Annotated in this window: 48 protein-coding genes and 3 pseudogenes (1 of these 51 running past the window's edge); 33 read left to right on the top strand and 18 right to left on the bottom strand. The window is 68.6% G+C overall.

From position 1 onward, the window contains the following. From E1193_RS00975 to E1193_RS01020, 10 genes and pseudogenes are all read left to right on the top strand, one after another. On the top strand, window positions 1-2,694 hold a 2,694-nt coding region (locus tag E1193_RS00975), incomplete at its 5' end, for an AAA family ATPase (protein WP_132179261.1). 109 nt (window positions 2,695-2,803) lie between these two features. Beyond that, the gene (locus E1193_RS33910) at window positions 2,804-3,100 is read left to right on the top strand and encodes a helix-turn-helix domain-containing protein (RefSeq protein ID WP_347877000.1); all 297 of its coding nucleotides are present in this window, start codon (window positions 2,804-2,806) and stop codon (window positions 3,098-3,100) included. A 141-nt stretch (window positions 3,101-3,241) separates the two neighbouring features. Further along, window positions 3,242-4,828 carry a DUF2397 domain-containing protein gene (locus tag E1193_RS00985; protein ID WP_207922485.1) on the top strand — a complete coding sequence of 529 codons (1,587 nt, stop codon included), beginning with the start codon at window positions 3,242-3,244 and terminating at the stop codon, window positions 4,826-4,828. A 13-nt stretch (window positions 4,829-4,841) separates the two neighbouring features. After that, entirely contained in the window at window positions 4,842-6,038 is a 1,197-nt protein-coding gene (locus E1193_RS00990; RefSeq protein ID WP_243707208.1) for a TIGR02678 family protein, read from the top strand. Further along, on the top strand, window positions 6,035-10,168 hold the full coding sequence (locus tag E1193_RS00995) for a TIGR02680 family protein (RefSeq protein ID WP_165945565.1): 4,134 nt from the start codon (window positions 6,035-6,037) through the stop codon (window positions 10,166-10,168). Before E1193_RS00990 ends, E1193_RS00995 begins: the two co-directional genes overlap by 4 nt. 53 nt (window positions 10,169-10,221) lie before the next feature. After that, window positions 10,222-11,427, top strand: coding sequence for a Wadjet anti-phage system protein JetD domain-containing protein (locus E1193_RS01000; RefSeq protein ID WP_279433279.1), 1,206 nt, complete (start codon window positions 10,222-10,224; stop codon window positions 11,425-11,427). A gap of 154 nt (window positions 11,428-11,581) precedes the next feature. Beyond that, window positions 11,582-12,320 (top strand): annotated as a pseudogene (locus E1193_RS01005) (transposase family protein). Between the two features lie 357 nt (window positions 12,321-12,677). Further along, window positions 12,678-14,087 carry a DUF4041 domain-containing protein gene (locus E1193_RS01010; RefSeq protein ID WP_243707200.1) on the top strand — a complete coding sequence of 470 codons (1,410 nt, stop codon included), beginning with the start codon at window positions 12,678-12,680 and terminating at the stop codon, window positions 14,085-14,087. 110 nt (window positions 14,088-14,197) lie between these two features. Further along, window positions 14,198-16,024 carry an exonuclease domain-containing protein gene (locus E1193_RS01015; RefSeq protein WP_132179271.1) on the top strand — a complete coding sequence of 609 codons (1,827 nt, stop codon included), beginning with the start codon at window positions 14,198-14,200 and terminating at the stop codon, window positions 16,022-16,024. Between the two features lie 242 nt (window positions 16,025-16,266). Then, window positions 16,267-17,214 carry a hypothetical protein gene (locus E1193_RS01020; RefSeq protein WP_132179273.1) on the top strand — a complete coding sequence of 316 codons (948 nt, stop codon included), beginning with the start codon at window positions 16,267-16,269 and terminating at the stop codon, window positions 17,212-17,214. A gap of 111 nt (window positions 17,215-17,325) precedes the next feature. On the opposite strand, the gene E1193_RS33615 is transcribed toward E1193_RS01020, so the two are convergent. Next, the gene (locus E1193_RS33615; protein ID WP_132179275.1) at window positions 17,326-18,339 is read right to left on the bottom strand and encodes a site-specific integrase; all 1,014 of its coding nucleotides are present in this window, start codon (window positions 18,337-18,339) and stop codon (window positions 17,326-17,328) included. A gap of 39 nt (window positions 18,340-18,378) precedes the next feature. After that, window positions 18,379-18,915, bottom strand: a complete 537-nt coding sequence (locus E1193_RS01030) for a hypothetical protein (protein WP_132179277.1) — start codon at window positions 18,913-18,915, stop codon at window positions 18,379-18,381. A 63-nt stretch (window positions 18,916-18,978) separates the two neighbouring features. On the opposite strand from E1193_RS01030, the gene E1193_RS01035 reads away from it, so the two are divergent. Further along, complete coding sequence (locus tag E1193_RS01035) at window positions 18,979-19,563, top strand: dihydrofolate reductase family protein (protein WP_132179279.1); 585 nt, start codon at window positions 18,979-18,981, stop codon at window positions 19,561-19,563. 207 nt (window positions 19,564-19,770) lie between these two features. Here the strand turns inward: E1193_RS01035 and E1193_RS01040 are convergent, their stop codons facing one another. Beyond that, window positions 19,771-20,778 carry an RNA polymerase subunit sigma-70 gene (locus tag E1193_RS01040; RefSeq protein WP_132179281.1) on the bottom strand — a complete coding sequence of 336 codons (1,008 nt, stop codon included), beginning with the start codon at window positions 20,776-20,778 and terminating at the stop codon, window positions 19,771-19,773. Between the two features lie 527 nt (window positions 20,779-21,305). Here E1193_RS01040 and E1193_RS32745 point away from each other — a divergent pair. From E1193_RS32745 to E1193_RS33620, 6 genes are all read left to right on the top strand, one after another. After that, the gene (locus E1193_RS32745) at window positions 21,306-21,704 is read left to right on the top strand and encodes a hypothetical protein (RefSeq protein ID WP_132179283.1); all 399 of its coding nucleotides are present in this window, start codon (window positions 21,306-21,308) and stop codon (window positions 21,702-21,704) included. 10 nt (window positions 21,705-21,714) lie between these two features. After that, a complete protein-coding gene (locus E1193_RS01050) occupies window positions 21,715-22,167 on the top strand; it encodes a SitI3 family protein (RefSeq protein ID WP_132179285.1) in 453 nt (150 codons plus the stop codon). Between the two features lie 357 nt (window positions 22,168-22,524). Further along, window positions 22,525-23,766 carry a histidine kinase gene (locus E1193_RS01060; RefSeq protein ID WP_132179287.1) on the top strand — a complete coding sequence of 414 codons (1,242 nt, stop codon included), beginning with the start codon at window positions 22,525-22,527 and terminating at the stop codon, window positions 23,764-23,766. 41 nt (window positions 23,767-23,807) lie between these two features. Continuing rightward, window positions 23,808-24,404 carry a response regulator transcription factor gene (locus E1193_RS01065; protein ID WP_243707209.1) on the top strand — a complete coding sequence of 199 codons (597 nt, stop codon included), beginning with the start codon at window positions 23,808-23,810 and terminating at the stop codon, window positions 24,402-24,404. 9 nt (window positions 24,405-24,413) lie between these two features. Then, window positions 24,414-25,112 carry a hypothetical protein gene (locus tag E1193_RS01070; RefSeq protein ID WP_132179289.1) on the top strand — a complete coding sequence of 233 codons (699 nt, stop codon included), beginning with the start codon at window positions 24,414-24,416 and terminating at the stop codon, window positions 25,110-25,112. 365 nt (window positions 25,113-25,477) lie between these two features. Next, window positions 25,478-25,609 (top strand): hypothetical protein, encoded by a 132-nt coding sequence (locus E1193_RS33620; protein WP_279433280.1) that lies wholly within the window; start codon window positions 25,478-25,480, stop codon window positions 25,607-25,609. Window positions 25,610-25,686: 77 nt separating this feature from the next. Here the strand turns inward: E1193_RS33620 and E1193_RS01075 are convergent. From E1193_RS01075 to E1193_RS01090, 3 genes and pseudogenes are all read right to left on the bottom strand, one after another. After that, window positions 25,687-26,178: pseudogene (locus E1193_RS01075) on the bottom strand (transposase); the annotation flags it as partial. A 412-nt stretch (window positions 26,179-26,590) separates the two neighbouring features. Then, window positions 26,591-26,998: a VOC family protein gene (locus E1193_RS01085; protein ID WP_132179291.1), complete on the bottom strand. Its 408-nt coding sequence runs from the start codon at window positions 26,996-26,998 to the stop codon at window positions 26,591-26,593. 448 nt (window positions 26,999-27,446) lie between these two features. Next, a complete protein-coding gene (locus tag E1193_RS01090; protein WP_132179293.1) occupies window positions 27,447-27,749 on the bottom strand; it encodes a DUF1905 domain-containing protein in 303 nt (100 codons plus the stop codon). A 177-nt stretch (window positions 27,750-27,926) separates the two neighbouring features. Between E1193_RS01090 and E1193_RS01095 the strand changes: the two genes are divergently transcribed. Next, window positions 27,927-28,388 carry an ArsR family transcriptional regulator gene (locus tag E1193_RS01095; protein WP_243707202.1) on the top strand — a complete coding sequence of 154 codons (462 nt, stop codon included), beginning with the start codon at window positions 27,927-27,929 and terminating at the stop codon, window positions 28,386-28,388. Here E1193_RS01095 and E1193_RS32355 read toward each other — a convergent pair. The 9 genes from E1193_RS32355 to E1193_RS01140 all read right to left on the bottom strand — a co-directional run bounded on the left by E1193_RS32355 (window position 28,338) and on the right by E1193_RS01140 (window position 40,263). Beyond that, window positions 28,338-29,198 carry a tetratricopeptide repeat protein gene (locus E1193_RS32355; protein ID WP_243707203.1) on the bottom strand — a complete coding sequence of 287 codons (861 nt, stop codon included), beginning with the start codon at window positions 29,196-29,198 and terminating at the stop codon, window positions 28,338-28,340. The two genes, E1193_RS01095 and E1193_RS32355, sit on opposite strands and share 51 nt — an antisense overlap. A 68-nt stretch (window positions 29,199-29,266) precedes the next feature. After that, entirely contained in the window at window positions 29,267-30,079 is an 813-nt protein-coding gene (locus tag E1193_RS32750) for a hypothetical protein (protein WP_243707204.1), read from the bottom strand. Between the two features lie 169 nt (window positions 30,080-30,248). After that, window positions 30,249-31,121 carry a hypothetical protein gene (locus E1193_RS01110; RefSeq protein ID WP_132179295.1) on the bottom strand — a complete coding sequence of 291 codons (873 nt, stop codon included), beginning with the start codon at window positions 31,119-31,121 and terminating at the stop codon, window positions 30,249-30,251. 24 nt (window positions 31,122-31,145) lie between these two features. Beyond that, window positions 31,146-31,802, bottom strand: a complete 657-nt coding sequence (locus E1193_RS01115) for a hypothetical protein (protein ID WP_132179297.1) — start codon at window positions 31,800-31,802, stop codon at window positions 31,146-31,148. A gap of 18 nt (window positions 31,803-31,820) precedes the next feature. Further along, the gene (locus tag E1193_RS01120) at window positions 31,821-32,888 is read right to left on the bottom strand and encodes an LPXTG cell wall anchor domain-containing protein (protein ID WP_132179299.1); all 1,068 of its coding nucleotides are present in this window, start codon (window positions 32,886-32,888) and stop codon (window positions 31,821-31,823) included. 136 nt (window positions 32,889-33,024) lie between these two features. Further along, on the bottom strand, window positions 33,025-35,688 hold the full coding sequence (locus tag E1193_RS33625) for a LuxR family transcriptional regulator (RefSeq protein ID WP_132179301.1): 2,664 nt from the start codon (window positions 35,686-35,688) through the stop codon (window positions 33,025-33,027). A gap of 290 nt (window positions 35,689-35,978) precedes the next feature. After that, window positions 35,979-38,693, bottom strand: coding sequence for a LuxR family transcriptional regulator (locus tag E1193_RS01130; protein ID WP_132179303.1), 2,715 nt, complete (start codon window positions 38,691-38,693; stop codon window positions 35,979-35,981). Window positions 38,694-38,718: 25 nt separating this feature from the next. Then, window positions 38,719-39,693: a zinc-binding dehydrogenase gene (locus E1193_RS01135; protein WP_132179305.1), complete on the bottom strand. Its 975-nt coding sequence runs from the start codon at window positions 39,691-39,693 to the stop codon at window positions 38,719-38,721. Between the two features lie 3 nt (window positions 39,694-39,696). After that, on the bottom strand, window positions 39,697-40,263 hold the full coding sequence (locus E1193_RS01140) for an NAD(P)H-dependent oxidoreductase (protein WP_207922487.1): 567 nt from the start codon (window positions 40,261-40,263) through the stop codon (window positions 39,697-39,699). A 178-nt stretch (window positions 40,264-40,441) separates the two neighbouring features. Between E1193_RS01140 and E1193_RS01145 the strand changes: the two genes are divergently transcribed. From E1193_RS01145 to E1193_RS01155, 3 genes and pseudogenes are all read left to right on the top strand, one after another. After that, entirely contained in the window at window positions 40,442-41,050 is a 609-nt protein-coding gene (locus tag E1193_RS01145; RefSeq protein WP_132179309.1) for a DsbA family protein, read from the top strand. 55 nt (window positions 41,051-41,105) lie between these two features. After that, window positions 41,106-41,516 (top strand): SgcJ/EcaC family oxidoreductase, encoded by a 411-nt coding sequence (locus E1193_RS01150; RefSeq protein ID WP_207922488.1) that lies wholly within the window; start codon window positions 41,106-41,108, stop codon window positions 41,514-41,516. 180 nt (window positions 41,517-41,696) lie between these two features. Further along, window positions 41,697-42,081: pseudogene (locus E1193_RS01155) on the top strand (transposase); the annotation flags it as partial. 54 nt (window positions 42,082-42,135) lie between these two features. Here E1193_RS01155 and E1193_RS01160 read toward each other — a convergent pair. Together E1193_RS01160 and E1193_RS31635 are read right to left on the bottom strand one after the other, a co-directional pair. Then, window positions 42,136-42,594 (bottom strand): S26 family signal peptidase, encoded by a 459-nt coding sequence (locus E1193_RS01160; RefSeq protein ID WP_132179313.1) that lies wholly within the window; start codon window positions 42,592-42,594, stop codon window positions 42,136-42,138. Window positions 42,595-42,638: 44 nt separating this feature from the next. After that, window positions 42,639-42,818, bottom strand: coding sequence for a hypothetical protein (locus E1193_RS31635; RefSeq protein ID WP_165945562.1), 180 nt, complete (start codon window positions 42,816-42,818; stop codon window positions 42,639-42,641). Here E1193_RS31635 and E1193_RS01165 point away from each other — a divergent pair. The 7 genes from E1193_RS01165 to E1193_RS01195 all read left to right on the top strand — a co-directional run bounded on the left by E1193_RS01165 (window position 42,817) and on the right by E1193_RS01195 (window position 50,422). Next, on the top strand, window positions 42,817-43,287 hold the full coding sequence (locus E1193_RS01165) for a MauE/DoxX family redox-associated membrane protein (RefSeq protein WP_347877001.1): 471 nt from the start codon (window positions 42,817-42,819) through the stop codon (window positions 43,285-43,287). The genes E1193_RS31635 and E1193_RS01165 overlap by 2 nt on opposite strands. A gap of 110 nt (window positions 43,288-43,397) precedes the next feature. After that, the gene (locus tag E1193_RS01170) at window positions 43,398-43,895 is read left to right on the top strand and encodes a TlpA disulfide reductase family protein (protein ID WP_132179317.1); all 498 of its coding nucleotides are present in this window, start codon (window positions 43,398-43,400) and stop codon (window positions 43,893-43,895) included. An 83-nt stretch (window positions 43,896-43,978) separates the two neighbouring features. Further along, window positions 43,979-45,706 (top strand): ABC transporter ATP-binding protein, encoded by a 1,728-nt coding sequence (locus tag E1193_RS01175; protein ID WP_243707212.1) that lies wholly within the window; start codon window positions 43,979-43,981, stop codon window positions 45,704-45,706. A gap of 2 nt (window positions 45,707-45,708) precedes the next feature. After that, entirely contained in the window at window positions 45,709-46,479 is a 771-nt protein-coding gene (locus E1193_RS01180) for a BTAD domain-containing putative transcriptional regulator (RefSeq protein ID WP_132179321.1), read from the top strand. 83 nt (window positions 46,480-46,562) lie between these two features. Further along, window positions 46,563-46,784: a hypothetical protein gene (locus tag E1193_RS01185; protein ID WP_132179323.1), complete on the top strand. Its 222-nt coding sequence runs from the start codon at window positions 46,563-46,565 to the stop codon at window positions 46,782-46,784. Between the two features lie 105 nt (window positions 46,785-46,889). Beyond that, window positions 46,890-49,733, top strand: a complete 2,844-nt coding sequence (locus tag E1193_RS01190; RefSeq protein ID WP_132179325.1) for an ABC transporter permease — start codon at window positions 46,890-46,892, stop codon at window positions 49,731-49,733. 8 nt (window positions 49,734-49,741) lie between these two features. Then, window positions 49,742-50,422, top strand: a complete 681-nt coding sequence (locus E1193_RS01195; protein WP_132179327.1) for an ABC transporter ATP-binding protein — start codon at window positions 49,742-49,744, stop codon at window positions 50,420-50,422. A 558-nt stretch (window positions 50,423-50,980) separates the two neighbouring features. Here E1193_RS01195 and E1193_RS01200 read toward each other — a convergent pair. Then, the gene (locus tag E1193_RS01200; RefSeq protein ID WP_132179329.1) at window positions 50,981-51,637 is read right to left on the bottom strand and encodes a hypothetical protein; all 657 of its coding nucleotides are present in this window, start codon (window positions 51,635-51,637) and stop codon (window positions 50,981-50,983) included. A 1,103-nt stretch (window positions 51,638-52,740) separates the two neighbouring features. On the opposite strand from E1193_RS01200, the gene E1193_RS01205 reads away from it, so the two are divergent. The 5 genes from E1193_RS01205 to E1193_RS01225 all read left to right on the top strand — a co-directional run. Then, window positions 52,741-54,654 carry a CRTAC1 family protein gene (locus E1193_RS01205; protein WP_165945569.1) on the top strand — a complete coding sequence of 638 codons (1,914 nt, stop codon included), beginning with the start codon at window positions 52,741-52,743 and terminating at the stop codon, window positions 54,652-54,654. Between the two features lie 86 nt (window positions 54,655-54,740). Continuing rightward, window positions 54,741-55,733: an enediyne biosynthesis protein UnbU gene (locus E1193_RS01210; protein WP_207922489.1), complete on the top strand. Its 993-nt coding sequence runs from the start codon at window positions 54,741-54,743 to the stop codon at window positions 55,731-55,733. A 60-nt stretch (window positions 55,734-55,793) separates the two neighbouring features. Continuing rightward, window positions 55,794-56,027 carry an acyl carrier protein gene (locus E1193_RS01215; RefSeq protein WP_165945570.1) on the top strand — a complete coding sequence of 78 codons (234 nt, stop codon included), beginning with the start codon at window positions 55,794-55,796 and terminating at the stop codon, window positions 56,025-56,027. Further along, complete coding sequence (locus tag E1193_RS01220) at window positions 56,024-57,235, top strand: beta-ketoacyl-[acyl-carrier-protein] synthase family protein (protein WP_132179335.1); 1,212 nt, start codon at window positions 56,024-56,026, stop codon at window positions 57,233-57,235. The genes E1193_RS01215 and E1193_RS01220 overlap by 4 nt, the downstream gene beginning before the upstream one ends. Continuing rightward, window positions 57,232-57,671: the 5' portion of a beta-ketoacyl synthase chain length factor gene (locus tag E1193_RS01225; RefSeq protein ID WP_165945571.1), read on the top strand. Its footprint extends 337 nt past the window's final position; the window shows 440 of its 777 coding nt (coding positions 1-440); its start codon is at window positions 57,232-57,234; its stop codon lies off the right edge, out of view. Before E1193_RS01220 ends, E1193_RS01225 begins: the two co-directional genes overlap by 4 nt.

Consider the following 57,671-nt stretch of genomic DNA (forward strand, 5'->3'; position numbering starts at 1 on the left):
CTACCCGCCCACCCCGATCACCTCTTCACCTGGTTGGACGTCAACCAGTACTTCGCCGATCTTGCGCGTGACGGCGGCTGGCCCCACTGGCTGCACGAGGTCGACGCGTACTGGGACAGTGCCCGCTTCGTCGTCGACTCGACGGTGTCGACGGACGAGGTCTGGATCTGGCTGCGAGACGCACTCGGGCCGTTGACCGTCGAGCCCGACCGTGGCGTGCTGCTGCTCGACGACACTGGCCCGGACGGCCCCCAGCGACCGCTCGCCATCGAGATCGAGGCCGCTGGTGAGGTGCCCCCGGCGGAGCGTCGACCGCGCTGGAACGACCGCCGGGTGGTCTCCGACCTGGCCGGTGCCCTACCCGCACCACGTCCAGCCCTGCCGCACGACGTGTCCATCGTCGCCTTTCACTCGTTCAAGGGCGGGGTCGGCCGCACCCTCCACTGCGTCGCCACGGCTCGACGTCTCGCCGAACTCGGCCGGAAGGTACTGCTGGTCGACGCCGACCTCGAAGCACCGGGGATCACCTGGATGGTGGCCGACTCGACGCGCATCGACTTCGCCTATGAGGATTTCCTCGCTCTGGTACACGGGGCAACCGATGCGACGTACGTCGAAGCCATCAGCTTGGGTCGGAAGTTCCTGGCCAACCAGGAGCTGGATGGCGTGGTGGTCATGCCCGCCCGTCGCGACCACCTGCGGGTTGCCCCACCTCGCATCGAGCCGGTTGATTTACTCACCACGGACCGCGACCCCTACGTGCTAACCGAAGCCCTGGCCAAGCTGGGGCACGCGGTCGGCGCGGACACCGTACTTGTCGATCTGCGGGCAGGATCGAGCGAGCTGAGCGCACCCCTGCTGCTTGATCCCCGAGTGCTCCGGGTCTTCGTCACCACCATCAGCGACCAGTCGGTCCGAGGCACCCGCCAGATCCTCCGTGAGCTCAGCCGTCGTGCCCCCAGTCAACAGCCTGGCGACCCGGACTGTGCTCTGCTCCTCACGCAGTTCCATGCGGTGGACCACGGTGATCGGCTGGCGGACGTGGTGGCCGAGCTGAGGGACGGCGCACTCGAAATGTCCGGCCGGGCTGGCGATTTACACGACGACCTGCCTGCGGCGGACGCGGCGATCCCGCTAATGACAAGCCGCTTCGAACCTGGTCTACTCAACCTCCCTGCCTCCTGGGACGAGGTGGTGGAGCTCATCGCCCGCCTGCGTCTCGCCGATGTGGTTACCACCTTGGTCGAGGCGCTGCCCGTCGTTGCTACGAATGCTCACGCCCGGGTCGAGGTCGAGCTGGCCTCGGTGGAAGAGGTGAGGAACCACCTCGCCAGAGTCGCCGACGCCATGATCTATGCGGAAGGGTCCGCCGAATCGGAGTTCCTCACCACGGACGCTCTCCGCAATCTCGCCGAAGCCCATCGGACGGAACTGCCGGTGGAGATCGTCATCGGCGGCAAGGGGGCCGGCAAGACCTTCACGTTCATGCAGTTGTGCCAGCGCCCCGACTGGGCGTCCTTCGTACAGGCCGCCGGGGTGCCCAACGCCTCGCTGACCGTGCCGACCGTGCCGGTTCTGGCCTCCACGAACCTGCTGCCCGCCCCGGCGACAATGATCGATGAGCGACGGTCGGCGGCGGCGCGCAGCCTCAGTGGCCGGGAGCCGGTGAACCGTGGGGCGATTCGGGACATGATCGACGAGGCTAAGGTCCAGGAACTGACCCAGGTCGGTTGGCGTCGGGTGTGGCTGGCATGTTTCGCCCGTTCAATCGGTCTGGACGCCGACCCCGCTACCGCCGAGGAGATCCTCACGGCGTTTGCCCGTGACCACTCCGCGGTCTTCGTACTCGACGGCCTTGAGGACCTGTTCCCGTCGTTCGCCGACAAGAGCCGGGAGCAGGACGCCCTCCAGGCACTTCTGGTCGGTTGCCCGGAGTGGCTTCGCACCTTGCGCGGTCGACCGCTCGGCCTAGTGGCGTTTGTCCGGCGGGATCTGGCGTTGGCCGCCATCCGACAGAATCCCGGCCAGTTCGAGAAGCGGTACGAGAAGTACGCCCTGCGCTGGAACACCGAGGAGGCGCTGCGGCTGGCAGCGTGGGTGTGCCACCGGGGCAGGAGCCTCCCGGAGGTCTCCGGCGAGGACGTCCGTACCGCTACCGAGTCCCGGCTCTCCCATCTGATGTCGGCCATCTGGGGCGAGAAGATGGGCAGTGCCAAGTCCAAGGAGGCCCGTTCTGAGGTGTGGTTCTTCGCCGCGCTCTCCGACTTCCGCGGACAGATCCAGGCCCGGGACATCGTCGCCTTTCTCGCCAAGGCCGCGGAGGAGTCGGTGGGAGCCGACCCGCGCTGGTCGGATCGGATCCTCGCCCCCACCGCCATGCGCAACGCCCTCCCCAAGTGCAGCGAGCAGAAAATCGACGCGATTCGGCTGGAGAATCCACCGGTGAAGAAGCTGCTGGACCGGCTACGGGACCTTGACGTGAACCAGAAGAAGGTGCCGTTCCGGTTGGAATCCGTCGGCCTCAGCAGCGAGGAGGCGCGGCTGCTGGACACGAATGGTGTCGTGTTTCGGGAAGGTGACCAGTACTGGATTCCGGAGATCTTCCGGCACGGACTGGGCTTCTCGGTGCAGGGTCGACCGAGAGTGGTGGCGATGGCGAAGGTGGTGCGTCGCCGGAACGACATCTCCGGTTGACCGGCGTCACCTCGCCTGTGCGGCTCTACCAAACTTCTTGCAAGGCCAGCTTTGTCCATTGCGGATGGCTGGTGGCGTGATCGTGTGGAGTTGGGGTAGATCCTGCGGGATGAGGTGTCCCGATGGTAATGGTCTGTCCGCGCGGGGACGGGCGGAGCGGGAGGGGGTGCGGCGGCAGGCTGCGGGGTGGTTCGCCGAGGGTGTGTCGGTGCCGGAGATTGCGTGGCGGTTGCGGGTGTTGCAGACTGCGGTGCACGGCTGGCGGCAGCGGTGGCGGTCCGGTGGTGAGGACGGTTGGCATCGAAGGGGTCGGGCAGGCCGCGGTGCGGGAGGGCGGCGCGGAGCGCTGGCGGTGGGCCCCGGACAGCGTCTTTGGCGTATGGGAGGTGTGCCCAGCCAGGCATGAAGCCGCATTCCCTGAGCGTCGCGTCTCCAAGCGAGCGGCAGCGCAAGGTCGCTCGTCCACGCGACTTCGCCTGCTGATTCCTGGAAGGTCCACATCAATGGGGGTACCGGGATGGCACTGTCGCTCGCTACGGTACGACACGTGGAGGACGCAGAGGGCGACGTCGCTGGAGACCCTTCCGATGTAGAGAGTCGTCTGCGTCGATACTCGTACCTGACTTCCAGGGAATTCCCACGTACCTATTTCGCCATCATGCGGGTGTTCTCCTCGACCTTGCTCGCGGATTTATCGGCGACTGATGTGTCAAACGCGTTGTTCGCTGCCGAGCGTGACGGTCGCATCGAGCCAGGGGAATCGTCAGTAGACCGCGTGGTGGACCGCCTTACCCAGCTGAGGAAGTGGGGAAATCTCGTTCCCGGCCGGCGCGAAGCGAACGCTAAGTCGATTGCCGAGTTCGCGCACGGAAGCCTCCGTTATCAGGTGGACAAACTTGCGCTGCGGATACATCGCGAGGCCGAGGCGCTATTGGCGATTCCGGAGGGTGCTCGGGAGGTTTCGAGAGAGCTACTGCCCGCGATCCGGCGTGGCCTGGACGATGCGGCGGGCACCATATCCGCAGCATTGGTGGCTGAGCAGCTACACGGCTCGGGTTCGTCGGCGGTGGCGAAGTTGCGGGAGCGGTTGTCCGAGCAGGTGACCACCCTGTTCCTTCAGCACGCTGAGCTGGCCGCCACGGTGCGTGACTTCTATGCCCATGTGGGACAGGTCGTGGCTCGGCATGACCTGAATCCGGAGGAGATCGCTGGGTTCCGTGGGCTGCTGGTCGAGTACATCCAGCTCGTTGTCGACGATGTCATGCGGCACACGACACCGATCGCGGAGACCATAGGCACGCTCGAAACGGCGCTGCCGGAGGTGCTGCGGCTCCTTGCGCCGACCGCCGAGTTGGGAGAGTCGGTCGAGCGCGCCCGGGGCCGTTCGATGAGCGACTGGCGTGGCCTAACGGACTGGTTCGTCGAGCGACCAGGGCAGGTCAGTCAGGTCGGAGCTCTCCGCGAGGCCACGGCGAAGGCGATTGGGTCACTGCTGGCCAATGTCAAGCGAGCAACCGGCGGAGGAGACATCGCGCCGGGGCGGCGTACGGAACTGATTCGGCTCGCCCGCCGGTTCGACGAATCCACAGTAGAGGAAGCGCACGGCCTATACGCTGAATCATTTGGTGTGTGGGGTGCGCGACACTGGCTCCTAGCGCCGGACGTGGACGATACGCTGCCCACGACGCCGTGGCGCGACGGGATGAGGACGCCGGTCCCGGTGTCTATGTCGAGTCGGGGCGATCGAGCCGCGCGAGGCCGCACGGCCAAGATCGTAGAGAATCCTCTCGGTGAGCAACTGGCGCTGGTCGAAGCCCAGGAGCAGGCCCGAAGGCGTGAGGCGGCGTACGCGGAGCTGCGAGCCGCGGCGGCTCGGCTGGAAGAGGTTACCCTGTCGGCCGGTGCGCTGGACGTGCTTTACGATCTGTTGCGCCGTGCGATGAGTCACCGAGAGCGTGTCGATGGCGCTGGCGAATTCCTGCACACGCCTTCACAGCTACGCGTACGCGTGGGACCGCTGGCCGGTGTCCGGTGTCGTATCCGGGCCGCGCACGGCACTTTGACGCTGCACGACGTGGCTGTCCATGTCGAGGTCTGCGAAGGGGCGTCGGCAGCGGAGTCGCCGCATGGATGAGCGGGGCCGCCACATGGATCTGCTCGGTGAGTTGCCGCATATCGAGGCTGCCCAGGTCCGCAGGTGCGCGCGTGCGCTGCTGCGGCAGCCTCTGCTGCACGCCGACGGGCCGGAGGCGGAGCTGCTACCCCTGCTGTACCGGCACCGGGCTGTGCTGCGCCGGCTGTTCGCGGCCTACCTCGGCTACCCACTGCGGGTGGAGCGCCGTTTCGCCCGTCTCTTCAAGCAGCGCGATGACGGTGGCGGACGCGGCGTGTCCGGGTTCACCCCGCGCAGCTATGCGTACCTGGCCCTGACGCTCGCGGCGCTGGTGGAGGTGGGCCGCCAGGTCCTGCTGTCCCAACTGGTGGCCAACGTGCGCGGAGCTGCGGCCGAGGCCGGCATCGCGGTGAGCGACGACCCGGTCGAACTCCGGGCGTTGGCGGCCGCCCTACGTCACCTGGTCACACTGGGCGTGCTGGAGGAGACCGAAGGGAGCGTAGCGGCGGTGGCATCCGGCGGTCCCGAGGAGGCGCTTATAACAGTCGATGCAGAGCTGCTGGGACTGATGGGGCGGCCGGTGCGCACTTCTGACGTCGACTCCACCGACCGGGCCGGGCACCAACCTCCCGCTGTCGGCCGCGTCGTTGGCGTGCTGGCTCGTCGTCGGCTCGCAGAGGATCCGGTCGTGCTGTACGCTGAGCTGCCCATCGAGGAGGCCGACTACCTGCGTTATCATCATCGGCAGGAGTCCTACTGGCTGGATCGCTACTTCGGCCTCCAAGTCGAGGCGCGAGCCGAGGGCATGGTGGCGACCGATCCCGACGAGTACCTGACTGATCTGTCCTTTCCCGGCGGCTCGACAGTGGCTCGGATGGCCCTGCTGGCGTTGGAGCCGCTGCTGGCCATGTCGAAACCACGCGAGGTCGACGGCTGTCACGCCGTCAGCGTCAGTCAGATCCGACCGGTCTGTGCCGACCTGGTCAAACGACACCCATCGGGCTGGGCAAAGAGCGAGTTGGCCAACCTTGACGCGTTGGCCTCGAAAGTGACCGGCCTGGTACTGCAAGTGGGCATCGCCCGACGCGTCTCCGACGACGTCGTGGTTCTCGTACCGGCCGCTCACCGCTGGCTGCCCAAGGTCGAGGAAAAGAGCAACGCTGCCGAGCCGGCGGCTTCAGACAACGTGGATGAGCTGACCCTTTTCGGCGAGGGGGAGGTGCCCTGGTGATCGTCAGTCCGGGGGCTCAGGCGGACGGGTCGCGCTGGCGGCTGTACCGCGGCGGGATCGTCAACATCTGGGAGTATGGCGAGCGCACGCTCGACCTGGCGGGCGGCCGGGTAATCCTTCAGGGCACCAACGGGTCGGGCAAGTCCCGGACCCTGGAACTGCTGCTGCCGTTGTGCCTCGATGGCGATCTGCACCATCTCGGAGCCAAAGGGTATGACACAGTGAGCATCCGGCGGCTGATGCTCGACGACTACGCTGAGGGACCCAATCGCATCGGCTACGCCTGGATTGAGCTACGCCGTGAAGTACCCGATGGCGGTGCGGAGTTCCTGACCGCTGGTATCGGGGTGAAGGCATCGAAGACCACCCAGGGTGTGGCCAGCTCGTGGCGGTTCGTGACTGGTGCTCGGGTCGGCATTGACTTCAATCTGGCTGGAACCGACAAGACCCCCCTGGACCAAAAGGGACTCAAGGAGCGCATCGGTGCTGACGCCGTGTTCGACGAGGACCCGAAGGCCATGCAGCAACGGATTGCCACGGTTGTCTATGGCATCGGCGACCTACACCGCTACGACGACTTGCTTCACTTGCAACGGACGCTCCGCAATCCCGATGTCGGTGTCAAGGCCGTGGAGGGACAGCTAGAGGAGTACCTCGGCCGCGCGCTGCCACCACTGGATCCCGACGTAGTCAAGCGGCTGGCGAACCAGTTCCAGGACCTCGAAGCGATCAGGGAGAACATCGGGCGGTTGCGCGAGGCCGATAGGGCGCTGTCGGAGTTCCTCAGGGTCTACGCCGCCTACGCGGCCGGGGCCCTTCGTGACCGTGCCAACGCCGTTGTCCAAGCGCGGGGCGCGCTCACCGGCCACCTGCGGGTAGTCGAGGCGCGTGTCCGAGAGGTGAGCCAGCAATGCCGGGTAAGGGACAAGGCGGCGCTGGACGTTGCGGCGCACGAGTGTCTAGAGCGGGAGCTAAACGCGCAGGTCCGGGAGTTGGATGGCAACCAGGAGTACCGAGACCTCAACGTCAGGCGCCAACTCGTCGATGCGCTACAACAAGTGGCAGAATCCGCCCTCCGTAACGCGACAAACTGCCGCAACGCCGAGAACAACGCCGCCCGCGCTGTGCTGTCCGTGCTCCTGTCAGTTAAGCGGGCTGCGGAAGGGACCGTACAGGCCGTTAAGGACGCTTGCGAGCGGTTCGGCTGGGCAGGGCTGGATCCGCGGCTGCTGCCGGCACCACCCGCGCCACCAGCCGCCGAGCTGACACGCAGCACCGACTACGTCCAGATCGATGTCGGCCCCGAGGCTGCCCCGGGATCCGTCGAGCGAGTGGCCCCGCCCCCTGTCGACTTCGACGGGCTGACTACCACCGTGCAGCAGGTAGCCGCCGAAACCCAACGCGCGATACACGCCGCCAATGAACGACATGCTCTTGCTGCCACGCTGCAGCGCACCGCCTCTCAACTAGAGCAGGACCATCAGCAGATCACTAAACTCAAGGCACACGCGGAGGAGGCAGCCGCGGCTGCCGACCAGACCGCCACCGACCACCGCATCGCGGTGGAGAATGCCACGGCGACCGCCCAGGACTGGCTTGACGCGGCACGCAGGTGGGCGGAAGCCGCCCCAGCCAGCGCTGTGGATCTCGGCGAGCCGCCTTCGCTACCGGGCAAGGACGATCTCGTTGACGACCCAGGCGGCGCTGCCGAAAGCCGCACCGCTCATCGGGCGTGGGCTGCCCCGGCCGTCGCGCACGCGCGCGATGCCGCTAGCGCAGCCGGGTTGGATCTCAAAACCATGGCTGAGGAGCGAGAACGCGTCGCCGATGAATTGCATGCCCGCCGCCTTGGCGTCCATGCTCCGCCACCCCCCTTCCGGTACGCCTCGGCTGACAGGAAGGAACGGCCAGGTGCGGCCTTCTACCAACTGGTCGACTTTCACCCGCATGTAACTGAGCAGCAGCGGGCCGGGTTGGAAGCTGCGCTGCAGGCCAGCGGCCTTCTTGACGCCTGGGTCGCCGCCGATGGGACCATCGCCGACCCAGACCTCCACGACGTCTTGGCGGTCACCGAGACGGCACCGCCCAACGCCGGACCCTCGCCGACTCTGGCCTCTGTGCTCGTACCCGCACCCGATGACGGCTGCTCCGTGGCAGCCGACGCCGTGGCGCGTCTGCTGGTAGGGGTCCGCATCGCCGATAACCCGGCCGAAGCTGGCGATGGCGGCCTTGCCGTATCGCTGACCGGTCGTTGGCGGGCGGGCAGCCTTGCCGGCGCGTGGACCAAGGACGTCGCCGAGCACATCGGGGCCAGCACCCGGCAGGCGTACCGCCAGCGCAGGATCACGGAACTGCTCGCACTTTTGGAGGACCTCGACGGTCGCCTGACCAACCAGCAGCAGCGCAGCCGAGACGCCGAGGTTCACCTTGCCACTTGGGAGAAGCATGTCGAAAACTTTCCGGACACCGCCCCGGTCGTAGCCGCGCACGCGACGGCAATAGCAGTTGGGGAGCACCGCGAGGCGGCGGAGCTGCAGGCTCAAGCCAAGATTCAGGCGCACGCTCAGGCCCAGGGGCTATGGCAGGCTAAACACAGCGAGTTGAGTCGCCAGGCAGCCGAGGTGAACCTGCCGGACGCAGCTGCGGCGCTCGGGCAGCGCCTGACCCAGATCACCAGCGCGATCGAGGCAGCAGGCGCGCTATCCGCGAACCTAAACGACCTCTACCTTCCGGCAATCCACGACGCCGCGGCCCCCATGCAGACCTACACCGCGACCCTCGCAGATCGGGAGGAGGCGGAGGATCAGGCAGCCACCTCCCACGGCGATTACGCTCAGGCCGCCAAGGCGATGGCGCTTTATGTCGACAGCCTCGGTATCGACCGAGAGGAGTACGACAGGCGACTGTCACAGCTGCGTCAGAGGCTGGAGCGCACGCGCACGGCCCTTCCCCGGCTGCGCGCAGAGCGGGACAAGGCCGTTAAGGCGGTGATCGAGCTGGAGGCCGCCCAGAAGGCTGACGAGCCGAACGAACAACGAAAACGGGACGAGCTAGCGCAGTCGGAGCGACGGTTCGCCGCCGCCGCCGGGGCACTCGGCGTCTGGGCGGCTGCAAGCGATGGAGACGAGCAGCCGCCCGTCGATCGGCAAAGCGCCCTGCAGACCGCCGCCGGCTGGCACTCGGATTTGCAGCAGGCAGATCTGATTAACGCGCTTCAGACCTTCCGCGAGCATCTCCCGGACGGCCACGACGCCACCGTGCGGAACGAGGATGACGTATTCACCGTGCTGGTCAGCGACGGTGAAGGTGCCCGTCCCATCGCCGCTGCCGCGGGCCGGACCGCCCACCGTCTTGCCGAGCACAAGGAACAGCTCGACACCCGCTACCGGGAGATTCTCGAGGAGTACCTGCTGCGCGACCTCGCCGAGCACCTGCGTCGGCAGATCGACGCCGCCGACGACCTGTGCGGTCGCATGAACGCAATCCTGGCCGACGCCCGGTCCAGCCAGGGCGTCCACGTCCAACTCAGCTGGGACCCCTCACCCGCGCTGGATGACGCCACCCGTGAGGCGCTCGCATTGGTCCGGAAGTCATTCGCCACCCGAAGCCCGGAACAGGACGCCCAGCTGCGCCGAGCCCTTCAGGAGCGCATTGAGGCCGAACGCGACCTCCGCGACGCCCGCTACAGCCAGGTTCTTGCTCAGGCCCTGGACTACCGCACCTGGTACGCGTTCACCGTCCGCGTACGCGACATCGGGCCAGATGGTCAGTCGCGCAATCGGCTGCTGCGCCGGCTCTCGTCAGGCGAGACCCGACTAATCTCGTACGTCACCCTCTTCGCTGCCGCGGCGGCCTTCTACGACGCGCTCACCGTCCCGGGCGCCAATCCGCTGCGGCTGGTCCTCCTCGACGAGGCGTTCGAACGCCTCGACGACCCCACCACTACCCGACTGCTGGAGTTGCTTGCCGACCTCGACATGGACTGGATCATTACCTGGCCAGGCGGGTCGGCGTTCTCGCCAAAAATCGACCGCATGCAGGTCTATGACATCTTCCGGCCGAAGGGCGCTCCCGGTATCGCGTTCGTACACACCACCTGGGATGGCATCGAGCTCCGGCGCAGCTCATGATCGCATCACTCCCCGAACCGGTTCGACGCGCCCTTGATCGACCCGAGCTGAGCATGTTGTGGCAGCGGGTCCGTCGGCAGCTGGAACGAACCGGCGCGGAGCCGCGCGGAGCGATCACCATCCAGGTGACTGACCTCCCCACGGCATCGGAGCTGGGCGCCGTTCTCGGCCGGCGGCTGACTCGCCACGTCGGACGAAGCATCCGGGTCGACTTGGCGAGCCTCGACCAGCTACTCCGCGCCGGCCCAGCCCAGCAAGGGCTGTCCGATATCGTCGTGGCACTGACCGGCGAGCCGTTGCTACAGAGACAGCTCCGCCTAGATGCCCGGACGGCCGCCAACCGGCGCATCAAACTTGAACTGCTCGAACTAATGGCACGCGTCCCGGAACTGGCTTCGGAAAGGGCACTGCTGCAGGCGACTCCGGATGGTCCGATTCCGCGCCTGCCCAGCGGAACCTTAGCCGGTACGACCTCGTGGCCAGTGTATGAACTAGCGATGAGGGCCGCCTGCGTCTGGTGGACAGCTGACCGTGAAGGTCGACGCCTGGCGGCCAAGCAGCTCGCCGGACAGGCGTTCGGCGATACGAAAGGATGGACCGACCAACGCCGCCTTGCGTTCGCCAATCTGGTGCACCGGCCGTTTGACCAAGCGGTCGACGAGGCCGACATACCGATCAGGTTGAGTGGCCCGCTCGCATGGGTGATCGACGGAACTGTAGCCGACGCTGCTGCCGCCCGACCGTGGATAGCTGTGCCAGCCCACGGCGTAAGAACACTCGGATATGTTGACTGCACAGCCCGCGGCATTCTCTTAGTCGAGAATACCGAGGCGTTTGAGAAGGTGTGCCTATTGGACGGCGTTACCAACCGGTGGCTGTGCGTCTGGAATCAGGGAAACCCCAGCAAGAGGCTGATGAGGTTCCTGGCGGATCTGAAGCTCCCCATGGCAGCGTGGCTAGACCTGGACGCGTACGGAATACGAATGATCGCAAACCTTGAGAGGGAGCTCGGCAGGGAGATAACTCCCGTTGGCATGTGCGTCAACCTGTGGCGCGCCGGAACGAAACGGATCCAAGACGATCGGCAATTGGCCATGGCGCGACAAATCGCCGCCGCGCTTTCCCTGAACGGGCCCCTCGCACTACGTGAGCTGGCTGCCGCAATCTCCAAGACAGGCGACTGCTGTGAGCAGGAGACGCTGTATGAACACGTTCTCCCGGCGCTGCCCGCGATGCTACGGGAGCTAGAGCGCAAATAGGTTGAAATCACGCCACCGGCAGCAGTGAGCCCTTTTCGTCGTGATCACGCTGGTCACGGCGGGTGCGAGGACCCCGGAGATCGGTGAGGGCGAGGCTCTAGCTAGGTAGGACAGCAGTCGACCAAGATCCGATGCCCCGATCGGGAGCCTGGCCGTGCTGTCTTACCCCGCCACGATCCCGCTGTCCAGCCGAACTCTGAACCACCTCGCCGACCTTGTCCGTAACCACCGCCAGCAGCGTCGATCCCGGTGGCGACACCTACACCCGCCTCGCAGCCGGGTTCGGCATCGGCGTCGCCACCGCCTGGCGCTACGTCCGCGAAGCTGTCGACCTGTTCGCCGCAGCCGCCGACGATCTGGCTACTGCGATGGGCCGCATCCGCAAGCTGGCATACGCGATCCTCGACGGCACGCTGATCCCGATCGACCGGGTCGCCGACCAGAAGCCCTACTACTCCGGCAAACACAAGCGGCACGGCGTGAACGTGCAGGTCATCGCGGACGCAGCAGGTCGCCTGGCCTGGGCCTCGCCGGCGCTGCCCGGCGCCACCGACGGCCTGAGCGCCGCCCGCCTTGACGGCATCATCGACGCGCTGAGCAGCGCCGACGTGATGACGTTCGCGGACAAGGGCTACCAAGGAGCCGGCGGGAGCGTGCCCACCCCGTTCAAGCGTCACCGGCATCGGCCGAAGCTGTCCTGCGGGCAGAAGGCCGTCAACAGCGCACACGTCCGTATCCGCGCTCGCGGCGAGCGCGCCATCGCCACGCTCAAGTGCTGGAAAGTCCTGACCAAGCTGCGCTGCTGTCCCCGCCACGCGACCGCGATCGTGCAGGCCATCCTCGTCCGACGACCGCACCACCTCCGTGCATTCTTCCGCATCGGTACGACATGACACCGGTGCCGGCCCAGGATGAAGATTCACGACTTCGAAAACCCCGGATGCGGTAGGCATACCGGCACGGTTAGGTGACCCTCGGTTTACAGCAACGCTCACTTCTGTCGGTAACCAGACTGAAGTCCCCGCTCGGCTATCTGTGGCCGTCTGGATGGCTGACCTGCCGATCTGAGTCGTCGATGTCCGTCCGAGGGCCACGGCGCTACTTTCGTCGGGCAGTGGTGATGCCTGGGGGGAACAATGGGTTACCGTTTCAACGCACCACCGAACTGGCCGGCGCCGCCTGCTGGATGGGTGCCGCCTTCGGGCTGGACGCCGGATCCCGCCTGGGGCCCTCCTCCGCCGGGTTGGCAGTTGTGGATTCCGGATTTGCTGGCTCCGGCCCCGGCGGCGCCCGTCACGGCCGCCGCGCAGGCTGCTGGTGATCCCGCAGTCGGCCCACAGCAGCGCAACGGGAGTCCGGACATTCCTCTGTTCGGTGCCCGGGGCAAGGCGCGTGAACTGGCTGTGGAGAATGCCCAGCTCCGCAGCGAGCTGGACCAGGCACGCGTCGAGCTGACGGGCCTGCGGGCGGAGATGTCACGGCTCGGCGTGCTGTCCGCGATGGAGTTGGAGCAGCACCGGGTCCGACTCAGCCGTGAGGTCGCCGACCTGACAGCGAAGGGCGAAGCCCAGAAGGCCGAGCTCGACCGGCACCTGCGCGGACTCCGGCAGCAGATCGTGGTCACCGAGGAGGCCGCACTGCTGCAGGAAGCCGGTGTCTATCAGTACCGGCATCCCCTGTCGGACGCGGTTGCCTACCAGAGCCAGCTCAGCCGGCTTCAGGACCAGATCAAGGCCATGACCAGGAAGGACGGGGGAGCGGTCAAGGCCGCCACCGGATGGACGGTCAACGGCTCGGCCGCCGAGGGCCGGGTCATGCTCCGGGACTTCTCGAAGCTCATGCTCCGCGCCTACAACGCCGAGGCGGACAACCTGGTACGAGGGTTGAGGCCGTACAAGCTTGACTCGGCCGTCGACCGGCTGGGAAAGGTGGCGGCGACCATCGCCAAGCTCGGCAAGACGATGGACATTCGGATCGCCGAGGATTACCACCGGCTGCGGGTCAAGGAGTTGGAACTCACGGCCGACTACCAGGAGAAGCTGGCCGAGGAGAAGGAACGGGATCGGGAGGAGAAGGCCCGGCTGCGCGAAGAGCGACGCGCCCAGCAGGAAATCGAACGCGAACGCGCTCGGCTCGACAAGGAACGCCAGCACTATGCCAACGCCTTGGCCGCCTTGCAGTCCAAGGGCGATGCCGACGGTGCCGCCCAGATGCAGGACCGGTTGGCGCAGATCGACACCGCGATCCAGGACGTCGACCGGCGGGCCGCCAACGTCCGGGCCGGCTACGTGTACGTGATTTCCAACCTCGGCGCGTTCGGTGAGAAGATGGTCAAGGTCGGCATGACCCGTCGCTTGGACCCGCTGGACCGGGTCCGCGAACTCAGTGACGCCTCGGTGCCCTTCAACTTTGACGTCCACGCCCTGTTCTTTTCCGAGGATGCCGTCGGCATTGAGGCGCAGATGCACGCACGGCTGGCCGACCGGCGAGTCAACCTGGTCAACCACCGTCGCGAGTTCTTCTACGCCACGCCGGAGGAGGCCAAGGAACACTTGCTGGCGTTGACCGGCAGCCTGCTGCAGTACGAGGAGGTCCCGGAGGCCCTGGAGTACCGGCAGAGCCTCACCGAGGCGCAGGAGCAACCAGTCGCGACCACGTGACATGCCGAGGCCTTGGGCGGCCGGCGCCCGGGGAGGCGGTCCGCCGGATCACCGGTAGGCCCACCGCCCTGACCATGATCAAGCGGAATTGTCGAGATAGAGAGGTACGCATGTCGTCGGTCGGACTGTTCGCCTACGGGTCAGCGGGCGGAAGGGGCGGTGTCGACCTGGGTGAGGTGCCGTTCGTGGTGGTGGACGTGGAGACGACCGGGCTGTCATCGACGTCCGACCGGATCGTGGAGATCGCCCTGGTCCGCGTCGAAGGAGGTCGGGTGGTCGACGAGTGGGCCACCCTCGTCGACCCAGGCCGCGACCCAGGTCCGACTTTCGTCCACCACATCACCGCAGACATGCTGTCCGGAGCGCCGACGTTCGCGGACGTGGCGGGGGAGATCCTGTCCAGGCTCGACGGCGCTGTGGCGGTGGCGCATAACGCCCGCTTCGAGGAGGGGTTCATCGCGCAGGAGTTCGCTCGAGTCGGCATCAGCACCGCGCCCCTGCCGGCGGTGTGCACTCTGCGGCTGGCCCGACAGGTCCTGGCCGCGCCGAACTTCCAGCTCGTGTCCTGCTGCACGATGTACGGCATCGAGCTGCATGACGCCCACACCGCTCTCGGTGACACCCGGGCAACCGCCCAGCTTCTACCCAGACTCCTGGCCCACGCGCCCGCCCTGCGGTTCCCGTCCGCTCCTGTTCCGCTGCCGCGGTACCCGCGCCATGCCCGGCCACGTACCCGGGTCACCGGCCTGCGCAAGGGCGCGGACGGTTGGATCCAGTCGTTGCTAGGAAAATTGCCCTACTCCACTGGCGACGCCGACCCCGCGTCGGCCGAGGCGTACCTCGCCGCCGTCGGGAGCGTACTCAGCGACGGTAAACTGACCGGCGTCGAAGCCAAGGCGCTGGCACGACTGGCCGGGCAGTCCGGCATGGGCGCCCAGCAGGTACGCGTTTTGCATCATCGCTACCTCGACGGACTGCGGGACGCGGCACTCGCCGACGACATCCTGACCAGCACCGAGTACCGGCAACTCGTCATGGCCGCACGACTTCTCGGTGAACCGGACTACTTCGCGGACCTCACCGCGCCCGAGATAGAGACCACGGACCGCATCCAGGCCGCCAAGCAGAGGGGACAACGCGTCTGGTGCAGCCCGTCCGTGTCCGCTGACGTCCGTGATCGCCTCACCCAAGCTGGCTTCGTTCTGGCGCTGAACCTGACCCGCAACGTCGTTACCGCCGTTGTCGCTGCCGCTGACCAGGACAACACGAAGGTCGCGCGAGCACGCGAACTCGCCATACCTATCCGCTCCGATCTGACCCTCGACGACATACTCGGGGCCGCCGCCACGCCTTCCCTGGCATCCCAGCAGACCGGCAGTACAGCCGCCGCCGTGGGCGCCGAAGGGACCGGGCCCCGTACGGTGCCGACACCGGCTGCTGCGGCGCACGTGCCCACTCAACGCGTACCGCAGGTCATCGCTGGCTGGTACCTGGACCCGTCAGGGCGGTGGACCTACCGATTCTGGGACGGCCAGGGCTGGACCGAGAAGGTCAGCGGCGGAGACGGCCGTACGTGGTCGGACAGCACTAGCCTCCCACTGTGGTGTGCGCCTACGACAGATGGCCTGGTCGACGGCCGCCAGCCGCACACCCTCACGGACCAAATCATGACGATGCAGAAGAACGACGTCCACGCGGCGCTGCTCCTGACCGTCCGATGCATCGACGCGGTGGAGAACGACTCACGAATCAACGGATACGGGGTGGCTCCCTGGTACTACGAGAGGGCCGCCATCATATTCGCCCGACTGGGTGACCCCGCTGCCGAGGTCGCCGTGCTTGAACGATTCGCGCGGCAGAGACATGCTCCCGGGGTCAAGCCGCCTCAGCTCCTCGATCGCCTCCGCAGACTGCGTGAGGCCACTACCGGGGCATAGCAGCGACGAACCGCCAATGATTCGCGTTCACGATATGGAGTTGCGATCAGCCCTGCTCCGACACCGGATGCGCGGCCCCGCTGTCCAGAACCTTGCTTACCTACCTCGCCGCCGCAGGATGAAAGCCACGACCAGCCCGGCGCAAAAACCGCAGGCGCCAGACCGGTGCTCAGGTGCACGATGACCTCGTTCGCCCCTTCATGGTGGCGGATGGTGAGGGGGAAGTGGTGCCCGACCGTGCCATGCGGCTGCTGCTGAGCGCGGCCCGCGCCTGTCAGCAGCAGGCCGACACGTTGCAGCAGACCCTGACCCGCGTGCATGACGCCACCCCAGCGCCGGACGCGTGGTGCAACCGCGACGACCGGGCGCTCAACACGATGGTCCGTGCCCGGGCCCGCCGGCACATCTGGCGCGACTGCGTGCTCACCGCGATGAGCATGGGGGTGCACGTCGCCGACCACGTACGCGCCCTTGGACTGCTGCTGACCCACGTGCGAGAGCAGGGCGCTCCCGTCTACGCGCACGCAGCCTTGACGCGCGGAGCCGTCGAGTCGGCGTCATGGCTGTGGTGGCTGCTCGCTGAAGGCGAGCCGTTCGCCACCCGGCTGGGTCGCGGCGTCGCGTTCCTGGTCGAGGACGCGACCCTCGCGATCAAGGCCGCCCAGCATGTTCCCTCAGCCGCATATATGGCCGCGCCCGGCGACGGCATCAAGCGGCGGCGCCAGGCACTCCTTGACCGGCTGGAGGATGCGCGCATCGAGACGATCGCTGACCGGCCAGGCACACGCCTCAAGGGCGTGCGGGTGGTCCGCGGCGGCGAGGAGACCTCGACGGGCACGAAGGTCAGCACTCTGGTGCCGGAAGCGTTCGGTGACCTGCCCGCCCTCTACGACCTGCTGTCCGGGACCGTGCACGCCCGCGCGTGGGGGCTGTCGGACAGCATGAGCAGGCACGGAGACGAGGCGGCCTGGTCCGCGAATGTTATCGACGTGAGCGCCTCGGCGCTGACGGGGTTGTTGGCTGCGCAGCGCGCCGGAGCGATGTTCGCCACCTACCGGGGCTTCCCGGACGACCCCGGCGTCGCGCACATGCGGGACCAGCACACGAACTTCGACCAGGAGATGGTCCGCTATGGTCGTGCTGCCGGCCTTCTGACCGGTGTGGGTCCGGTGACTGGGTTCCTCGACTGACTTGCGCCTGGGGTCGGTCTCGCCGCGACGTCCGACATTCCAAATGGTGTGCACACCCCGGCCACCGACTCCGTCGTTGATCATTGTGACGGGCTGGCGAGCGATGTCCTCTTACTCGCTTCGGGTTGGTGGCACCGACGATGGGCGTGTACAAGTAACGGCTGATCGACCGCTCATGGCTGACACTCCGGAAACCGGATGGTCGCACATCCGGGTGCTCGGCGGGTGCTCGGTCGCCGTGGACAGGGTCGGCGTCGTATGGATTGTGTGGTACGTGCGTCCGGTGGGATCAGCCGAGACCTGCCGATGCGTGGACTGGTGGGACCCGCAGGCACGCGAGGCATCGGTTCGACGCTGGCTCTTAATCCGCGGGTTCGGGGTTCGAGTCCCTGGCGGCGCACCAGCTTTGAGCTGCGCGTTCTTCCTTGAGGGAAGGGCGCGCAGCTTCGTTTTCGGCCCAAGGGGAACCGAAGGGGGACCGAGCGTCCCGGTTGCCGCCTCTGGCGCCATCTGGACGGCGCGGGGGATAGCCTGGGCAACCCGTTCGGCCTCCGCGCGTGCCAGGCGGGGAGAGACGCTGGTGTAGGTGTCTCGGGTCAGCACGCTGGTTGAGTGCCCCAGTTCCTCCTGCACCACCTTGATGTCGACGCCGGCCTCCAGCGCGTGTGTGGCGGCACCGTGACGAAGGTCATGCAGCCGGATCGGTGGTAGGCCGGCGGCGGCGCGCCCGTTGAATGCCTTGGTCACCTCGGCCGGATGCAGCGCGCTGCCGTCGGGGTGGGTGAAGATCCGCCCCGAATTTGTCCACGCGCTGCCCCACTCCAGTCGCTCCGCGATCTGCCTCTTGCGCCACGTCTCGATCGCCGCGTTCGTGATTGTGTCCAGGGTGACGATGCGGCCTCCCGCGTCGCTCTTGGGTTTGCCCGCCTCGACCTCCCAGCCCAGTTGCACGAGCTGTTCGGAAATGATCAGCGAGTGGGAAGCCGCGTCGAGGTCGATCCACCTCGCGCCGCATGCCTCTCCGCGGCGCAGTCCGCGGTAGGCGATGAGGTGATACAGCGCGTAGAGGCGGTCGTGGTAGACGAAGTCCAGAAAAGCCCCGGTCTGTTCCGCTGTCCACACCATGACGGGAGAAGGGCGTTCAGTCTCGTCGAGCCGGTCGATCTAGACCACGAGACGGGCTGCTGTAGAGGCATCGCGCCGTTCGCGCGCCGCTCGTAGCTCCATCGCTACCGTAGCGCGACGAAATCGGTTCTCGCGCCACGCGGCGACGTTGGCGTCCGTCCACATCCGCGCCTTCGGACGCTTCCCGGATTCCAGCTCCACGAATGCCGCCGGGTTGACCGAGATCAACCGCTCGGCCTTGATGGCCTTGCTCAGTGCACTACGCAGTGTCGCTCGGATGCGCTGCTTGGTCGCCGGCCCTACGATCCGTCGCCCCTTCACCTTTGCGCGTTGATCCGGGTCTCCTGACCTCCGCGCCGCACGGATGAACTCGTTGTCGGCGTCGATCGCGTCAAACATCGCCGAGATGTGAACGCCACGGAGGCGATCAAGCGGCAGATGCCCGAGGTGCGGCCTCAAATAGAGCCGGATGTGTGACTCGTAGGAACGGAGCGTGCCCTTGGCCAGCTTGCGTCCGCTGAACCGGTTGGCTGGCCATGCCTGCGCGGTGACCTTGTGTCTGCCAGCAGCGCGCACCGATGAGGTTTTCGCGCAGCGCCCGTCTGTACGTATGGGATCGACTTACGAGAGGCTGGCATGATGCGGAAACTGACCTTCGGCATGAATGTGACCCTGGACGGCTACATCGCCGCGCCCGGCGACGACCTCGGCTGGAGTGGGGGTGAGGGACCGGACTCGTCGTCGAGCGACGAGCTGTTCCAGTGGTGGTCCGACCGGGTGGGGGCGACGGGCCTGGCGCTGTATGGGCGCAAGCTGTGGGAGGTGATGAGTTCCCACTGGCCGACCGCCGACCAGCAGCCCGGCGCCACCCCGGCGGAGATCGAGTTCGCCCGCCGCTGGCGGGACATGCCGAAGGTTGTGTTCTCCTCGACGACCAGCACGGTCGACTGGAACACCCGCCTGGTCACCGGCGACGCGGTCGCCGAGATCACCCGGCTCAAGGCCGAGGACGGCGGCCCGATGGACATCGTCGGCGCCACACTTGCCGCAGCGGCCATGCGGGCCGGGCTGATCGACGAGTACATGCTGGTCACATACCCGGTCCTGGTGGGTGGCGGCACGCCGTTCTTCACGGCCCTGGACAGCTGGGTGAACCTGAACCTGGTGGAGACGCGGACGTTTCCCGGCGGCGTCGTGCTGACCCGATACGAGACGAGGCGATGAGCACGGGCCAGTTGCTCGGTTCGTGAGGCCGGGTCGAAATCCTTCCTGACGTTCTTCGGGCAGCAAGATGCCCCGCCGGCAACGCCGGCGGGGCGGTGGTGTTCGCGTTGTCGCGTTGGGTTCAGCTGGTCGGGGTGCTCATTCCGCGGTGACTTCGGTGACGCCGGCCCGTGGAGCTGGACTCGCCGACGACGGGGACTTGTCTGATCACAGTGTCGGGGGCAGGTCCAGCCATGGTTTGTCGGTGGCGTCGAATCCGGTGAGCTCGGCGATCTTCCCGTCGACGATGTGCAGGACCGCGATGGCGAATAGCCGGTACTCCGGGTCGTCAGGGGTGCGGAGGTACAGCGCGGCGGCGGGCATGCGGTTGACCGTCGTGGCGATACAGTGCCAGTCGTCGTAGCCGGGCTGGAAGAGCCCACCGGAGACCCAGCCGTCCACCGCGTCCTTGGCCGTGATGACCGAGGTGCCCGCCTCGGGCAGCATCACGAAGCGCAGGTCGTCGCGGAGCAGGGACATCAGCCCGTCGAGGTCGTTGCGCTCATGGGCGTCGATGTACGACTTCACCACGCCGCGCTCGTCGTTCGACAGCTCGTGGGCGGCGGGGCTCCGCCAGTCGAGGCGGCGGTCGGGCAGCTGCTCGCGCATCGTCACGCGCGCCCGTTGCAGCGCGCTGGTCACCGATGCGATGGTCAGATCGAGGGCGTCGGCGGCCTTCGACGCCGGCCAGCCGACGACGTCGCGCAGGATGAACACCGCCCGCTGCCGCGGCGGCAGGTGCTGGACGGCGACGATGAACGCCAGCTCGATCGTCTCCCGCGCCACCACCGATTCCTGCGGGTCCTCGGGGAGCATCCGGTCGGGGTACGGCTGCAGGTACAGCACCTCGCAGCCGGAGTCCGACAGCCCGGACGGTACGGGTGTGCGGTCATTGCGCTTCTCCAGGAAGTCAAGGCAGACGTTCGTCGCGATCCGGTACAGCCAGGTCCGCAGCGCAGCGTGGCCCTTGAACGACTCCCGCTTGTTCCACGCTCGCAGGAACGTCTCCTGCGTCATGTCCTGGGCGTCCTCGTAGTTCGCAAGCATCCGGTAGCAGTGCACCTGCAGCTCACGCCGGTGGCGTTCCGTGATGAGCGCAAACCGCGCCGTATCGCCTGAGCGAACCACCGCGATGAACGAGGCCTCGTCAGCGCCCAGCGGTCTAGCGTCGGTCATGGTCACCAATCCTTCCACCGGTGCGAGAGGGCTGCCAGAACCGACGACGTGGCCGAAGAATTCTGATCGGTGAAGCCGCTGACAGCGGGCCGTTCGTCAGGGCGGATGGGTCGGGTGGGACGCATGCCGGATGAGAGCCACAACAAATTGCAGTGGGCAGCCGCGATAGGAGCGATCCCGCCGGTTACCTCGACCAAGCCTGGCCGGGCTGCGGTCGTACCGCCAGTCAACATGTAGCAGCGATCCCGGCGCGTTCCGCGCCCGTACATCGGGCCAACGCGAGGATGCCCCCAGCCGCTCGGCCGGGGGCATCCTTAAACGTCTACTCGGGCGCGGAACTGGCCTCTACGATCAGTGATCAACCGGTCGCGCTATGCGTTTGCAGTTCTGTGACGTGCCCCCGGGAGGGCACCAACCCGTCCACCGGCACGGGTGTGACGACGCCGTGGACGCGCAAGCCCACCGGAGAGCGCGGCGGCTCGCCTACCGGTCGACGTACCCGGATTCCTCCGAAGGAGGACGAACGCGTGCGGCGCTCGCTGGAACTGGAGAACCAGTGTGCCGATACCGTCGCCGCCGAGGGATACCTACTCCACCAGAACCCGACCAGGCAGGAGGTCGCGGAAGCCCGGCTCGGTACCGGTGATTCCGGTAAGCCGGGCAAGGATCCCGACTACCTGGTCGAGGGACATGTCTTCGACTGCTACTCCCCGACGCCGGCGAAGAGCGTGCGAGGCGTGTGGAGTGGGGTTGCCGACAAGGTCGCCAGTGAGCAGACCCAGCGGGTGGTGGTGAACCTTCACGACTGGCGTGGCGATCTCGCATCGTTGCAGAAGCAGTTCGACGACTGGCCGATTCCGGGGTTGAAGGAACTGGTGGCGGTGACGCGCAGCGGGGCGATAATCCAGATCCTGCGACGAGACTGAAGGGCTATCCATGGCGACTGAGTACCGCTTGACGCTGGCGGGCGACATTCCTCTCGATGTGCTGGCCGGCGTCGTCGCCCCGGGCGGTGTCGAGGAGTCGGCGGTAGATGGCAGGCCCCGGGTTTTGAGTGCGGACCTCAGCGATCGGTGTGGTTACACGGTGAGCATCTACGCCGGCTCCCACGGCTACTTCGAGGCCGAGGATGGTGACGGCTCGGTGTGGGAGTGGGAACCGGAGCGGTACGTCAACATTGGCTTCCGGCTGGGTAAGGGCGAATCCTCCGACCGGGCGACGCGGGAGATGCTGGCGTCTGTGGCCCGGGTGCTGGGCGAGCGGCCGGAGGACGCCGCGCTGATCCTCGACGCCGACTGGCTGCTGCTGACCCGCTTCTCGGGAACGCTGCGCAGGCACGCGCCGAGTTGGTGGGGCGTTCACGGCGGAGACGATCTTGTTGGCCGGTGAGTGGTTCGGAGCCGGTCGTCGGCGATTACGCTGCTGACGTGGGGGGACATCGTCGGGTTCGCGTGCAGGGGGACCTCTATCACCCGGTGGTGCCGCCCGGTGCCGTGTATGTGGGGCTTAGGACCCGGGCTCCGACGCCTGGGAAAAACTGGAACGGGCGCTGGCCGAGCCAGCCGCGGTGCAGGACGTCCGGCTGCCCGGGTTGACGGCGCTACTTGCCGCCTATCCATGAGCCGTCGGCCGGCGGGCGGCGTTCCCCGGTCCCGGACCGCCGCCCGATAGATAGTGCTAGGTCTACCCCAAGAGTTGGACCAGCGCGCTGTCGAAGGTTGTGGGCGGCCGCTTAACTTTGGACGCGTGACAGACACGCTGCTCCGGTGGGTGACCGGGCGACGGTTCCTGGTCTCGGCCTGGCCGTGGCGCGGGTTCGCCTACGCCGCCACGACGGCGGTGGCTGCCGGCCTTCTGTGGCTCCTGCTGGCGGTGCCGCTGACGCCGGTGTTCTCGGCCGCCGTGGTGCTCTACACCGGGCGTACGAGTGGCCATCTGATCGTGGCGGCCGGCCTCGGGCTGGTCGGGGTTGGCCTGCTCGCGCTACTCGGCCCGCGGCTGGCGCTCGCGATGGCCCGGGCCGAACGGTGGCGGCTGCGGCTGGTCGGCGATGCCCCGCTGTCGCCTAGGCGACGCGGCGATCTTTACACCGACCCGGCCACCTGGCGGGCGGTGGCCTACGCGCTGCTGCTCGGCATCGTCGGCCCGATGTGGCTCGGGGTGCTCGGAATCATCGGGCTGATCGTCGTCTCGACGCCGTTCTCGGTGGAGCACCGGATCTCGGTCATGGACTCCCTGGCTGGCATCGTCGGACGGGCCGGTGGCGGGCTGCTTCTGATCCCGGTCCTGTTCTACCTGACCGCGCTGTTCGGCGGGGCGCACGCCGCGCTGGCCCGGATGCTGCTGTACCCGGAGCCGTCCGAGGAACTGGTCGAGGTGGCCCGGTCCCGGACTCGGCTGGTGCACGCGTTCGACGCCGAGCGGCTGCGCATCGAGCGCGACCTGCACGACATCGCCCAGCAGCGCCTGGTCGCCCTGACCATGCAGATCGGGATGGCCCGGCTCGATCTGCCGCCTTCCTCGCCGGCCGCTGCCGCGATGGCCTCCGCGCACGACCAGGCCAAGACGCTGATGGCCGAGCTGCGTGATCTGATTCGCGGCATCAGCCCCCGCACGCTGCGGGAACTGGGCCTGCGGGCCGCGGTCGAGGAGTTGGCCACCGCGAGTTCCCTTGACGTACGTGTCGACGTCGCCTCGTCGCGTCTCCCGGCGGAGGTGGAGTCGGTCGCGTATGCGGCGATCTCCGAGGCCCTTGCCAATGCTGTGAAGCATGCCGTCGCTACCGAGGTTACCGTTACCGTCCGGCGCAGGGCCGACCGGCTGCTGGTCGAGATCCGTGACGGCGGCAACGGTGGTGCCGACCCGGTCCGCGGATCCGGGCTGACCGGGCTCGCCGACCGGGCCGCCGCGGCCGGGGGCCGGCTGCTGTTGTCGAGTCCGGCCGGCGGCCCGACGATCCTGCGGGTGGAGCTGCCGTGCGCGTCGTGATCGCCGAGGACTCGGTGCTGCTCCGGGAGGGGCTGAGCGCGATGCTGCCCCGGTTCGGGGTCGAGATCGTGGCTGCGGTCGGGAATTCACCCGCGTTGCTGGCTGCCGTCTGCCAGCATCGCCCGGAGCTCGTGATCACCGACGTCCGGATGCCGCCGGACTACACCGACGAAGGGCTGCGGGCGGCCGTCGCGCTGCGCACCGAGGATCCCAGGCTCGCGGTGGTCGCCCTCAGCCAGTACGTGCAGCACAGCTACGCCGGGGAACTGCTCGCCTCGGGTTCCGGCCGGTCCATCGGCTACCTGCTCAAAGACCGCATCGGCGACGTGGCCGAGTTCGCCGGGCAGCTCCGCCGGGTGGCCGAGGGCGGCACGGTGGTCGACCCCGAGGTCGTACGGCAGCTGATGCAACACCGCCGCGACCCGCTCAAAAAGCTCTCCGCCCGCGAACGCGAGGTCCTCGCCTTGGTCGCGCAGGGGCACTCGAACGCGGCCGCCGCCCGGCGCCTCTGCCTGACCGAGGCCGGTGTCGCCAAGCACATCGGCAACGTTCTCACCAAGCTGAACCTGCCGGTCAGCGACGACACCAACCGGCGGGTCCTCGCCGTGCTCGCGTACCTGCGCAGCCGATTGGACTAGGAGTCCCCTTTGATCACCACCACCGCCCGGCGGCGTAACGCCGGGCTCCTCACCATGGCCGTTCTCCTGACCGCCGCGTTCTTCCTCGCCCCGCCGCCGCTGCTGGGCCCCGGCCGGCTTGACGACTTCCCGCGCGCCTTTGTCGCCTACTGGGCCTCAGGCGGTCCGAACTTCCCGCCCGACCTCCAGCACCTCGTCGACCACCAGTTCCGCTACTACCTGGCGCGGGTGGTGATCGCACTGCCGCTGCTCACGGTGCTGGTGACACTGGCCGTCCGGCTCCGGCGGTTCCGGTTGCCGATCGGGGCGCTCGCGCTCGCCGCGGCGGTGCTGCTGATCGCCAACGTCCAGGGGGCCGTGTCGCCCTTCGGCACGCTACTGCCGATTCTGGCGTCCGGACCCGCCGACGCCGATCTGGCCGCCGTCCAGGCCCAGCTCCGCGACCAGCTCGAGAACGGCCCGGTGTCGCCCGCCCTGGAGGTGATGCTCGACGAGTATGTGCGGTGGCACGTGGTGAAGGCCGTGCTGGTTGGCCTCCTGGCAGCCGTCCTCATCGGCCTGTCGGGGGTGGCGTGGCGCCGGCATCGGTTGCTCAGCCTGCTCACGGCGGTGCCCGCCGCGGCCGCGCTGGTGGTCTTGGCAGCCAACGTGAACACCGTGGCGAACCCCATCCCGCCGTTCCTGCTCCTCCTCCAGGTCAGTTGGTGAGGTTCAAGGCCTGGCTGGTCCGGCCAAGCCGGATCGCGTGGTCCACCAGTTCCGCCCTCCGCTCACGCACAGGCCCCACGGCCACGGACTGTTCGTCACGACATGGTCTAACGCCTGCTCGTACACCCTGTCCTAGCCCACTTCTCCTCATCCTCGGAGGACGGGCCGCAGTAGCACGGAGAGGGAGACAGCCCGTTCGAGCCGGGCCCGGGGTGGGCTTGCCGGCTCCATATGAACGCGATGCATAAGCGGTGGACAGATTTGTGCCGCGTTTGAGAGGGCGGTCTGTGACGTTATAACCGCTTTGCAGTTGGCTGATCCCTGCAGGCCCGTACCTGACATGGCTTGGTCGCCTTAGGACCGTCGTGAGTAACCGTGCCGCGTATCCGAGTGACCTGACCGATGAGCAGTGGGCGGTGGTGGGGCCGTTCTTGCACGGCCAGTTCGGTCTCGGCTGCGGTGAGCTGGTCGGTGAGGGCGGTGATCTGCTCGCGTAGCTGTTCGACCGCGATGGTGGTGGCGGCTTCCCGTTCGGCGAGCAGTTCCAGAATTGACGGTCTACTCGCGGTGCGTGTCATGCGTCGCGCCAGGACTTGGTGGTGATGCCAATCAACCGGCGGACCAGGTTCGCCGTCGAGGCCCACCAAATGCGTGATACTGCGGAGGCGGGCCGGCTGTCGTACTCGCGGACCAGGCGACGGTGCAGCATCAGGGTGTCGTTGGTTTGCTCCACCACCCGCCGGCGGGCGATCGGCACGAACCCGGTCGTGGTGTCGGAGCGCTTGACCTGCTCGACGTCGATCCCGTGCACGGCGCCGTGGATCTGCACGTCGTCTTTGGACCCGGCGTCCACCCACGCCTTGGTCGCCGTCGGGGTGTGCGCCTTCACCTTGTCCAGCAGGTTCACGCCGATCACGTTGTCGGTGACCGACGCGGCGGTGACCACCACGGCGATGATCAACCCGAGGGCGTCCACGGCCAGGCCCCGTTTACGACCGGGAACCTTCTTCGCCGCGTCCTTGCCGGTCGTCGCGGCCGGTACGTGATTGGCCGCCCGAATCGATTCGCCATCACCCGCGAGACGCTGCTCAACCTCAACGCCCACACCAACCCGCCGCCGGCACCCGCCGACGCGACCATCGCCAGCCCCCTACCAGCAGATCCTCGCCGTGTTCCACACCGCCACCAACAATGCGAGCCAAGGACATCTGCCACGCCCTTGGCACCGGCACCATCGCCCGCGACACCGAAGGTCTACGGGCCAAACTCAAACGCCTCGTCGGCCGCCAGATCCTGGCCGAAACCGAACCCGGACTATTCGTCCTCGCCCCCGCCGACGTCACCCACGTAGCCCCGGCGAGCAGCACATCCAATCCATCGCTTCTGAAACAAGCGGGCGGGCTTGCAACGGTGTCCGACGTACGGCCATGCCGGGGTGGAGGCGGGTGTTTGCGGTGAAACCCAGCCCGCGGTGCGGATCAGTGGTCGGTGGGTGTCGTGGGTGGCCGCAGCACACAGAATTCGTTGCCGTCGTGGTCGGCGAGGACGTGCCAGGCCCAGCCGTCTTCTTCGATGAGACTATCCGTGATGCACCGCGCCCCCAGGGACACCAGTCTGGCCACCTCCGCCTCAAGATCGGGTACGCGCAGATCCAGGTGCATCCTGTTCTTGTGCGCCTTTGGTTCGGGAACTCGCTGCAACAGCAGCTCAACGCCGTTCCCGTCGGCGGGTAGCAGCCGCCGGTAGCGCCCTGGCGAGAGCGGTTCAGCCACGTATCCGAGCGCCTCGCACCAGAAGGTCCCCGAGCGATCCAGGTCAGCGCAGTCCAGGACCACCGCCAGGATGACGTCGCTGCGTCCACCAAACCGAGCCGGCCCAACAGTCATTGCTGCAGGCTATGCGGCGACCATGTGCTCCGCACGGGGTGCCTCGGTGGTAGGTACTGCGCTGACCCGGTAGGCCATCCGGATCTGGCCGGGCTGCGGTCGTACCACCAGTCAATAGGTAGCCGCGATCCGAGCGTTACGGATCGTGACCGCTGACGGTCCGATGGATGTCCGGACGTGGCTCCGATGAGAGTGCAAGCAGCGAGCCCACTCAGCGGCCAGACATGATCTATCACCCTTATCAGGCTTACGGCCCAAGTCGACGATGGGATGCGATGCGGCGCCTGTTGGAGGCGGTGACACAGAAGCGCTGCGCCATGCCGTACATGCCCGATTTTGACCTGGTGTTGACCGCTGGGTGCCGCGTCGAGTGCGATGGGATCGCCTGTCATGTCGGGCCAGACCAGCTTGGCCGAACGCATGAGCTGACGCCGGGCGCTCGCCGTTGTCACGAGTGGAGGAGTTCGACGCGCACGGCCACGATGTCACCCGCGTCGAGGGCTTCTGCCTGGCGGACGGCGCGCTTGACCGGCAAGACATAACAGCCACGTGCGCTGTCCGGGAAGACCGAAGTCGTCCACGTGCTGTCGCCAACCGTGGCCCGCACCCGCAGCGCACCGAAGCCGCGACGCGGTCCGCCAGCCACATCACGGATCTCGTCGGAGGCCTCGACCGGCAGGCTGACGAAGGTCCAACTGTCGGCACGCCGGGCATCCCATATCCACAGCTCAGCATCGAAAACGACGACCACGGGCCGAGCATTACACGCAGGTCCGACAACTGGCCGTTCCTGGCGGTGGCGAATCCGGCCCGGTCGACATCGCAGCAGAAAGGGAGATCGCCGGAAAGATCAACACGTTCGGACGCGGGCGGGTTGGTAGCAGGCCAGGCCCGCGATCGAGACTCGGCCGGTGGCCTTGCCGGACCCTTGTACCGGCAGCTCGCGACGCTGGTCCAGGGTGGGCTGCTCGACGTGGTCGAGGAGCACAAGGTGCGGGGCGCGGTCGAGCGGGTCTACGCGCTGCCCGACTCCGGTGCCGCGCTCGATGCCGCAGCCCTCGCCGCCGCCACGCCGAAGAATCATGAGCGTTACTTCACGGCGTTCGTGTCGAGCCTGCTGTCCGAGTTCACCCGCTACCTCAGCCGCGAGACGATCGACTTCGCCGCCGACGGCGTCGGGTACCACCAGCTCGTCATGCATCTGACCGATGCGGAGCTGGCGAGGTTCGCCGCCGATCTCAGCGCGCTGATCGGTCCACTGCTGAGCAGTGAGCCGGGAAACGGGAGGACAGCCCGGCTGTTGGCGACCGTCTTGCTGCCGGTGGGGCAGCCGGAACCGTTAGCACCACACAGGAGGCCCCGGAGGCCGCAGAGGGTCCGGCTGCGATGAAGGGGAGCGACTGATGGGATCAATCACGGTTGCCGGCGACGCTGTCGACATCCGGTTCACCCGGTGGGAGCGGCTCTGCATCGGTCGGGAGCGGTTGATCGTCCCGCTCGCCGGCGTCCGGCGCCTGCTGGACCGTGTGACGGGTGTGGTGCTGATCGGCTTCGGGAAACGGACGATGGCGGTGATCCGGTCGACGTCGCCGCGTTCGGCGGCGGGGAGCGGCGTGCGGACCGTGTCGCGGGCCGCGGCGGCCACGCCGAGCATTCGAGCGGCCTGTGCGTGGGCGCCCGCGAGGGCCTTGGCTCCGGCGAGGCCCTCGCAGGCGAGGGCGAGCGCGCGCGGGTCGCCGGTGCGGCGGGCGTACGCGAGCCCTTCCCGGTGGAGTTTCCAGGCGGTGTCGGCGTCCCCGCGCTGTTCGGCGATGAAGCCGAGCTCGGCCAGGATGAACGCAACTCCGTGATCGCCTTCCCCACGGCGGCACCAGTCGAGCCAGGCACGGAGGTGGTTCTCGGCGTCGTCCAGCCTGCCTTGGCGCCGGGCCACCAGGCCCAGGCCGACCTCGGCGAATTCCTCACCACGCTGGTAGGCGTGCGCCGCGGCCAGCCGCCTGGCACGTTCGTGGAGGTCCTCGGCGCGGTCGAGGTCGCCGGTGAGCAACGCGCTGCGGCCGAGCCGCGCCAGCATCTTGGACGCATCGTTCCAGAGCTCGAAGTCATGGGCGAGCCGATGGCCTTCCTGGCGCATGTGTTCGGCCGCACCGTAATCGCCGGTCATTTCGGCCAGGTCCCCCAGGGTGTATGCGGCCTGCAACTGGCCCCATCCATCGCCGAGTTCCTGGAAGAGCGCCCTCGCTTGCCGGGCGTCCGCGCGCGCCTGTCTCAGCTTGCCCTGGTGAAGGAAGACTTCAGCGCGGACCGACAGCGCCGCGGCGGCGCCCCAGCGGTCCCCCAGCGCGGCGAAGTCGGCGTGCGCCCGGTCGGCAAAATCGAGGGCCGCCGCCGGATCGCCGCACGTAGGAACCAGAACCAGGCGAGTGCGTTGACCAGCCGCAGCGCCGTGTCGGCGACCTCGCGGCGGACGGCGTACGCGAGGGCGGAGCGGATGTTCGCGGCCTCAGCCTCCAGGCGTCCCAACCACAGCCTCTGTTCGCGGCACCGAAGTCTGGAATCGGCGTGTTCGGCGAAATCGACGTAGTAGGCGAGGTGACGTTCCCGCGTGCGCCGGTCGTCTTCGCCGTCAGCCTTGGCCAGCCGTTCAACGCAGTAGGCGGCGACCGACTCCAGCAGCCGGTACCGGCCATCCTGCAGGTTCACCAGTGACCGGTCGACCAGCTGTCCGAGCAGGTCGAGGACCTCGTCACGGCGCACCCGCCCGCCAGCGCACACCGCCTCGGCGGCCTCCAGCGTGCAGCCGTCGGCGCATGCGGCCAGGCGGCGCAGCACGATCTGCTCCGCCTCGCTGAGTAGGCCCCAGCTCCAGTCGATGGCCGCGCGCAGCGTGCGCTGTCGTGTCGGGGCAGCACGCAGGGTGGCGGTGAGCACCCGGAACCGGTTGTCGAGCCGGGCCGCGAGGTCCGCCAGGAACGGGCGGGTCGGATCGGTGCCGAAGTACCGGTCGATGACATGCGCGACGGTGGCGCGTTGGAAGTCTTTCAAGTCGGCCATGACCGGCCCGGCGTCGTACCGGTTCACGCGCGCACCGTGAGTTGCTCGAGGAGCTACGGCGGGCTGGGCGAGTGCGCTACGAGATCCACACCAACGCGACGCTCATCCACGAGCGGTGGTGCGCCGCCCGCCACCCTCGGCGCCGCGGATCAGGCATGGCACTCCGTCCGTGTCGCGGCGGGGCCTCGCGGCCGGACTACGTCGCGCAGATGGCGTGGACGCGGGCGGTCCAGTTGCCGTCGTAACGGCTCAGGTCCTCGCGGGCCTCGAGCCGGACGTGGTCCAGCGGCTGCGCCGGATACAGGGCGATCATCGCGGCCTCGCCTACGGGCGCGGTCAGGCTCGCCCCCAGTCCGTGCACCCTCGTACCGGTCGGGCACGTGACGCCGACCGTCTTGTCCAGCGAGTCGCCGGGCGAGGCGGCCGACACCAGGGTGAGCCCGGGGATCGGGTCGGCGCACACCGCGAAGGCTTCGACGCCCCACGGGATCGGCCACGTCGTCTCGGCCTCGAACGCCGCCACCCGGACGCTGGTGAGCGACGCGGATGGAACGATGTCATCGAGCACCACGAACCCGAACGCCGGATGGATCTGGCCACCGGCGCCGATCACCCGCTTGCCGGCCGGGCAGGACACGGTGACGCCGCGGCTGCTGGTCAGACTCCGTGCGGTGGAGGCGGACACGTACTCCAGGCCGGCGGGGGCGGAGCCGCAGATTCCGTAGGCGACCACGAACCAGTCACCGCCGAAACCGGTGCGGTCGGGGCGGGTCGTCACCGAGGCGTTCACGTGGAAGTAGTCCCCGGTGGGGGTGCTCACCGGTTTCATGGTGTCCACGATGACTTCCCGGCCGCCGCCGCCGACGTACGCGCCGCCGCCGAGGATCCGCCGCCCCGGCGGGCAGTGCACCAGCTGCGTCTTGCCCAGGTTGCTGTTGACCGCGCTCGTGGCGGTGACGAACGTCATCGACGGCACCGCGTGCGCCGGGACGGCTGGACTCACCGCGACAACGCCCGCCAGCATCACCAGCACACCGGCGCTCAGCAGCCGCCGGCCGATTCGGTACACCCGGTCTCCTTGTCGCAAGCCCGTCTACCGGCGCCGCAGCCGGTAGAGCACTGTGGTCGGTGTGGCGACGACGAGGAAGACGACGCCCGCGGCGTAGGCGAGCGGCATCACGCGGAGGGCACCGGCGACCCACGCCGCCATGAAGCTGATGACGGACATCCAGCACAGCGTCAGGAACAGCACCCGCGACGGCGTCGTAGCGGGGCGGGTGGCCGCCTCCCGGGCGGCGGCGGCCTGGCCGGCGGCGCCGAGCATCAGGTTCGGCGCGGCGGCGCCCAAGGCCGCCGCCAGGCCGGGCCCGAACGCTTCGGGACCCCGCCGGTCGCCCTCGACGATTCCGTGTACGACTGCCACCCCGCCGTGCGACAACAGCAGCTCCAGCCCGCCGGCCGCGCCGAGCCGGTCGACCGCGAGGCGCAGCGCGTCGACGAAGTCACGCTCCTCCCGTGCCGCCTGTTCGACATCGCGGGCGAACGTGCGGCGCGCCTTGCCGCTGCGAGGGCTCTGCGCCAGGTACGCGGCGCCGAGGGCGTCGTCGTCGTCCAGTTCGTGCCGGACCAACTCGTACAGCTGCCGGACGTTTTCGGCCAGCCGCGGATCGGGCAGCGTCCGTCCGGACTGGAGCCAGGCGGTCACGTACGCCGTTGCCGTCACGGCATATCCGGGAAGTTCGCGCGTCATCGTCTGCTCGCCGCGCTCTCAGCTCGGCTCGGAGAACCGGATCCGGCGGCGCCGGGCGAGCAGCAGGACCGCGGTACCGGCGGCGAGCAGGGCGCCCCCGGCCGCGAGCAGCGCGATGGCCGGCGCTCCTGTGACCGGCAGGCCACCACCGGCACCAGGGTCGCCGGCCGGGTCGCTGGGGGCGGTGCTCGGGTCGGTGGGGCCGCCCGGCGTCGGTGACCCGCAGACCCTCGCTGCGACGGTGTGCCGGGCGAGGTCCAGCCCGAGTTCCGCGTTTCGGACCACCACGACGGCGCCGACGGCGGCCGGCTCGGTGAACGTGTCGCGGGCACCGGCGGAGACCCACCGGTGTGTGGTGGCGGCGCCGTCGACCAGGACGCTGATCCGGACGGCGCCCTCGGCGCGGTTGATCAGGTCGATCTGGACGCCGGCACAGGCGTCGGCGATCCGCACCGCGACCGCCTCCGGGCCGCAGCCCGCGGGTTGCCGGTAGGTGCCCACCATCCAGGTCACCTGCTCCGGCCCCGGTTCCCCGCTGGCCAGCAGGTAGTTGTCGCCGTCGGCGAGCCGGCGTACGAGCGTCACCCGACCCGGAGCCAGCGGCCCCAGCTCTTCCGGGGTCGGGTGCGTCGGGGAGAATAGCCGCAACCCGGTGATCGGGGTGGTTCCCTCGTTCGCCAGGTGCAGCTCGAGCACGTGGCAGTGGGCGTCGGCGGTGACCGTCAGCCGGGGCGCGTCCGCGCACCCGTCCGGCGCGCGGAACACCAGATTCCGGTCCGGCAGCCCGGTTCGCTGGATCACGAAGGTGTCCCGGTCGGTCGCGCCGTACCGGCGGTTGCCGCGCTCGCGCATCTCGAACCGGTCGATCGCCACGCCGTTGCGCAGCACGGTCGTCGCCCAGGTCTCGTCGCCGCCGATCGTGCCGGTGTCCCAGCTGAACACCGCGACGCCGCACTGTTCGGACATCGTGATCTCGGGTGAGTCGGCCTGCGCGGCGGACGCCGCGCCCCCGACCAGGGCACCGGCGAACAGAACAGCCGCGCCCGAGGCAACGAGCAGGCGACGCAGCAGGAGGGGGACACGCATCAGCGAGCAACCTTCGACCGTACGACACGGGTGGGCGACGGCGACGTGCGCGCCGCGCCCCGGACCGGGCTACTCCAGCACAGGACCGCGCCGGTGGCATGAGTCCCGGGGCACTCAGATCGCGGTGGGCGGGTACTCAGCCGAGGGCCTGCCGCAGCTCGGCCCGCCCGGACACGCCGAGCTTCCCGTACGCGCGGTGCAGGTGGTTCTCCACGGTCCGTTCGGCCACGTGCAGGCGGCCGGCGATGGCTCGGGTGGGCTCGCCCCGCACGGCGGCCAGCACGACCTCCCGTTCCCGGTCGGTCAACCCCAGCAGCGGGCCGGCCGTGGCCAGCGCGGGCGTGGCCGCCGGTTCGCCGGCGGCCAGCCGCAGTTCGGCGATCAGGCGGGCCCGGGCCGCCGCCCGCGGCTCGCCGGCCCGTCGCCACGCCGCGGCCGCCAGGGTCGCCGCCTCCGCGGCGTGCAGGGTCATGCCGTAACCGGCGAATCGCTGGGCGACCCCGAGCAACGCTTCCGGATCGGCCGCCGCGGCGGCCGCGGCGTACCGGACGACCAGCTCGCCCAGGCTCCACCCGGCCGGTGGCGGGTACCCGGCCAGCAGCCGCGCGGCGAGGTCGGCTTCGCCCAGCCGGACCAGGTCCAGGGCGCCGAGAGTGGCGGCGCCGAGCGCGCCGCCCGCGCCGTGGCGGGCGATCTCGTCGCCGAGCACAGTACGCACGGCCACCGCGTCGGCCTGGACGCTGGCCTGCCACGCCCGGGCGCGGGCCACCTCCATCTCGAACAGCAGGTTGCTGTGCGGCCCGCCGCGGCAGCGGTCCAGATCGGCGGTGGCCGCGGCCAGCTCGTGCTCGTCGCCGCGCTGGGCGGCGGCCTGGACGCGGACCGCGGCCGCCCATCGACGGACCGGCCGCTGCGGTCCCTCGGCGACGACGAAGGACTCCTTGGCCCAGCGCAGCGCGGTCGCCGGTCGTCCCAGCATCAGGCCCACCATGCCGAGCGCGAAGGCGCCCAGTGCCTGCGCGGTCCGGTCCGGCGGATGCAGGCTCGCCTCGTAGCACGCCTGGATCTGGGCGAATCCGCCGGCCGGGTCACCGAGCACGCACCGCATCCAGCCGCCGGCCGGCCGCATGCTGTCGGCGTGCACCCGGCCCGAGCCGGTGTGCCGGGCGGCCAGCGGCACCGCTCGCCCGATGACGTCGGCCGCCTCGGCGTACCGGCCGGCGAGCATCAGCGCCGCGCCGGCCGCGCTGGCCGCCGCCACCCGCGTCTCGACGACTTCCGCCTCCTGTCGCGCCGAATCCGGCGTTGCCGCCTCGAACAGGGCCAGCGCCGCGCCGACGCTGGAGCAGTCCAGCCCGTACGAGCGCAGATAGAGACGCGAAACCTCGAGCTGTCCAGCCGATGCCGGCACATCCGCCGCGGCCGCGTCGATGACCGCCCGCGCGGCCGCCAGGTCGTCGGCGTGGTGGGCGAGCGCGGCGGCGTGCTGGACGGCCACTTCCACCCGCTCGGTGTCGTTCGTGGCCTTGCCGGCCAGGTCGGCGCACCGCTCCAGCGCCTCGTCGATGTGCCCGAGGCACAGCATCGCGCGTACCTCGGTCAGCCCCGCCGCGATGCCAGCTCCGCTGTCGTAGGCGTGCCGGGCCAGCCGCTCGGCCAACGCGTACTCCCGAATCAGCGCGGCCTGGTCGGCGGCCTGGAGCATCCGCTGCGGGTGGACCGTGCCACCCCCGTCGAGGCGCCAGATCGCGGTCCGCATGACGTCCTCGCTGCGCCGCGCGCCCGTGCCGTCGAGGGCGTCGGCCAACCGCCGGCTGTGCCGCAGCCGCGCCAGCTCCGGCAGATCGGCGCGCAGCAACTCGCCGTACAGGGGATGGCTGAGCCGGGCCGCGCGGCGACGCCCGGTGGTGCCGACCGTGACGAGCCCACGGCGCTCCAGCTCCTCCAGCGTGGACTCACCGGCCAACTCGGCCGCGACCGGTAGCGGCAGCGGCTCACCGAGCGCGAGGGTCTCCAAGGCGTCCCGCTCGGCCGGATCCCGTACGGCGAGCCGGTCGCGGAGCAACTCGACCAGCCGAGGCGCCCGGCTCAGCGGCGCGGTCAGCCGCCAGACCCCGTCCACCCGGCCCAGACCGCCGCTGTCCGAGGCCGAGATCAACAACTCGCGCAGAAAGAGCGGGTTGCCTCCGGTGGCCTCACGGAGCTGGCGCAGCGTGCGGCCCTCGACGGGCCCGCCCAACGCGGCGCCGATCAGCGCGTCGGTCTCCGCTGGGGTCAGCGCGTCCAGGTCCACCCGCAGCACACCGCGGTCTTTCCACAGCGCGGTCACCGGGCCGGGCACGGCCGCTTCCGCGCGCACGGTGGCCAGCAGCGTGACCGCACGCTCGGCCACGAGCTGGTGGATGACGATCGCGGAGATCTCATCGAGCTCGTGCAGGTCGTCGACCAGAAGCACCGTACGCGGCCCCTGTGTGAGCCCGCGCAGCACGTGCAGCCCACGCTCGACCAGGCCAGCCCGTACCGCCCCGTCCGGGGGTTGGGCGCCGCTCGGTGCCGGCAGCAGACCGGCGAGCCCGCTCAGCGGCAGGCGGGAGCTGGCCGCGGCCGGCCGGGCCACGAGCATCCGGTGGCCGGCCGCCTCGGCGCCGGAGGCCACCTCCTCGGCCAGCCGGGTCTTGCCCACGCCCGGCGGCCCGGCGATCAGGGCACCGGCATGGTCCGCGCCGCGTACCGCCCGGGTCACCGCCACCAGTTCGCGGTCGCGCCCGATCAGCGGGAGCGCGTCCAGGCGGGGCAACATGCCGGCAGAGTAGCGTCCGCCCGCATCGTGGCTCGAACCGCTGGTCACTGCCGTTCGAGTCGACGTTGGACGGCGTCGCCTAGCCTGCGACCGACGAACACCACCAGGCCGGACCCGTGGCTCCTACCGTGACCTGATCCCACTGTTGCCACGCCTCGGCAGCGACGACCACCACCAAGATCAACCACAGTAGGATGTCCCGCACAGCCACCCGGCCCCAAGGAAGCCCGAACATCCGGCCAACGTACGGATCCCGGTGAGCGTGGGTTACTGGCGCTGGCTTGCCGAGATCAGCTCTCAGTACGAGGAGCTGCGGTCGGCATCAGCGCCGACAGTTCGCCGCGCGAGGAAACGCCGAGTTTGGGGTAGGCGTTGTAGAGGTGGTAGCCGACGGTACGCGGGCTGAGAAAGAGCTGAGTGCCGATGTCCCTGTTGCTGTGGCCCTTGGCGGCCAGCTGTACCACCTGCCGTTCCTGAGAGGTCAGACGACCCAGCGCGTCGGCGCCCTCGGTGCGGAAGGACCGGTTCTCTCCCGTGGCGCGCAGCTCAGCGCTCGAGCGGTCGGCCCAGAGCTTCGCACCCAGCCGTTCAAAAATCTGCAAAGCGGATCTCAGCATGGTTCTGGCTTCGATTCGTCGATGCTGTCTGCGTAACCACTCGCCGTGCAGTAGTTGCGTGCGGGCTCGTTCGAACGGCGAGTCCGCGTCGTGGTGGTGCAGTGGGACGGCGCGCGTCCAGGTCTCCTCGTCACCGCCGAGCAACGCCTCGCAGCGAGCGGCGACCGCCCGGGCCCACGGATGTGCACTGTGATCGGCCCAGTCGCTGTACTGGCGGGCGGCTTCCCAGCCGAGCTCGGGCCGGCCCACCCGGACCGCTGCCTCGACCAGGTCGGGCAGGCTATGCACGGTGACCAGCTTGTTGGTGCCCTCCACCACCGCCAGCAGTTTCTCTAGCGCGGCCTCGTGCCGGCCTGCGCCGAGATCGAGCAGGGCCGTGATGGCCGTGGCCCGCGACTGGCTGGGTGCGGACCCGTGTGCCCCCATGTCGGTCGCCAGCTGCCTGCAGTTTTGCTCGTCGCCCTCGATCGCACAGAGGTGGGCGAGGACAGCCCGGAGGAAAACCAACTCCCGGCTCTGGCCGATGTCCTGCGCGATGCGGGCGCCCTCACTCGCGCTGGCCCTCGCGTCCCGATGCGCGCCCAGCCAGAGCTGCGTGCGGGCGAGCAGCATCAGGGCGCGCGGCAACACGCCGATCGCGCCTTGGGCCCGGCACTCGCGCTCCAGAGCGACGGCTCGGCGGTGTGCGGCGACGTAGTCGCCGAGCAGCACCTCCCACCAGGCGATCTTCGCATTCTCCCGGAGGCCGATCGGGCCGCTGGTTAGATCCCGGTCGAATAACAGGCGTACGGCCCGTGACGCCTCGGCGGCACTGCCTTCCGGTGCGGAGAGCCCGGTGATGTGGACGGCTACCTGCTCGATGCGGGCCGCGTCCGGCAGGCACAGTCGCCGGGCCTGGTCGGCCACTGTCGGCACCGCCGGGAAGTCTCCCGCGCTCCAGGCAGTCTCGATCGCTGCGAAGAGCAGGCCGGTAGCGAGGTCGGGTGCCTGCTCGGCCACGGCGTCGGCAGCTTCGGCGAGGAGCTGGCGCGCGGAGGTCGCGCTGCCGCGCTCGTCGGCCAAGCCGGCTCTGATCCTGGCCATCTCGGCTCCGACGAGCGGGTCGGCGACCAGATCGGCGGCGTCGTCGGCGAGGCCGGCCGCCCGTTCAAACTGGCCCGCGTCGGCGGCTGCCCTTGCCGCGGCGGCCAGGCGGCGACCGCGGCTGTGGTGGTCGGTGCTGAGGTTGGCGGCGCGTTCGTAGGCAGCGGCGACCGCGGCGTGTCCACCGCGACGTCGCGCGCTTTCCGCGCTGCGTTCGAGTTCCACCGCCACGTACTCGTCCGGTCCGGTGGTCGCCGCCGCCAGATGCCAGGCCCGCCGGTCCCCGTCCAGGACGTCGGCGAGTGCCCGGTGTACCGCCAGGCGCCTGCTCACGGTGGCGCCGCGGTAGGCGGCGGTTCTGATCAGTGGATGCCGGAACACCAGAGCATCACCTGACATGCCCAGCAGCCGCTGTCTCTCGGCGGGCTCCAGATCGGTCACATCCGCGCCGAGCAGCTTCGCTGCGGCGAACACGCTCGCCGGATCGCCGTGGTCTGCGGCGGCCACCAGCAGCAGGGTCTGCGTCGCCGCCGGCAACGTGGCGATGCGGTCGGCGAAGGTTTGCTGCATGCGGCTGAAGATGGAGGCCGCACGTACGCCGTGCGGCTCCGCGGCGAGTTGGCCTTCCCGCTGGGCAGCGGGAAGTTCCAGCAAGGCCAGCGGATTGCCCCCGGCCTCATGGAGGATCTGTTCCCGGACGTGCGCGGGCAGGTCGGCCGCCTCCTTGGCGAGCAGGCGGGCCGAGGCCTCACGCGGCAGGTTGGCCAGTGTCAGCTCAGGCACACCGGGCGCCGGGAACGCCGGGGCGTACACGTCACGGGCGGCGAGGAGCATGACGATACCCTCTTCCTGCAGCCGCCGGGCGGCGAACAGCAGCGCCTCCGCTGAGGCGTGGTCGAGCCACTGCGCATCATCGACTACGCACAGCACCGGCTGCTCCTCTGCCAGGTCGGCGAGCAGCGTGAGCACGCCCATACCCACCAGGAAGCGGTCTCCCTCCACGGGAGCCACCAAGCCCAGCGCGCCTCCCAGTGCCCGTGCCTGCCTGTCCGGCAGCCCGCCGACCCGACCGGTCACGCTCTTGAGCAGCAGGTGCAGGCCCGCGAACGGCAGTTGACGCTCCGTCTCGATCCCGGTTCCCCGGACGACGTGTAGGTCGGCTGCGGCGGCGACCGCGTGGTCGAGCAGGGCTGTCTTGCCGATCCCCGCCTCACCCCGGAGCAGGAGCGCACCGCTCGTACCGTCGCGTGCGCCCCGCAGTAACCGGTCGATAGTGGCCATTTCAGCAGAGCGCCCATGAAGCATGCCGAGAGACTACCTTTCGGGCGGATTACGGGATCAACACCACCTTGCCGGCCGTGGCCCGGGATTCCAGCTCGGCGTGCGCGGTCGCGGCGGCCCCGAGCGGAAAGCGCCGGACGAGCGGGGTGATCAGGCCGTTACCGATCGCGGTGAGAGCGCGCTCCTCCAGCCTTCGTACGCTGCCCGGCCGGTTCACCGGACCCGGGCCGGGCACGGCGCACCAGCTCAGCGCGCGTTCGTACACTTCGCGTGCCGACACCTCGACGGGCTGCCCACTCAGCCAACCGAAGAAGACCATCCTGCCGCCGTAACCGAGTAGATCCGCGGCCTGCCGGCCAAGGTCGCCGCCGATCCCGTCAAGCACCACGGTGACGTGTCTGCCGTCCAGTTCCGCATGGACGTGTTCGGCCCAGCCGGGTTGGCTGTAGTCCACGGTGAACGTGGCGCCCAGCCTGCGGGCGACGGCGGTCTTGGCTGGGCAGCCCGCCGCACCGACAACGGTCGCGCCCCTCCGTGCCGCTGCCTGGACCAGCATGCCGCCGACGCCGCCCGCCGCGCCGAGCACCAGCACCACGTCCTCCGGGGCCATGCGGGCCACGTCCATGACGCCCACCGCGGCTCGACCCGTGACGATGGCCGCCACAGCGGAATCCTCCGGCAGATTGTCCGCGATCTCGTGCACGGCGGCGACCTCGCGCACCGCAAGCTCGGCATAGCCTCCGCTGGTCAGGCCCAGGCAGGTGACGACCCGCCGGCCCAGCCATCGGGCCGGCACCCCCGCGCCGAGGACTTCGACCACGCCCGCCACCTCCCGGCCGGGAATTGTCGGCAACCCGGGCAACCACCTGTGGGTACCGGCGCGAACGGCGAGGTCGAGCCGGGAGACGCCGGCGGCGCTCACCCTGACACGCACCTGGCCGGGACCTGGTCGGGGCTCGGCGACGTCCTCCTCGTAGGTCAGCTCACCCGAGTCGCCAAGCCGGTACTGTCTGATCGCCTTCATCGCTCAGCTCCCATACGGGTGCTCGGCCCTGGCGTTCTTCAGCGCACGCCCCCACCACAGCAGCTGGTTCATCAGCGTCGTGGCAGCCCGCTCGGGACCCGCCGGGTCCAGGTGCCGGCCGTGGTCGTCGAACTGGTTCCAGGGATTGGCGAAACTGATCGTGTCCCTGATCGTGACCGCATGCAGCTCGGCGAACACCCCACGCAGCGCCTGGATCGCGTGCTGGCCGCCGGACATCGACCCGTAGGAGACGAAGCCCACGGGTTTGGCCTGCCATTCCGAGTAGTGCCAGTCGATGACGTTCTTGACCGAGGCGGGGAAACTCCGGTTGTACTCCGGCGTCACGAAGACGAACGCGTCGGCCGTGTGCAGCCGTCGCGCCAGGTCGGACGTCTGGGGCGCGGGAGGCACACTCGGCGGCAGCACCATCGGCAGGTCGACCTCGGCCAGATCGATCACGTCGATCTGCGTCCCGCCATGTGCCTTCGCCTGAGCGATGAACCAGTCGGCCACCACCGGGCCGAACCGGCCCTCCCTGGTGCTGCCGATGATGACCGCGACGTTCAGCATCCTGTGTCTCCTCATCCGAGCGATCTGATGAGCACGACGCTAGGAGGAACTGCGCGTCACCTCCTCTGTCGATCGACTGGGTTCGCCCGAACCCGGTTTCGCAACCGGCCACCAGGTCACCCAGGCCCAGTCACCTGACAGAAGCCCCCGCCGGCACACCGCTTCTAGCGTTGGCCGCATGAGCAACGGCATCAACGTCAAAGTCAAGTTCACCTTCGACGTCCCCTGCGTGTGGTCGTACTTCGCCTTCGCCCGCCTTCGACGGGCGCTGGCCCGGTTCCGCGCCGAGGGCGGGCAGGCCGAAGTTGTTTTCCGTCCCTTCCAGCTCGATCCGGACGCGACCGTCGCGGGTGAACTCAAGGTCGACGTACTCCGCCGCGCCTTCGGCGGCGACGTCACCGAGGCCGTAGCCGAGATCACCGCTCTGGCCGCCGAGGAGGGACTGCTGTTCCGGCACGACAAGGCAATCTTCTCCAACACTCTCGAAGCGCACCGGCTCATCGCCCTGGCCGGCCGGCAAGGGCGCGGCGAGGAGATGGTCGAGCGGCTGTTCCGCGCCCACCACACCGACGAACTCAACATCGCCGACCGGGACACGCTCAAAAAACTCGCCGCCGAGGTCGGCGTCCACTGGAGCGACGACGGCGGCGACGAAACACGCGCGGCGATCCAACAGGTACGGCACTCAGGCGTGCGCAGCGTCCCGGTATTCCACTTCGCCGACGGTCCCGCGCTGACCGCCGCCCGATCCGAGCAGGACCTTTTCACCGCGCTCGCCGAGGCCTGACATTCCCATCGCTCTCCGACCTACCGACTGACCAATGCAGAAAAGTGGTGCAGAGATGACCGAACGGCCCACCGTCTACCAGGTTCCCGCCGACGAACAAGACGTGCGCGAACTGGAACAACTAGTCGCACAAATCGAAATCGGCTTCAACCGCAAGGACGCCGCCGTGCTCGACGGCCGGTTCACCGCCGACGCGGTCCTGGTCGTACCCGACGGCACCGTCCTGCACGGATGGGACGATCTGTTCACCTACCACACCGCGCGGTTAGCGGGACCGATCAAGGACTGGACGACCCGAGTCAACGTGCTGGCCGTATTGCCGTTGCGCCCAGACATCGCCGTCGTCCACCTCAGGCAGGACACCTCGACCCCGCAGGAAACCTTCAGCAACCGCGGCACCATCGTGGCAGTCAAGAAGGACAACTCCTGGTGGATCAGCGCCATGCACAACACCAACGTGGCGTGAGGAACGCTGTGGGGGCTGTCTCGCTAACGGCTCTGTCTCATAATCGGTGGTGACCGCCGAAGGTAGCCGATGTCGTTGGGGTCACGTGTGCGAGATCAATGATCTTACGAAGATAGTGTTCTCGGGGCTGCTGCCGCTGGTGGTCGACGACGTGACGGACGAGGGCGATCGGATACGGTCACTCGTGAGCCCGTCGATGTGCTGCCCGACCGTAAGGCCGCAACGCTGCAGACGTGGCTGCGTGAGCATCCCGGCGTCGAGGTGGTGTGTCGGGACTCCTCCGGCGCCTACGCCGAAGCGGTCCGCCGCGCCCTACCCGAGGCGCTGCAGGGCGCGGACCGCTGGCATCTGTGGCACAACCTCGCCGAGGCTGTCGGAAGAGAGGTCACCGCGCACAGCTCATGCTGGGCCACCGCCGGGCCACCACCCCAGGACGGCAAACGAGCCGTGACCACCCGGCAGCGGTGCAAGCAGGTCCACGACCTGCTCGACAAAGGGTGCCGGCCTGCTGGAATGCGCCCACCGGCTCAACCTCGGCCTCAACACCATCAAACGCTACGCCCGCATCACTCAGCATCGCCGAGCTGCACGCCGAAGGGCCTGCACCTGGAGTGGACGACTACGTAACGTTTCGTCGAAGTCTTGTGATCGCCACGCCCTCAATATCCCTTAATGGCACGAATCCCCATAGGCGTGAATCAACACTGTTGGGATGGTCGCCGAGTAACACGGTCATGCCAGCGGGCACCTGTCGCGAGTGACCGACGGCGGGGGCGACCAACTCCGGCACGGTGTCGCCCGGCAGTGCCGCCAGTCGCTTGACGAGCCATGTCGACGCCGGAGACCCGGCCACGGCGGCCCGGCGCCCGCCCTGCTGGTGGTGCGCGACGACGATGGCGCCCACGCGGAGCCGCTGCGTGCGGCGCACCAGCAGGCGGTCGCCGTGGGCGAGGCTGGGGCTCATGCTCTCGCCCATCACATCAATGATCATAAATCGATGACGTGCCGCGACGACACCGGCGACGGCTGCCGCGGATGCGATCGTTGCTGCGATCAGGGACGGTGAGGTGTCGGACATGCGCCTCCTTCGCCACGTGACTCTCTCGCCGATACGCTGGTAAATCAATCGGTTGACATCGCTGGATGGCAAAGGGTACGTTCCGGGAACCTACTCGCCGCTGGCGCATTGATGGCTAGTGCGATACGCAGGACATGGGGGAAAGTGTTGGGTGTTGCTTTCACTGCGGCCATGTTGACGATTTCTGGCGTTCTTGCGATATCCATATTCAGCAAGGTGCGCATGCGTGCGAGCTTCCGCGCGTTCGCCGACGCCGTGACCAGCCTGCAGATGATCTCCCCACGGTGGTCCCGTCCTGTGGCGACCGCGACGATCGCGGCCGAGACCGTGGTGCTGGCTCTGGTTGTCTGGCCACGTGGCGCGCCTGTGGGCCTGGCGGCGGCTGTCCTTCTCTTCGGCCTGTTCGCCGTCGTGCTCGCCCGGGCCGTTCGGCGGGAATCCACGACCGGTTGCCACTGTTTCGGAGCGACGAGCGCACCCGTCGCCTGGCGGCACGTCATGCGTAGCGGGCTCCTCGCCCTCGCCTCGTTCGGCGCTCTGCTGGGCGCGATCGCCGCGCCCGCGATGTCGCTGGGCAGCCTGGACCCGCCGCAGCTTCTGTTGGCGGTCTTCACCGCGGGCATGGTTGTCGCGGCGCTGGTCTGGCTCGACGACCTTACCTGGCTCCTGCGTGGAGCGACGCACGCGCGCTGAGCTCCCGCACGACCACATACGCATGGCAGGGCGCGACGTGTTGGCGCACTGATTCCAAAGAGCCCTCGAGCCAAGGAGCCACGTTGCTACTTCTCTCCATCGTAGTCGCCATGCTGGCGGCACTCGTTGTCGTCAATCTGGTGTTGAGTGCCGCGATCATCAGGCGGCTGCGCGAGACGGAGGCGAAGCTCATCGAGATGACGACGCCGGCCGCATCCGGGCTGCCGCTTGGCGGCGCGATGCCGGAGTTCGTGTCGCCGGACGGTCAGGTCTCCAGCGCTGACCTCGCCGGCGGCCCGGTCCTTGTCGGGTTCTTTTCCGCTGGATGCCGGCACTGCCCGGCTCAGGCCGAGGCGTTGGCTGACCGCGCGGAGGAGATCGGTGGCGGGGGTGTGCGGGTGCTCAGCTTCCTGACCGCTGGCGAGGGCGAGACCGACGACCTCGCCCCGACGTTGCGCAAGGCCGGTCTGCTCGTCACGGAGGGTGACACGAGCGCGATGATGACGACCTTCCAGGTGCAGGGCACCCCGGCGTTCCTGATGTTCGGCGACGACGGGCGGCTACTGGCACGGGGTCACGAGCTGAGCGAGGTGATCAACCCTCAGTGAGGCGGTCGGCATCGTTACTGCGGCGCGGGTTCGGTATCTACTTCGGCGCCGCGCCCCTGGCCGCGGTGGTGAGTATCGTGCTGATGGTGGTGGGCGGCTTGTCCGCGGTAGCCACCGCATGGTTCACCCGGGCGATCGTCGACGGTCTCACCGCCGACGACGGGTCGACGATCTGGGTTGGTGTCGCCGGGTTCGGCGTCCTGGCCGTTGTGTCGCCAGTCCTCCTGCACCTCTCCCAGTATGCTCAGCGGGATGCCGAACGCCGCGTGACGGTACGCACGCAACAGGAGCTGTTCGCTGCGGTGTCGGCGCATCCCGGCCTGGCCGAGCTGGAAGACAGTTCGTTCCATGATCGGCTTCGGCTCGCCCACGAGGCGAGCCGCTACGCGCCGACCCAGCTCACCACCGTGGTCCTGGCGATCGGGCAGGAGACGATCACCGTCGTGGCGTTCGGCGTCACGCTGGTGCGCTGGTCGCCGCTGGCGGGCGCGCTGGTCCTGCTGGCCGCCGTGCCCACACTCGTCGCGCAGATCCGCCTGGCCCGGATGCGCGGTGCGATGCTCGAACGCACCGTGCCGATGTTTCGTAGGCAGACGTTCTACGCGTCGCTCTTGCTCGACATGCGCGCCGCGAAGGAGATCCGGCTGTTCGGGCTCGGCGCATTCTTCGGGGGTCGGCTCCTTCGCGAGCTGCGGGCGGCCCAGACGCAGGAGCGCCACCAGGACCGTATCGCGCTGTGGGTCGACAGCGCGCTGGCAACGTTGACCGGCGTTGTGTCGCTGGTCGCGTTGGCTGTCTTCGTCTCACAGGTGGCGGACGGACGAGGCACTGTGGGCGATCTCGTGCTCGTGATCGCGGCACTGGCCGCGGTGCAGATGTCCGCGTCGGGTCTGGTCCGGCAGATAGCGACGCTCGGCGAGACCTTCATCATGTTCGGCCACTACGTCGACATCACTGCGGTCACCTGCGAGGCGCCGCGGTCCACCCCGCTGCCTGCTGTGCCGCCGCTGGAGCACGGCCTGGAGTTTGACGACGTGTGGTTTCGGTACGCTCCCGGCCACGACTGGGTGCTGCGGGGTCTCACGCTGCGCGTGCCGCGCGGCTCCTCCCTGGCGCTGGTCGGCGACAACGGCGCTGGGAAATCCACAGTGGTCAAGTTGCTGTGCGGTTTCTACACACCGACCCGGGGTGTCATCAGGTGGGACGGCGTCGATATCACCACGGTCGACCCGGCCTCCCTGCGCGCGCGCATCGGAGCGACGTTCCAGGACTTCATGTCTTACGAGTTCTCCGCCCATGACAACATCGCCGTCGGCGACGTCAGCGCACTCGACGACCGCACGCGGGTGCGTGCGGCGGCAGCCACGGCCGACATGGACTCTGTACTCGGAGATCTTCCCAACGGGTACGACACGATGCTGACGCGGGCCTTCAGCGATGGGGACGCACCCGGGGTCGGTGTGGTGCTGTCGGGTGGCCAGTGGCAGCGGCTGGCGCTCGCCCGGGCCGCGCTGCGCGAAGGCGCCGATGTGCTGATCCTCGACGAGCCGTCGTCGGGCCTCGACGTCGCCACCGAACATGAGATCAACCGGCGGCTGATGGCGCTGCGCCGTACCCACACCAGCCTGCTGATCTCGCACCGCCTCAACACCGTGCGGGACGCCACCAGCATCGCGGTGCTGTCCGGCGGCCGCGTTCTCGAACAGGGTAGCCACGACGAGCTGATGGCATCGGGAGGGCGCTATGCCGAGTTGTTCCGTCTCCAGGCGTCCGGTTACGACGAGTCTGTCGCGACGCGGGCGGTGATGTGAACGTGAACACCCAGACGTTGCTCCGGGTGTCGTTGCTGGGGCCGCTGGAAGTGACCGTCGGGGGCCAGCCCATGGCCATCGGCGGCTCGGGAAAGCGAGCGCTGCTGGCGACGCTCGCCCTCAATCTGGGCACGGTGGTCGGCGTCAGCCGGCTCATCCAGGTGATCTGGGACGATCGGCCACCGGCGACGGCCACGACGAAGCTACATGGCCACGTCTCCGCGTTACGGCAGAACCTTGTGCGGCTCGGTGGCCGGGAAGCCGTGAACGTGTTGCAGACCCGTCTACCGGGCTATGTGTTGTGCGCGCACCGTACGTCGACCGACCTGGCGCGCTTCGACGAGTTGACGCGGCGCGGTGCCGACGTGCGCCTTCCGGAAGGGGCCCGGCAGCGCGTCGCGTCGCTCTCCGCGGCGCTGCGGCTGTGGCGGGGCGGTGCCTGCGTCGACGTCGGGTCCGCCGAGGTGGCGGTCGTGGCGGCGGCACTCGACGAGCGGAGGTGGCGAGCGATGGAGGATCTCGCGGAGGCGCAGCTCGTGCTCGGCGACCACAACACCGTCATTGACGCGATGGCGCCTCTCGTACGCCAGTGGCCCTACCGGGAGCGAGCCTGGGAGCATCTCATAGAGGCGCACATGAGGCGCGGCGACATCGCGTCCGCCCTGGCCGCGCACGACCAGCTGTGCCAGCTCCTGGCCGCCGACCTCGGCGTCGCGCCTGGCCAGCGGATCGGCCGGCTCGTCAGCATGATTCGGGTGGGCAACGAGCGTTAGCGCACCGTTAGTGGATCGGTAGCAGCCAATGACATCGTGGCCCTGTCGGACACCACCGGCCCACGAAGAAGGAGCGAAAACGGATGGCGATCATCAGTAGGCTGGGCGACAAGCTGCTGGCCGCACTGCTGCCGAAGGCCACGGCATCCGCGTGCAACGTCTGTGTGCGCATCCGCGTCGGGTGCGGTGGTCCCTACTGTTACTACTACTACAATAAGGTGGTCGGGTCGCAGGTCCGCTGTTATGCCAACACTGCGGACTACTGCGACGCGCCATACGTCAGCAGCACCCCCGGCTGCTGCTGACCGTCGATCCACTATCGCCGGCCGGACACCTGTCCGGCCGGCGACAGCATGTTTGGAGGGCGCCGTGACCCCGGGCGTGGACGGATTGGTGACGTAGTGCTGGGGATGGCCCTGTCGCAGTGGCGGGTCCGGCTGCGCCGGTCATTGGCGCTGCTGTCGATGATCGCCGTCGCGGTGGCGGGATTCACGCTGCTCACCGGTGCCGCAGCGACCTCGCGTCTGGACACGGTAGGCACTGTCGCGGCCAACTACCGTCCCGTGTACGACCTGCTGGTGCGGCCCAAGGACGCCGTGCTGCCGCTGGAGCGGCAGCGCAACCTGGTCCAGTCGGGTCAGCTGGCCGGGATGCGCGGCGGGATCACCGTCGACCAGTGGCGGGAGATCCAGGCAGTGCGGGACGTGTCCGTGGCGGCGCCGGTCGCGGTGGTCGGGTACGTGATGCGGACGGTGCCCGTGACGATCGACCTGTCGGACGTGCTCGACCCGACCGTGGAGCGCCAGGTGCTGCGGGTGCAGCCGACCTGGGTGACCGACGCGGGGCTGAGCCAGGTTCCGGACGGGCCGGCATATCTCTACGTGACGCGCAACCGGCTGGACGTGGTGCCGAACAGCGAACTGAGGAGCGGCGGGGGCCTGCCGCCGCCGGAGGAGGTCGACGCCGACGGCCAGCGGGTCAAGATCTGCCCGGCGACGGAGACGATCGGCGAGGACGACTGGCTGCAACCGACGGATCTGCGCGCCCGGTCGTCATTGACGTGCGTCGGCGGTGTGGGGTCGACGGATCGGGAGGGAAAGGCCATGCGTCCGGCCGTCACCCTGGTGTGGACGGTGCCGTTCCTGATGGCCGCGGTCGACCCGGACTCGGAGGCGGCGCTCGCGGGCCTGGACCGGGCAGTCACCTCGGGCCGGTACTTCACCTCCGCGGAACAGCCCACGTCGCATCGCCTGGAGGGGATGCCGTATCCCTACTCGATGCTGCCGATCCTGATCGCGGACCGGCCCCGGGTCGACACGACCCTCGACGTCGACGTGCGGCGGCTGGACCCGCGCTCGGTGGACCTGGTCCGCACCTCCTCGGACGACCAGCGCCTGCGCGCTGCCCTGGGCGGCGAGTCCGGCATGCCGGTCACCCAGCGGTCGATAGCAATCGAAAAGCCCTACCGGAGCATGGTCGACCGAATGCTGAACCCCGGAGAGCTGGGCGTCGAGTACGACCTGGCGACGGCGAACACCATGTGGCTGCACACGTTCTGGACCGTCGGGCCAGCGAACACGACGCAGGCCGGAGATGGGCTGCGCGCCGAGCCGGCGCCGTACGACCTGAAAATCTGGGGCAAGGGGGCCGACGACGGCGGTACGTCACGCTACGTCCCGAGGGAGCTCGCCGACACCAGCGTGCGCGACGGCGTCGCCGTCCATCGCAACCTCGCCCACGGGTACCAGCTCAAGACCGGAGACGTCAACATGCCCGATGCCGCGCTGGGCGCGGTGGGCACCTTCGACCCGGCCAAGGTGTCGCTGGGCAGCGCGTTGTCGGCGGTGCCCATGGACACGTACTTCAACCCGGGCGCCGGCGGCGCCGACGAGGCGTCACGGCAGGCCCTGGGCGGCAAGCGACTGTCACCGAACGCGAATGTCACCGGCCTGCTGAGCCAGCCACCGCTGATGCTCACCACCATGCAGGCCCTGCCGGCCATCTTCGACCCCGGCGCCTACTCCACCGAGCCCGCCTACCCCGAGTACCAGCTCAACACCGCCGCACCGATCAGCGTGGTGCGGGTGCGGCTCGCCGGCGACGTCGGCATCGATGCTGTCTCCCGGGAACGGGTACGCGTGATCGCGGAGGAGATCGCACGCCGCACCGGCCTGCAGGTCGACATCACGCTGGGATCGTCACCCACCGCGGTGACGGTGCACTACCCCGCGGGCGACTACGGGCGGCCCGACCTCGCCCTGGCCGAACCGTGGGTGCAGAAGGGCGTCGCCGCCGTGCTCGTCCGCGCAGCCGACCGCAAGAGCGTGCTGCTGTCCATCCTGGTGCTCGCGGTGTGCGCGCTGGCGGTGCTCAACGCCAACACCGCCGCCATCCGCGCCAGACGCACCGAGCTGGGCGTCCTCGCCTGCCTCGGATGGCACCGAAGACAGCTCGCCCAACTGATGTTCACCGAGATCGCCGGCGTCGGCCTCGCCGCGGGCATCGCGGGCACCCTTTTCGCACTCGCGTTCGCGTTCGTCTTCGGGCTGAGCATCGCGTGGACCCACACACTGCTCGCCATCCCCGCGGCGGTGGCCCTTGCCCTGCTCGCCGGCGGCTGGCCAGTCTGGCGGGCCGCCCGACCGGACCCCGGTCAGACCATCCGCCCCGCCGCGCTTGGCATCGCCGTGCGCCGGCGAGCCCCGCGCCGGGTGGCCACCCTTGCCCTGGCAAACCTCGCCCGCACACCGGGACGCACCCTGCTCGGCGCGATGAGCCTGACGATCGGCGTCGCCGCGCTGACCATGTTGCTGGCGATCACGTTCGCGTTCCGCGGGGCGGTCACCGGCACCCTGCTCGGTGAGGTTGTCACCCTCCAAGCCCGTACCGTGGACCACATCGCCGTAGCGGTCACCATCGTGCTGGGCATCGTGTCCGTCGCGGACGTGCTCTATCTCAACATTTCCGAACGCGCGGCGGAGTTCGCCCTTTTCGGCGCCGTCGGCTGGACCGACGCCGTCCTGCGCCGTCTGGTTGTCATCGAGGCCATCGCCGTGGGCGTCATCGGCGGTACGCTCGGCGCCGCCGCTGGCCTCGGCGCGGCGGCGGCCTTCGCCGGCGGAATCACCACCCCGATCGTCTGGTGCGCCGTGGCCGCCCTGCCGACCGGCGTCGCCGTCTCCGCCGTATCGGTGGTCGTGCCGGTCGCCATGCTCCGCCGACTGCCCACCGCCCAACTGCTCGCCGAGGGATAGAAGACACGATGGAGCAACCGCTGGTGTTTCTGAAGGGGGTGCGGAAGAGCTTCCCGCTGCCCGGCGGCGCGCCGCTGGTGGCCGTCAACGACGTCGATCTTTCGCTCGACGCCGGCACCGCGGTCGCGTTGACGGGGCCGAGCGGGTCCGGCAAGTCCACGCTCCTGCATCTCATCGGCGCGATCGAGAAGTGCGACGAGGGCGTCATCGAGGTCGCCGGAGATCGAGTGACCGGCTTGTCCGGCCGGTCGCTGGCGGCGTACCGGCGGAGGATCGGGTTCGTGTTCCAACGGTTCCACCTGCTACCCGCACTCACCGCGCTGGACAACGTCATGGCGCCGCTGATTCCGTTCCGCGTCGAGTTCGACAAGGCGGCCCGCGCACGTGAGCTGCTGGCGATGGTCGGGCTCGCGGACCGGGCCGCCGCCCTGCCGTCGCGGCTGTCCGGCGGGCAGCAACAGCGGGTGGCCATCGCCCGCGCGCTCATCAACCAGCCGGTTCTGCTGCTGGCCGACGAGCCTACCGGCAGCCTCGACAGCCACACCGGCACAGACATCGTCGATCTTCTGCTTCGCCTGCGGGACGAGCACGGCACCACCCTCATCATCGCCACCCACGACGCCGACATCGCCGCGCGCTGCGACCGCGCCGTCCACATGCGGGACGGGTGCCTCACCAGCCTCGACTGAGACTGGAGCCGCAAAGCCTCGTCGAACCCGCTCATCGCTACGCCGCCGCCCGGTTCCCCCGGGAGCAGGCTCGCCTCTGGGGCCGTCGGGCTAAGCCAGGCCGAGCACCGTGAGACGGTACGGTGATGTGACCGCTTCGATGGACCTGATGTCCCGTGCGTTCGGGCGCCGCGTCCGGCGGTTCGTGCCGGCACGGAGGCGGCGTTCGGGTGGCGGGTCGTGGCGGCGAGCACCAGCAGGCGGTTCGGTGGCTCGCGCCACGGGTCGGCACCATGGTCGTCAGCGGAAGTCCTCCTGTCATGTCGTGCCGATGAGGCGGGACAGTTGGTGCTGCGGCGTTGATTTCGGCCACCCTGCGCACCACGCGTCGACCGGCCGCCCAGGTCGTGCACTGCGCCCGGCACGCCGAGCAGCGCCTGCAGCGGGTAGTGCGATACCTGGCCGGACGTACACTTGAGGTTCGACATCGAACCGCCGCCGCTCGGCTCATTGTCCAGATCGAAACGGGGACAGGTCGACAGCCGTGCCAGGTCTGGAGATAGGGGCAACAACTGCTCACTACCGCTGGTAGGCGCCACGTTTGTCATGATCGAGATCAATGTGAATGCTGACCCGTCCGCTGCGATGTTGGCGGGCGCTGATCTGGCGCAGCAGGACGGCGAGCGACTCCAGGTGTCGACTGCTGTCGATGCCACCAGCATCCAGCGGTTCAAAGCCAAGGGCCTCCGCGAGGACGAAGACATCTCGCAAGGCCAAGCTGTGGTCGCTGGCCACGGGCAGCGAAACCGGTGGCCCCTGGGAGCGTGGACCCTGCTCGACTACCGCCGCCGAGACCGTGTTGAAGGCCTTGGCGACCCGCCAACCGGGTGCCGCCTCGGCGATCCTCTCACCTCCCGAACGATCCGGCGGTGGGGAGGCGGCCCGCGTCATCGCCGGGTTCGTGACTTGCGTCATCGTCGGGTTGGTGACGTCTACGAGCGTGCGCCCTTCGCCGCGTTTTCCCAGCGGGCCACTCGCCATCGCGAGAGCGATAGGGAATGGCACCGCGAGGATGATCGCCGATGCCCAGTCGACGAGTTCGAACAGCTCCCGCTGATCCCTCGCCGCACCGCGACGGCTGCCGGCGCTGCACAGCTGCACGCCCAGATCGGCAGATCGCAGCCCGTGAGCCAGCGCGAGCCCCATTGGACCGGTTCCAACGATCCCGACGTTCATGCCGGCGCCGCTGCGGAATGCCGTTCGAGCGCGTTCTTCGGCTCGCCGTGCAGCCAGGAGGGGTCAAAGTCGCCCGCGGTTCGGCGTGCACATACCACCGCCTGCCCGCCCCGGGCTAGCAGCTGTGGCGATCCCGGCTCTAAACGGACATAGTCGAACCCCGTAGTGGTGTGATTGCCAACCATCTGGCGCAGCGTCATCCGAACCTCGATGCCGTCGAACGCCTTTGCTCGGCGTGGAACTCGGCCGGGCAGTCGACTGTCACCAGCGCCAGCCCCCTTCGCAGCGCGGCCAGCACAGCTGGCGCGTGGTCGGCGAGGAACCGCTCGTTCCCGTTGTGGTCTTAACCTCGACTTTTCCGGTGAAAACCTCTGGCACTATCGGCTCCCTTCAATGGGGGGTGCCGCAGTTGACCTCTGACATTTAGCACCGCTGCCGCGCTCCAGGCAAGGGGCTGAACGGCCGCAATAGCAGACCTGGCCCACGTCTGCCGCTTCCAGTCCATCGGCGCGTCGTCGGGCAGGTTGCTGGAGTGGACAGCCTTCCCTAGCAGGGCATGTGACAGGCTCACGGCGGGCTGCGAACGCGCCGTTATCGCCCAAACCGGGACCGCGACAAACCACTAGGGACCGCCAAATTCGGTCGTCGCGCGGCTTTTCGTGGCAGAGCTTTCTACCCCCTTGCGCTACACGCCGTGCTCGTGAAATAACGTCCAGAGTGGACGAGGTGGCGCGGCACGCCGGCCCCGCAGCGGACGGTTGCTGAGCAGGGGAGCGTCCTGGCCGCGTTCGGCCGACAGGCAACGGGGGTGATCAAGACAGCTGCACGCGACCATCGATTGACGCCTAGATGATCCTACTCCGTGACCTTACGGACGTTATCGGAAGGCAGTGGCAGGTGCGGAACGAGGTGGAGTTCTACACGAGCAGCACACGCCCCTTTGCAGGTCTATCTTCTTGGCGGATTTTGCGTTTACGGCGCCACCGCTGTCTTTCACTGAAGAAGACGCGATCCCAGCAGATTCTCCGTTTCCCCTCTGCGGACCAGTTGGCACTTGAGAAGATCTGGGGGCTTCGATGCCGATAGTTCCTCGGGGGCGGCCGGTGTTCCAAACGGCGCTCCTTGCGGTACCCCTCGTCGCGGTCGCGCTGGGGTTCATGGTCGCCCCTGCTTCGCCGAATTCGGCGAGCGCCGAGCCCCTTGCCCTGCGGGTTACCCCCATCGCGCCAGCGGTGGATCCGGCCCAGTCGCTCCGTAAGCTCAACCCCTCCGTCGACCACGTCGCGACGTGGATCAGCTCGGTCGGCGCCGGAGCGGCCATCGCTGATCTCGACGGCGACGCCCTCGCCAACGATGCCTGCCTTGTGGACCCGCGCTCGGACTCCGTCAGCCTCCACAAGGTGGCGGCTACGGGTCAGCCGGCGGTGACCCTGGTCAGCCGGGATGGGATCGTCACGGGCCCAGGCGCACCGGCGCTTCCCTATGAAGCGGACAAGCAGGCGCCGACGGGTTGCCGGCTCGCCGATATGGATGGCAACGGCTGGACGGACGCTCTTGTCTACTTCTGGGGACGCGGACCGGTCGCTTTCCTCAACCGCGGCGGCAGGACGTTCGAGCCACATGACGTGCTGGGCCGCGAGGGAGCCGGCCTCGACTGGTACACGAACACCGCGGTGTTCAGCGACCTGAACGGTGACGGCGTCCTCGACATCTTCATCGGCAACTACTTCGCAGACGGCTCTGAACTCCTCGACCAGGGCTCGTCGAGGACCGTCGCCATGAACGACTCGCTCTCACGAGCGTTCAACGGCGGCAGGAACTACGTGCTTCTCGGGCGGCCTGGATTCCCCGGTGTCTCGTTCGAGCTCGTCGCGGATGCCTTCTCGGACGATCACTCACTGGGCTGGACGCTTGCTGCAGCAGCCGCTGACGTCAACGGCGACTCGCTGCCCGAGCTCTACGTCGCCAACGACTTCGGCCCGGACCGCTTCTTCGTCAACCGGTCGGTCGACGGCAGGCTGGCGCTTCAGAACGTCGACGGCGGCGGCAAGGGGATTTCCAACCCGCGGTCGACGATGATCGGCCGAGACTCCTTCAAGGGGATGGGCGTCTCGATAGCCGATGTCGACCGCGACGGCGACTACGACATCTACGTCAGCAACATCACGCAGGAGTTCGGCCTGTTCGAGAGCCAGTTGCTCTTTCTCGGTGAGGGCCAAACCGATGACGGCGTGCCCACCTTCCGGCCAGGGGCCGAGACGCTCGGCCTTGCCCGAACGGCCTTCTCGTGGGACAACAAGGTGGGTGACCTGAACAACGACGGGCGAGCCGAGCTTCTACAGGCGACCGGCTTCGTTCGTGGCGCGGTGAACCGGTGGCCAGAGATTCAAGAACTTGCGCTTTCCAATGACGCGCTGATCGCTGACCCAGACGTATGGCCGGACCTGACGGGCGCGGACATCAGTGGAGAAGCCCCTCGGGTCGTGATGACACAGACCGAGGACGGGTATGCGAACATCGCTGAAGCCTCTGGTCTCGACGATGGGGGCCTGATGCGCGGAATCGCGCTCGCCGACATTGACGGCGACGGCGACCTCGACTGGGTCGAGGCGAATCAGTGGGCCGACTCTCGGCTCGTCGTCAATGGCTGCGACAAATGCGGCGCATTCGTCGGCCTCAGGATCCTTCGCGCAGCCAACGGCGCTCCTCGCCCCGGACAGGGCGATCAAGGTGCGCCCCGAGTGATACAGGGCCTTCGCCCGCCACACGAACTAGGGGGTACCGCCGCGATCGGCGCCTCGGCAACCGTCAAGACCGCCGACGGAACCGCCCTGCGCTCCTATGTCGACGGAGGCAACGGGCACGGTGGCCAAAGCAGCACCGACGTCCACTTCGGTCTCGGCACCGACCCGGCGGCACCGTCCACCGTTACCCTGACCTGGCGGGATACCGCAGGGAAGGTGCAAACCGCCGAGGTCGAGGTCGGCCTTGGTTGGCACACGGTGGTGCTGCCATGACCGCGACGGTGGCGCTCTCCCCTGCGCCTGCGAAACCACGCACCCGGCTTCGGGACCTACCAGCGAAGATCCGACCCTCGGACCCTGTGAAGCTGCGACTCGCAGCGCTGCGGCGATTCGCCGTCGCGATCACTGTGCTCAACGTCGCCGGACACCTGTTCCTCGGCTTCGAGCAGAGCATCGCCCAGTTGATCATCGCGGTGCTGACGTGCTACGCCACCGAGCTGGCGCTCGAGACGCTCGTGGCCGCGCGCGATGCGAGGCGGCCCAGCTACCTCGCCAACGCCGTCACTCCCTCCCCTCGCGAGCGGGTCGTCTCCCTCGTCAACTTCCTCCTCCCGGCGCACATCAGCGGGTGCGCGCTGGCGATGCTGCTGTTCATCAGCGATCGCCTCGATCTTTTCGCAGTCGCCGCCGTCATCGCGATCAGCAGTAAGTACATATTCCGGGTCCGGACCCAGCGCGGCGACAAGCATTACTTCAACCCCTCGAATTTCGGCATCACCGCCGTGCTTCTGCTGTTCGCCGGTACCGTCAGCATCGCGCCGCCGTACCAGTTCACCGAAAGCTTCGGCCACTTCGGCGACATTGCGCTCCCTGCGTTCCTCGCTTGCCTAGGGTTGTTCATCAACTTCATCTTCACCGGCAAGCTCCCGCTGATCTTCGCTTGGGTCGGCGGCTTCACGGTCCAAGCTGCGGTCCGCGCTGTCCTCATCGACGACACCTCGTTCCTCGCCGCGATGGCTCCGCTCACGGGGATGGCGCTCCTGCTCTTCACGCTGTACATGATCACCGACCCTGGAACGACACCCAGGTCGAAGGAGGGTCAGGTTGCGTTCGGGCTCTCGGTCGCCGCCGTCTACGGAGTCCTCATGGCCTTCCACGTGACCTTCGGCGTCTTCTTCGCGCTCACGATCGTCAGTGCATGTCGCGGAATCGGAATGTGGACCGCGAACACGGTCGCGTCGAAGCGGTCCGCCGCGGCCTCACGCCGCGCGTCCACGGTTCCGACCGGCAGCGGGACCTCACCGACGATCGTCAGAAGTCACGCCACGGAACAGATTCGTGCCGCTGATTGAGTCGGTCGACAAATGGTCCAGGTGCCCGCGCGCTACCGGGCAGGCCCGAAAAGGAGAGAAGTGGAACTCGCAGAGACACTTCGAGAGACGGTCGCGATGTTGGTCATGGTCGAGCCAGATGAGATCGAACTTGACACATCGTTCGCTGAGCTAGGGGTCGACTCGCTGGGCCGGCTTGAGCTCATTGCTCTCGTCGAGCAGCACCTTGGCAAGATCGTGCCTGAGGACCAGACTCCGCAGCTGGACAACATCAACGAGGTCGTACAGTTCGCCGAAGCGGTCGCGGCCGGATGATCGCCAGAACTCCGGTCGTCACCGGCCTCGGGGTCGTCAGTGCCGCCGGCATCGGAGCCGGGAACTTCTGGCTGGGGCTGCAGCGCGACACGCCTCGATTCCGTGAGGTATCGCTGTTCCCGACGGACGACCTGCCGAACCACGTCGCGGGCGAGATCGGGCCCTGGACGCCTGGCTTTGATCGCGTCGACGCCGATCAGCTCCACGCTGGCCGGACGGCCACGTTCGCGCTCGCGGCGCTGGACGAAGCGATCGCCGACGCCGGCATCGGCGGCGTCCGACCAGACCGCGTACTGGTCGGAACGACGGTCGGCGACGTCGCAGACCACGAGGGGCCACGGCGCGAAGCCATGCAGGCGGGTTCCGGTCGCCCAGGCTCCCTGAGCCTGGACGAGTCACTCCGCACGCGGATCGCGCGGCACGTTGGCGGCTCGGTCCCGACCGACCTGATTGTCACGGCCTGCGCCGCGGGCAACATGGCGCTGATCCGTGCGACACAGCTCATCGCCAGCGGCTCCGCCAACGTCGTGATCTGCGGCGGTGCGGAGGCGATCTCGCGGATGGCCTTCGTGGGATTCTCGCGAATGCGAGGCATGGCGCAAGAGCGCTGCCGCCCGTTCAGCGACGAACGAGACGGATTGCTGCTCGGGGAAGGCTCCGCCTTCCTGATCGTGGAGTCGGCGGCGCACGCTGCCGCCCGCGACGCGACCGTGCGAGCGACGATCGCCGGCTACGGACTCACCTGTGACGCGAAGCACCCGGCGGCACCGGATCCGTCCGGCGACGGCGTAGCTCGGGCAATGAAATCCGCGATCGCGGCCGCAGACCCATCCGAAGTCGCCTACGTCTGCGCCCATGGCACCGGAACGCCACAGAACGACGCAGCCGAAGCGGCCGCCTACTTGCAGGTGTTCGCTGAGCCCCGCCCGCCGATCAGCTCGATCAAAGCGCTCATCGGGCACTCTCTCGGCGCTGCCAGCGCGATCGAGGCGGTCGCCTGCGCGCTCGTGATCAAGCACCAGCAAACGATTCCGCAGTGGGGTCTCGACGGAGCCAGCACCTCGCTCGGCATCCGGCCAGCGACCGGCGGACGCGACGACGCGGCCCAGATCGACCTGGTGCTCAACAACGCCTTCGCCTTCGGCGGCAACAACACATGTGTCGGTCTACGGCGGCCAGAGGCTGCTTTGGAGGCGACCACCACATGACGAACGAGATCCACTGCTCCACGGCGACCATCGCCGCCGACTTCGACCTCAGCCAGGTCGCGAACCTCACGGCCCCTCCGGAACCACCGGCTGACCTCGCCGCCCTCGTTCGCCGATACCGGTCCTCGCGCTCCGCCGTCGTGGTGCAGGCTCTACGGGGTTGGCTCCAGCGAGCCAACCCCGACCTTCCCGAGCCCGACCGTCGCGGCATCGTTCTCGGTACGGCAACTGGCGCCGCTCCGGACATCGAGGAGTTCCTCGAAGAGTCGATCCGCGTGGGAGACCATCTCGTGAACCCCGCGCTCTTCCCGATGACCGTCCACAACGCAGCGGCCGGTAACGCGGCGATCGCCGCGCGATGTCGCGGCCCGAACGTCGTCGTGAGCGCAGGCATCGAGTCCGTGTGGTCGGCGCTCGTCGCAGCCCGCGGCCTGCT

Source organism: Micromonospora sp. KC606, assembly GCF_004348675.1.
Lineage (GTDB): Bacteria > Actinomycetota > Actinomycetes > Mycobacteriales > Micromonosporaceae > Micromonospora.

Bases quoted from the DNA above. Each gene is read 5' to 3' on its own strand.
- E1193_RS33910 (WP_347877000.1), top strand. From the start codon at position 2,804: ATGAGGTGTCCCGATGGTAATGGTCTGTCCGCGCGGGGACGGGCGGAG.
- E1193_RS00990 (WP_243707208.1), top strand. From the start codon at position 4,842: ATGGATCTGCTCGGTGAGTTGCCGCATATCGAGGCTGCCCAGGTCCGC.
- E1193_RS01000 (WP_279433279.1), top strand. From the start codon at position 10,222: ATGTTGTGGCAGCGGGTCCGTCGGCAGCTGGAACGAACCGGCGCGGAG.
- E1193_RS01015 (WP_132179271.1), top strand. From the start codon at position 14,198: ATGTCGTCGGTCGGACTGTTCGCCTACGGGTCAGCGGGCGGAAGGGGC.
- E1193_RS01020 (WP_132179273.1), top strand. From the start codon at position 16,267: ATGCGGCTGCTGCTGAGCGCGGCCCGCGCCTGTCAGCAGCAGGCCGAC.
- E1193_RS33615 (WP_132179275.1), bottom strand. From the start codon at position 18,339: ATGGTGTGGACAGCGGAACAGACCGGGGCTTTTCTGGACTTCGTCTAC.
- E1193_RS01035 (WP_132179279.1), top strand. From the start codon at position 18,979: ATGCGGAAACTGACCTTCGGCATGAATGTGACCCTGGACGGCTACATC.
- E1193_RS01040 (WP_132179281.1), bottom strand. From the start codon at position 20,778: ATGACCGACGCTAGACCGCTGGGCGCTGACGAGGCCTCGTTCATCGCG.
- E1193_RS01050 (WP_132179285.1), top strand. From the start codon at position 21,715: ATGGCGACTGAGTACCGCTTGACGCTGGCGGGCGACATTCCTCTCGAT.
- E1193_RS01065 (WP_243707209.1), top strand. From the start codon at position 23,808: ATGCTGCCCCGGTTCGGGGTCGAGATCGTGGCTGCGGTCGGGAATTCA.
- E1193_RS01085 (WP_132179291.1), bottom strand. From the start codon at position 26,998: ATGACTGTTGGGCCGGCTCGGTTTGGTGGACGCAGCGACGTCATCCTG.
- E1193_RS01115 (WP_132179297.1), bottom strand. From the start codon at position 31,802: ATGACGCGCGAACTTCCCGGATATGCCGTGACGGCAACGGCGTACGTG.
- E1193_RS01120 (WP_132179299.1), bottom strand. From the start codon at position 32,888: ATGCGTGTCCCCCTCCTGCTGCGTCGCCTGCTCGTTGCCTCGGGCGCG.
- E1193_RS33625 (WP_132179301.1), bottom strand. From the start codon at position 35,688: ATGTTGCCCCGCCTGGACGCGCTCCCGCTGATCGGGCGCGACCGCGAA.
- E1193_RS01130 (WP_132179303.1), bottom strand. From the start codon at position 38,693: ATGCTTCATGGGCGCTCTGCTGAAATGGCCACTATCGACCGGTTACTG.
- E1193_RS01135 (WP_132179305.1), bottom strand. From the start codon at position 39,693: ATGAAGGCGATCAGACAGTACCGGCTTGGCGACTCGGGTGAGCTGACC.
- E1193_RS01140 (WP_207922487.1), bottom strand. From the start codon at position 40,263: ATGCTGAACGTCGCGGTCATCATCGGCAGCACCAGGGAGGGCCGGTTC.
- E1193_RS01145 (WP_132179309.1), top strand. From the start codon at position 40,442: ATGAGCAACGGCATCAACGTCAAAGTCAAGTTCACCTTCGACGTCCCC.
- E1193_RS01150 (WP_207922488.1), top strand. From the start codon at position 41,106: ATGACCGAACGGCCCACCGTCTACCAGGTTCCCGCCGACGAACAAGAC.
- E1193_RS01160 (WP_132179313.1), bottom strand. From the start codon at position 42,594: ATGTCCGACACCTCACCGTCCCTGATCGCAGCAACGATCGCATCCGCG.
- E1193_RS01165 (WP_347877001.1), top strand. From the start codon at position 42,817: ATGCGTGCGAGCTTCCGCGCGTTCGCCGACGCCGTGACCAGCCTGCAG.
- E1193_RS31635 (WP_165945562.1), bottom strand. From the start codon at position 42,818: ATGCGCACCTTGCTGAATATGGATATCGCAAGAACGCCAGAAATCGTC.
- E1193_RS01170 (WP_132179317.1), top strand. From the start codon at position 43,398: ATGCTGGCGGCACTCGTTGTCGTCAATCTGGTGTTGAGTGCCGCGATC.
- E1193_RS01175 (WP_243707212.1), top strand. From the start codon at position 43,979: ATGGTGGTGGGCGGCTTGTCCGCGGTAGCCACCGCATGGTTCACCCGG.
- E1193_RS01185 (WP_132179323.1), top strand. From the start codon at position 46,563: ATGGCGATCATCAGTAGGCTGGGCGACAAGCTGCTGGCCGCACTGCTG.
- E1193_RS01190 (WP_132179325.1), top strand. From the start codon at position 46,890: ATGGCCCTGTCGCAGTGGCGGGTCCGGCTGCGCCGGTCATTGGCGCTG.
- E1193_RS01195 (WP_132179327.1), top strand. From the start codon at position 49,742: ATGGAGCAACCGCTGGTGTTTCTGAAGGGGGTGCGGAAGAGCTTCCCG.
- E1193_RS01200 (WP_132179329.1), bottom strand. From the start codon at position 51,637: ATGAACGTCGGGATCGTTGGAACCGGTCCAATGGGGCTCGCGCTGGCT.
- E1193_RS01220 (WP_132179335.1), top strand. From the start codon at position 56,024: ATGATCGCCAGAACTCCGGTCGTCACCGGCCTCGGGGTCGTCAGTGCC.